General features: G+C 45.8%; 46 protein-coding genes and 2 pseudogenes. 25 read left to right on the top strand and 23 right to left on the bottom strand.

All coding sequences use genetic code 11. The features are described from left to right. Nucleotides 1–53 precede the first annotated feature (53 nt). From JGK20_RS09610 to JGK20_RS09565, 10 genes and pseudogenes are all read left to right on the top strand, one after another. Nucleotides 54–959: an Rpn family recombination-promoting nuclease/putative transposase gene (locus tag JGK20_RS09610; protein WP_293184962.1), complete on the top strand. Its 906-nt coding sequence runs from the start codon at nt 54–56 to the stop codon at nt 957–959. A gap of 48 nt (nt 960–1,007) precedes the next feature. Further along, nucleotides 1,008–3,230 (top strand): Gldg family protein, encoded by a 2,223-nt coding sequence (locus JGK20_RS09605; protein ID WP_293230207.1) that lies wholly within the window; start codon nt 1,008–1,010, stop codon nt 3,228–3,230. Nucleotides 3,231–3,638: 408 nt separating this feature from the next. After that, a complete protein-coding gene (locus tag JGK20_RS09600) occupies nt 3,639–4,322 on the top strand; it encodes a DUF4340 domain-containing protein (protein ID WP_293184959.1) in 684 nt (227 codons plus the stop codon). Between the two features lie 185 nt (nt 4,323–4,507). After that, the gene (locus JGK20_RS09595; protein WP_293184958.1) at nt 4,508–5,638 is read left to right on the top strand and encodes an ABC transporter ATP-binding protein; all 1,131 of its coding nucleotides are present in this window, start codon (nt 4,508–4,510) and stop codon (nt 5,636–5,638) included. Between the two features lie 119 nt (nt 5,639–5,757). Next, the gene (locus JGK20_RS09590; RefSeq protein WP_293184957.1) at nt 5,758–6,333 is read left to right on the top strand and encodes an IS607 family transposase; all 576 of its coding nucleotides are present in this window, start codon (nt 5,758–5,760) and stop codon (nt 6,331–6,333) included. Between the two features lie 10 nt (nt 6,334–6,343). Further along, a complete protein-coding gene (locus JGK20_RS09585) occupies nt 6,344–7,402 on the top strand; it encodes a transposase (RefSeq protein ID WP_293184956.1) in 1,059 nt (352 codons plus the stop codon). A gap of 134 nt (nt 7,403–7,536) precedes the next feature. Next, nucleotides 7,537–8,583: pseudogene (locus tag JGK20_RS09580) on the top strand (spermidine/putrescine ABC transporter substrate-binding protein); the annotation flags it as partial. A 94-nt stretch (nt 8,584–8,677) separates the two neighbouring features. Beyond that, on the top strand, nt 8,678–9,742 hold the full coding sequence (locus tag JGK20_RS09575; protein WP_293230204.1) for a spermidine/putrescine ABC transporter substrate-binding protein: 1,065 nt from the start codon (nt 8,678–8,680) through the stop codon (nt 9,740–9,742). A gap of 205 nt (nt 9,743–9,947) precedes the next feature. Continuing rightward, a complete protein-coding gene (locus JGK20_RS09570) occupies nt 9,948–10,859 on the top strand; it encodes an ABC transporter permease (protein WP_293184952.1) in 912 nt (303 codons plus the stop codon). A 212-nt stretch (nt 10,860–11,071) separates the two neighbouring features. Continuing rightward, nucleotides 11,072–11,917, top strand: a complete 846-nt coding sequence (locus JGK20_RS09565) for an ABC transporter permease (RefSeq protein ID WP_293184951.1) — start codon at nt 11,072–11,074, stop codon at nt 11,915–11,917. A 407-nt stretch (nt 11,918–12,324) separates the two neighbouring features. Here JGK20_RS09565 and JGK20_RS09560 read toward each other — a convergent pair whose 3' ends face one another. Together JGK20_RS09560 and JGK20_RS09555 are read right to left on the bottom strand one after the other, a co-directional pair. Further along, nucleotides 12,325–13,152, bottom strand: coding sequence for a fatty acid desaturase (locus tag JGK20_RS09560; RefSeq protein ID WP_293225768.1), 828 nt, complete (start codon nt 13,150–13,152; stop codon nt 12,325–12,327). A gap of 363 nt (nt 13,153–13,515) precedes the next feature. Beyond that, nucleotides 13,516–14,328 carry an acyl-CoA desaturase gene (locus JGK20_RS09555; RefSeq protein WP_293184949.1) on the bottom strand — a complete coding sequence of 271 codons (813 nt, stop codon included), beginning with the start codon at nt 14,326–14,328 and terminating at the stop codon, nt 13,516–13,518. 80 nt (nt 14,329–14,408) lie between these two features. Here JGK20_RS09555 and JGK20_RS09550 point away from each other — a divergent pair, with 80 nt between their 5' ends. Beyond that, nucleotides 14,409–15,641: a methionine gamma-lyase family protein gene (locus tag JGK20_RS09550; RefSeq protein WP_293230202.1), complete on the top strand. Its 1,233-nt coding sequence runs from the start codon at nt 14,409–14,411 to the stop codon at nt 15,639–15,641. Between the two features lie 134 nt (nt 15,642–15,775). Here JGK20_RS09550 and JGK20_RS09545 read toward each other — a convergent pair whose 3' ends face one another. The 5 genes from JGK20_RS09545 to JGK20_RS09525 form a co-directional block, all read right to left on the bottom strand. Continuing rightward, the gene (locus JGK20_RS09545) at nt 15,776–16,513 is read right to left on the bottom strand and encodes a DevA family ABC transporter ATP-binding protein (protein ID WP_293184946.1); all 738 of its coding nucleotides are present in this window, start codon (nt 16,511–16,513) and stop codon (nt 15,776–15,778) included. Nucleotides 16,514–16,691: 178 nt separating this feature from the next. Next, nucleotides 16,692–17,846 carry an ABC transporter permease DevC gene (gene devC / locus JGK20_RS09540; protein ID WP_293184944.1) on the bottom strand — a complete coding sequence of 385 codons (1,155 nt, stop codon included), beginning with the start codon at nt 17,844–17,846 and terminating at the stop codon, nt 16,692–16,694. A gap of 250 nt (nt 17,847–18,096) precedes the next feature. Next, nucleotides 18,097–18,735 (bottom strand): Vat family streptogramin A O-acetyltransferase, encoded by a 639-nt coding sequence (locus tag JGK20_RS09535; protein WP_293184942.1) that lies wholly within the window; start codon nt 18,733–18,735, stop codon nt 18,097–18,099. Nucleotides 18,736–18,749: 14 nt separating this feature from the next. Continuing rightward, the gene (locus JGK20_RS09530) at nt 18,750–20,252 is read right to left on the bottom strand and encodes an efflux RND transporter periplasmic adaptor subunit (RefSeq protein WP_293191728.1); all 1,503 of its coding nucleotides are present in this window, start codon (nt 20,250–20,252) and stop codon (nt 18,750–18,752) included. Between the two features lie 7 nt (nt 20,253–20,259). Then, nucleotides 20,260–20,844 carry a TetR/AcrR family transcriptional regulator gene (locus tag JGK20_RS09525; protein WP_293191726.1) on the bottom strand — a complete coding sequence of 195 codons (585 nt, stop codon included), beginning with the start codon at nt 20,842–20,844 and terminating at the stop codon, nt 20,260–20,262. 325 nt (nt 20,845–21,169) lie between these two features. Between JGK20_RS09525 and JGK20_RS09520 the strand changes: the two genes are divergently transcribed. The 4 genes from JGK20_RS09520 (at nt 21,170) to JGK20_RS09505 (ending at nt 22,885) form a co-directional block, all read left to right on the top strand. After that, entirely contained in the window at nt 21,170–21,631 is a 462-nt protein-coding gene (locus JGK20_RS09520; protein ID WP_293220262.1) for a GNAT family N-acetyltransferase, read from the top strand. Nucleotides 21,632–21,683: 52 nt separating this feature from the next. Then, nucleotides 21,684–22,055: a DUF2237 domain-containing protein gene (locus JGK20_RS09515; protein WP_293184938.1), complete on the top strand. Its 372-nt coding sequence runs from the start codon at nt 21,684–21,686 to the stop codon at nt 22,053–22,055. Between the two features lie 4 nt (nt 22,056–22,059). Further along, nucleotides 22,060–22,437 (top strand): GNAT family N-acetyltransferase, encoded by a 378-nt coding sequence (locus tag JGK20_RS09510; protein WP_293184936.1) that lies wholly within the window; start codon nt 22,060–22,062, stop codon nt 22,435–22,437. Nucleotides 22,438–22,549: 112 nt separating this feature from the next. Continuing rightward, nucleotides 22,550–22,885 carry a XisI protein gene (locus JGK20_RS09505; RefSeq protein ID WP_293184934.1) on the top strand — a complete coding sequence of 112 codons (336 nt, stop codon included), beginning with the start codon at nt 22,550–22,552 and terminating at the stop codon, nt 22,883–22,885. 161 nt (nt 22,886–23,046) lie between these two features. Here the strand turns inward: JGK20_RS09505 and JGK20_RS09500 are convergent, their stop codons facing one another. After that, complete coding sequence (locus JGK20_RS09500) at nt 23,047–24,249, bottom strand: Coenzyme F420 hydrogenase/dehydrogenase, beta subunit C-terminal domain (RefSeq protein WP_293198235.1); 1,203 nt, start codon at nt 24,247–24,249, stop codon at nt 23,047–23,049. A gap of 334 nt (nt 24,250–24,583) precedes the next feature. Here JGK20_RS09500 and JGK20_RS09495 point away from each other — a divergent pair, with 334 nt between their 5' ends. Then, complete coding sequence (locus JGK20_RS09495; RefSeq protein WP_293184932.1) at nt 24,584–25,129, top strand: hypothetical protein; 546 nt, start codon at nt 24,584–24,586, stop codon at nt 25,127–25,129. Between the two features lie 275 nt (nt 25,130–25,404). On the opposite strand, the gene JGK20_RS09490 is transcribed toward JGK20_RS09495, so the two are convergent. Then, entirely contained in the window at nt 25,405–26,877 is a 1,473-nt protein-coding gene (locus JGK20_RS09490; RefSeq protein WP_293184930.1) for a DEAD/DEAH box helicase, read from the bottom strand. 841 nt (nt 26,878–27,718) lie between these two features. Here JGK20_RS09490 and JGK20_RS09485 point away from each other — a divergent pair. Then, nucleotides 27,719–27,916: a hypothetical protein gene (locus JGK20_RS09485; protein ID WP_293184928.1), complete on the top strand. Its 198-nt coding sequence runs from the start codon at nt 27,719–27,721 to the stop codon at nt 27,914–27,916. Here JGK20_RS09485 and rimO read toward each other — a convergent pair. From rimO to psbZ, 14 genes are all read right to left on the bottom strand, one after another. Further along, a complete protein-coding gene (gene rimO, locus JGK20_RS09480) occupies nt 27,891–29,249 on the bottom strand; it encodes a 30S ribosomal protein S12 methylthiotransferase RimO (protein WP_293212289.1) in 1,359 nt (452 codons plus the stop codon). The two genes, JGK20_RS09485 and rimO, sit on opposite strands and share 26 nt — an antisense overlap. A gap of 182 nt (nt 29,250–29,431) precedes the next feature. Continuing rightward, a complete protein-coding gene (locus tag JGK20_RS09475; RefSeq protein ID WP_293184925.1) occupies nt 29,432–29,782 on the bottom strand; it encodes a type II toxin-antitoxin system PemK/MazF family toxin in 351 nt (116 codons plus the stop codon). Continuing rightward, nucleotides 29,779–30,024, bottom strand: coding sequence for a hypothetical protein (locus JGK20_RS09470; protein ID WP_293184923.1), 246 nt, complete (start codon nt 30,022–30,024; stop codon nt 29,779–29,781). The genes JGK20_RS09475 and JGK20_RS09470 overlap by 4 nt, the downstream gene beginning before the upstream one ends. A 35-nt stretch (nt 30,025–30,059) precedes the next feature. After that, nucleotides 30,060–31,115 (bottom strand): pentapeptide repeat-containing protein, encoded by a 1,056-nt coding sequence (locus JGK20_RS09465; RefSeq protein ID WP_293230199.1) that lies wholly within the window; start codon nt 31,113–31,115, stop codon nt 30,060–30,062. 12 nt (nt 31,116–31,127) lie between these two features. After that, nucleotides 31,128–31,559, bottom strand: coding sequence for a hypothetical protein (locus tag JGK20_RS09460; RefSeq protein ID WP_293184920.1), 432 nt, complete (start codon nt 31,557–31,559; stop codon nt 31,128–31,130). An 85-nt stretch (nt 31,560–31,644) separates the two neighbouring features. Beyond that, on the bottom strand, nt 31,645–32,268 hold the full coding sequence (locus tag JGK20_RS09455) for a Uma2 family endonuclease (RefSeq protein WP_293184919.1): 624 nt from the start codon (nt 32,266–32,268) through the stop codon (nt 31,645–31,647). A gap of 110 nt (nt 32,269–32,378) precedes the next feature. Next, nucleotides 32,379–33,014 carry a Uma2 family endonuclease gene (locus JGK20_RS09450; RefSeq protein WP_293230197.1) on the bottom strand — a complete coding sequence of 212 codons (636 nt, stop codon included), beginning with the start codon at nt 33,012–33,014 and terminating at the stop codon, nt 32,379–32,381. A gap of 241 nt (nt 33,015–33,255) precedes the next feature. After that, nucleotides 33,256–34,293 (bottom strand): ATP-grasp domain-containing protein, encoded by a 1,038-nt coding sequence (locus JGK20_RS09445; protein ID WP_293230194.1) that lies wholly within the window; start codon nt 34,291–34,293, stop codon nt 33,256–33,258. A 2-nt stretch (nt 34,294–34,295) separates the two neighbouring features. After that, entirely contained in the window at nt 34,296–35,690 is a 1,395-nt protein-coding gene (locus tag JGK20_RS09440) for an ATP-grasp domain-containing protein (protein ID WP_293230191.1), read from the bottom strand. Nucleotides 35,691–36,120: 430 nt separating this feature from the next. Further along, nucleotides 36,121–36,924, bottom strand: a complete 804-nt coding sequence (locus JGK20_RS09435; RefSeq protein WP_293230188.1) for a class I SAM-dependent methyltransferase — start codon at nt 36,922–36,924, stop codon at nt 36,121–36,123. Nucleotides 36,925–36,926: 2 nt separating this feature from the next. After that, complete coding sequence (locus tag JGK20_RS09430; RefSeq protein WP_293225763.1) at nt 36,927–38,165, bottom strand: sedoheptulose 7-phosphate cyclase; 1,239 nt, start codon at nt 38,163–38,165, stop codon at nt 36,927–36,929. Between the two features lie 486 nt (nt 38,166–38,651). Continuing rightward, complete coding sequence (locus JGK20_RS09425; RefSeq protein WP_293184977.1) at nt 38,652–39,200, bottom strand: Uma2 family endonuclease; 549 nt, start codon at nt 39,198–39,200, stop codon at nt 38,652–38,654. 125 nt (nt 39,201–39,325) lie between these two features. After that, a complete protein-coding gene (ribH, locus tag JGK20_RS09420; protein WP_293184911.1) occupies nt 39,326–39,874 on the bottom strand; it encodes a 6,7-dimethyl-8-ribityllumazine synthase in 549 nt (182 codons plus the stop codon). A gap of 228 nt (nt 39,875–40,102) precedes the next feature. Continuing rightward, the gene (gene psbZ, locus JGK20_RS09415; RefSeq protein WP_293184909.1) at nt 40,103–40,294 is read right to left on the bottom strand and encodes a photosystem II reaction center protein PsbZ; all 192 of its coding nucleotides are present in this window, start codon (nt 40,292–40,294) and stop codon (nt 40,103–40,105) included. A gap of 240 nt (nt 40,295–40,534) precedes the next feature. On the opposite strand from psbZ, the gene JGK20_RS09410 reads away from it, so the two are divergent. The 8 genes and pseudogenes from JGK20_RS09410 to JGK20_RS09375 all read left to right on the top strand — a co-directional run. After that, the gene (locus tag JGK20_RS09410) at nt 40,535–40,765 is read left to right on the top strand and encodes a hypothetical protein (RefSeq protein WP_293184908.1); all 231 of its coding nucleotides are present in this window, start codon (nt 40,535–40,537) and stop codon (nt 40,763–40,765) included. Between the two features lie 93 nt (nt 40,766–40,858). Then, nucleotides 40,859–43,666: pseudogene (locus tag JGK20_RS09405) on the top strand (CBS domain-containing protein). Between the two features lie 256 nt (nt 43,667–43,922). Then, on the top strand, nt 43,923–44,453 hold the full coding sequence (locus tag JGK20_RS09400) for a DUF2127 domain-containing protein (RefSeq protein ID WP_293184907.1): 531 nt from the start codon (nt 43,923–43,925) through the stop codon (nt 44,451–44,453). A gap of 1,037 nt (nt 44,454–45,490) precedes the next feature. Further along, entirely contained in the window at nt 45,491–47,062 is a 1,572-nt protein-coding gene (locus tag JGK20_RS09395; RefSeq protein ID WP_293184906.1) for a protein kinase, read from the top strand. Nucleotides 47,063–47,377: 315 nt separating this feature from the next. Further along, the gene (locus JGK20_RS09390) at nt 47,378–47,536 is read left to right on the top strand and encodes a hypothetical protein (protein ID WP_293184905.1); all 159 of its coding nucleotides are present in this window, start codon (nt 47,378–47,380) and stop codon (nt 47,534–47,536) included. A gap of 41 nt (nt 47,537–47,577) precedes the next feature. After that, nucleotides 47,578–47,919: a DUF6825 family protein gene (locus JGK20_RS09385; protein WP_293184904.1), complete on the top strand. Its 342-nt coding sequence runs from the start codon at nt 47,578–47,580 to the stop codon at nt 47,917–47,919. Between the two features lie 146 nt (nt 47,920–48,065). Further along, nucleotides 48,066–49,832 carry an AarF/ABC1/UbiB kinase family protein gene (locus JGK20_RS09380; RefSeq protein WP_293184903.1) on the top strand — a complete coding sequence of 589 codons (1,767 nt, stop codon included), beginning with the start codon at nt 48,066–48,068 and terminating at the stop codon, nt 49,830–49,832. 236 nt (nt 49,833–50,068) lie between these two features. Further along, the coding region (locus JGK20_RS09375) for a helix-turn-helix domain-containing protein (RefSeq protein ID WP_293187183.1) at nt 50,069–50,176 on the top strand (108 nt) is incomplete at its 3' end.

Below are 50,176 nucleotides of genomic sequence, written 5' to 3'. Positions count from 1 at the left end.
TCAACATTCGGTTATATTTTCAGGGTAAATGATTCTACCAAATAAATCAAACAATGAGATTTATCAATCCCAAAATCGACTTTGCGTTCAAAAAGATCTTCGGTTCCAGCGACAGCAAATACATCCTCATTAATTTTTTAAACGCCATCCTTTATGAAGCACAGCCTGTCATTAAAGACTTAGAAATAATCGACTCCCAACCGGGAAATAAAACTTTTGGAGTCCCAGACACACACCTAGATGTCAAAGCCACAATTAACGGTGGCAGAATCGCCCTGATTGAAATCCAACTGCTCAACGTGCCTTCCTTCGAGAAAAGAGTGTTGTACAATGCTGCCAAAGCCTACAGCGGGCAATTAACAGGAGAAGAACGCTATGAAAGACTAAAAACAGTAACTTCCTTGAAAATTGCCGACTTTGAAATGTTTGAAAATCAGCCTGAATTTATGACTAGGTTTGTTTTCAAAGAAAAAGAGCAAAAATTTGATTGTCCAGATACTGAAATAGAATTAGTATTTGTGGAGCTGCCAAAATTCAGTAAAGAATTAGCACAATTAGAAACAGGAGCCGACCAATGGATTTACTTTCTCCAAAATACCAGTATTCTGGAGACAGTCCCCGAAACACTGAGTGCTGTTCCCGAAATTCAGAAAGCTTTTAAAATTGCCAAGAAGGACAATTTTAGTCAAGAAGAATTAAAAGAGTTGCAGAACCAAGAACAGTGGATTCAAGACCAGCAGATTGCGATAGAAGTAGCAAGAGAACAACTGACAAAAACTGCTCAACTCTCATTAATATTGCGTCAACTTGTGCGACGCTTAGGCACAATCCAACCGGAACTAGAAAACTCTATCCGTCAATTAGGATTACAGGAATTAGAAGAATTAGGAGATGCCGTCCTGGATTTCAATAGTCTCTCAGATTTAACAGCCTGGTTGGAGCAGACTAATTCAATATAGAATAACATTCTTGAACCGGAATTTGCTCACACAAACAATATTTAGCTTATGAAAATTACCAAAACAAATTGGAAATACGTTTTTTGGCTGGGCCCTCTCCTCACCGCAGCGGGGGTAACAGCAGCACTTGTATCCGCAGCGTGGGAACCCCTGACAGTCGGTTTAGTTATTGCCGGAATAGTGACGATCGCACTTTGGCTGCTATCCTTGACTTACGAACAAGGCTTTTGGGGGCGACGTTCCACTCAAGCGAGTACCAACGCCCTGATTGCTACCCTCGCTGTCTTTGTGATTCTGGGAGTAATTAACTTCATAGCCTTTCGCTATCCCCTCCGCATCGACTTAACCGAAAGCCAACAATTTACCCTCGCCCCCCAGACTCAACAAATCCTGCGAAACCTGCAACAAACAGTCAAGGTTTGGGTATTTGACCCCATCCAAAATCCGCAAATTAAAGAATTGCTGCAAAGTTACAAACGCGAGGGAGGCGAAAAGTTTCAATACGAGTTTGTTGACCCCCAGGCCCAACCGGGAAAAATCCGGGAGTTTAGTATTACCAGCATCGGAGAAATTTACTTGCAATCCGGTGAAAAAAAACAAGTGCTGCAAAAAGGTGGTACTGCTTTTGGTAGTGACCCGAATCAAGGTCTTTCGGAGATAAAACTTACAAATGGCTTAGAAGAAATTCTCAGCACTCGTACTCCTACAGTTTACTTTTTGCAAGGCAAAGGAGCTCGCCCGCTGAAAGAAGGTCAAGGCGGAATTCAGCAAGCTGAAAAAGCTCTGAAAGATAAATACTATAACTCTCAAACGCTGAATTTGAGCGAACGCAAAGAAGTTCCAGAAGATGCAGATGCTTTAATTGTTCCTGGACAGGATAAACCTTTTTCGGATGTAGAAATTAAAGCACTAAAAGCTTATCTCGATCGCGGTGGCAGTTTATTCTTAATGGTAGACCCGGCAATTAATACGGGATTAGACAAATTTTTGCAAGAATGGGGTGTAAAACTAGACTCCCGTTTGGCCATCGATGCTTCGGGTAGTGGTCAAAGATTCGGCCTGGGCGCGACGGTTCCCACAGTCAGGCGTTACGGGGAACATCCGATTACTCAAAGTTTCGGTAGCGGTATTTCATTTTATCCGTTTGCACGCGCTTTGGAAACTTCGCCTGTAGTAGGGATAGAGGAAAAACCGCTGATTTGGACGAGTCAGGAAAGTTGGGCGGAAAGCGATTTGACGACTAAAAAATTGGAGTTCGATCCGAAGACCGATCGACAAGGCCCGTTATTATTAGGTGTGGCTTTGGTGCGATCGGGTTCTGAGAGCACTCCGTTAAACCCCTCAGCCTCACCAACACCAGTCACGCCTTCACCCCAACCATCGGCGACAACTTCGCCATCGGCGACAACTTCACCATCTCCTACAACTTCGCCATCGCCAACAACATCGCCATCGCCGAAAACATCGCCATCGCCGAAAACATCGCCATCTCCGACCACTTCCCCGACAACATCGCCTTCACCCCAAGCATCGCCGACAACTTCGCCGACAACTTCGCCATCTCCGACCACTTCCCCGACAACATCGCCTTCACCCCAAGCATCGCCGACAACTTCGCCGACAACTTCGTCATCACCCCAAGCATCGCCGACACCAACAACTTCACCATCGCCGAAAACTTCCCCATTACCAACAACTTCTCCATCACCAACAACTTCTCCATCTCCAACAACCTCGCCGACAGCTTCCCCAATCAGCTACTCGGTGATTGTCTCCCAGGAAGCTACCCCTCCAGCAGTACCGACAATTTCGCCAATACCGGCAGCATCTTCCACAGCATCGCCGGAGAGTTCCTCAACACCAACACCCACAACATCTCCCACAGCATCTCCTGAAAGTTCGCCCACGCCAACACCAACAACATCTTCCACACCAACACCAACAACATCTCCCACAGCATCTCCCAGTCCAAGCACAACTCCTTCTGTGCCTTCTACTCCTACAAAAACATCGCGCATGGTAGTAATTGGTACATCTCAATTTGTGACTAACGGTTGGTTTGACCAACAACTCAATAGCGACGTGTTTCTCAATTCAGTGAGTTGGTTGAGCAAACCAGACCAGCAAAGCTTTTCTATCAGCCCGAAAAAAGCTACCAACCGCCGCATTAACATGAATGATGTCCAAGTAGGATTGTTGGTTTTAGCTTGGCTGATTTGGCCTTTACTGGGACTGGGCGTTGGTGGCGCTATTTGGTGGAAAAGAAGATAATTATGAAGCAAGTTCGGCAACGAGCAATGTACGGGATTTAACGGATGTAACGGATTTATTTGCCTGTTTCTTGTTTTTCAACCCATTCCCAATTTCCAATTCCTAATCCCTAATTCCCGTAGGGTGCGTCAGGGGGGAATTATTAGTCTGAAATCAAAATATTTAACCCTGACGCACCCTACAATAACTACTTTGCTTCTTGCTTGTTTTTCCACCAATTGCTAATTCCCGTAGGTGCGTCAGAGGAAAAATTATTAGTCGGTGTCAAAATATTCAAGCCTGACGCACCCTACAATCTGATACTAATTCCCGTAGGTGCGTCAGAGGAAAAATTATTAGTCGGTGTCAAAATATTCAAGCCTGACGCACCCTACAATCTAATGACTAATGACTGCTGACTAATGACTAATGACTGCTGACCATGCCGAATTCCTCATTATTATGAAATTGCAGAAAAATACATTTATATTGATAGCTGTTGCGTTGACCATGGCGGGGTTGGTTTCTTTGTACGAGACGCAAGTGTCCCCAAAACAGGAGGCGGCTAAGGACGAAAAACATAAAATTTTTACTTTCAAGTCCGATCGCGTACAATTCTTTACAGTCAAAACTCCGGAAAAGATATTGACTTTTGAACGAGTTTATGCTCGTAAAGGAGGTAAGTCTAGCTGGGAAATGAAATTGCCGGTGCAAGCACACGCGAGTCAGGCATCGGTGGATTTTTTGCTAGATAGGCTGGGAACAGGAAAGAGCGATCGCACAATAGATATTACTGCCGCTCAACTGCCAGAATTCGGTCTCGACCAACCGCAAGCCACAGTCACAGTCAAGCTGGACAACCAGGAAACTCACCGCCTAGTTTTAGGCAAAACAGACTTTAGCGGCCGCTTCTTGTACGCCCAAGCCAACCCGGCGGAAGCCCCACCTCAAAATGGGGCAGAAACTTTGCCCGTGCTGCTAGTACCGTTTGACTTTAAAAATGCCGTCCAACGACCTTTGTCTGAATGGAAAAAAGCAGAAGCGCCCAAACCAGAGAAACCGCAAACACCCTCTCCCACGCCATCTCCCACGCCAAATCCTGAAAATCAATAGATGATCGGTGGATTGAATTTGGTGCGGGACACAGCAGATTTGGTCTTGCCCAGCAACACTCTGAGATAGAATCTAAAGAACAAATTCTAAAACCTCTCAATTCCAACATTCCTCGCCTAAAATACAGAAAAGTCTAAAGTTAAACTGTATTAAAATAGCGTGCATTACCCCAGGAACGGGCGAATATGTTTCAGACAGCACTCAACCAAGGTACGACAGCAAAGGATACAGCGCTTGACGTTGAACTCCGCAAGGTCTTTAAGGTATTTAATGGCGAAACCGCAGTCCGCGGAGTTGACCTCAGCATTCGTCAAGGAGAATTTTTTAGCATTCTCGGGCCCTCCGGCTGCGGTAAGACTACCACGCTGCGCTTAATCGCTGGGTTCGAGACTCCCTCGGCGGGCGAATTGATGATTCGCGGCCAGTCGATGACCAATACTCCAGCTTACCGCCGTCCGGTAAATACTGTGTTTCAAAGCTACGCCCTGTTCGGACACATGAATGTCTGGGACAATATCGCTTTTGGATTGCGGATTAAAAAGCTGGGGAAATCGGAAGTAGAAGAACGGGTACGGGAAGCTTTGCAATTGGTGAAAATGGAATCTTTCGCCAACAGGTTTCCGGGTCAAATGTCGGGCGGCCAGCAGCAGCGGGTGGCTTTGGCGAGAGCTCTGGTAAATCGACCGGCGGTTCTGCTGCTGGACGAACCGCTGGGAGCTCTGGATTTGAAGTTGCGGAAGCAGATGCAGTTGGAATTGTCGAATTTGCATCAAGAGTTGGGTTTGACTTTTGTGATGGTGACTCACGACCAAGAAGAGGCGATGAGTCTTTCTAACCGGATTGCGGTGATGCACGAGGGCAGGATTGAGCAAATTGGTTCGCCTGAAGAAATTTATGAGTGCCCGCAGACGGCTTTTGTGGCGGATTTTATTGGGGATACGAATTTGTTTTCTGGTACGGTGGAGGCGATCGACCGATCGACTATTACAGTTCGCACATCAGCCAATCTGAAAATAGTCGTTCAGCAGTCGGATATGTGGAATGGTGTCATCGGTGACTCTGTGGTGGTTAGCGTCCGGCCTGAAAAAGTATATTTGAATCTCTACCAGCCGGAATTGTCGGTTAACTGTTTTGAAGGGCGGCTCAAAAATATCATGTACATGGGCACTCACGTTCATTACGTGGTTGAATTGGCGTCGGGCGATAAAATTACGGTGCGCCAACCCAATACGGGCGGTTCTTTCCCAGACCCGCAGACGCCGATTTATGCTTACTGGGGAACTACTGATTGTCTCGCTTTGGGCGATCGATCCTAACGATGGAGAGGGGGAGAAAGGGAGAAAGGGAGAAAGGGAGAGGGGAGAGGGGTTGACGCACAGTATCAATTTTTCTAACAATCATTCACATACACTACTAGATGGGTGATATTTGGTGAATGGCATACATACCACTTAGAAAGGCTGTCGAATTTCTAGGTCTGCATCCAAACACGTTAAGGAAGTACGCAGATGAAGGGCAGATTAAATCAATCAAAAATGGAGCAGGGCAACGCCTTTACGACGTTGACTCATACCAAAAAGATGGAAGCATCTGCTCAATCATCTGCTACTGCCGAGTCAGTAGTACCAAACAAAAAGACGATCTTGCTAGACAAGTCGAATTCATGCGACAGCGATACCCCGACTCGGAAATCATCCAAGACATCGGCTCTGGACTCAATTTCAAAAGAAAAGGACTGCAAGCCTTACTGGTCAGATTTATGCGCCCAGATCAGCTCACGATTGTTGTTGCCTGTAGAGACAGATTGTGTAGATTCGGATTTGAACTATTCGAGTTCATGGCAAAACAAAACGGTGGAGAAATCGTGGTTCTCTCAAATCCTGTTCACGCGAGCGAATCCGAACTTACAGCCGATCTTCTTGCCATCCTTCACGTGTTTAGTTGCCGAATGCACGGTCTTAGAAGCTACAGCCAGAAAATCAAAGAAGATCCGACTATTCCTAAGCCCTGAACAAAAGGCAATGCTCAAACAATGGTTTGGAGTTAGTCGTTTTGTCTACAACGCAACTATCAAATACTTGCAGCAACCAGGCACTAAAGCCAATTGGATGTCAATTAAAACGGAAATACTCAATGGGCTGCCTGATTGGGCAAAACCTGTACCGTTTCAAATTAAATCTATTGCCATTAAAGATGCTTGTGGTGCCGTCAAAAAAGCCAAAGTAGATTTCAAGAAAACTGGCAAGATTTGTAGCTGCAAGTTTCGCAGTCGAAAAGATACAAAACAGTCTGTTTATATTCCGAAGTCTGCTATTGGGACGAAAGGAATTTATCCGACAAAATTGGGTCAGTCAAAGCTGAAAGAGGCATTACCCAAAGGCTTCAGTGATGGACGATTGACCCTTGCCTATGGCGAGTATTACATTGTTGTATCTGAAGAAGTGCAACCACGTCAGACCGATAACCAAGGTCGCGTGGTTGCCTTAGACCCCGGTGTTAGAACGTTCATGACTTTCTTTTCTGAGTCATCTTATGGATGGGTTGGGAATGATTCTAATCTTTTGATCCAAAAGTTGTGTTTCAGGTTAGACAAGTTGATCTCAAGGATGAGTAAAACGAATAGCCCGCAACGCAAAAGATTCAAGAAAGCAGCGGACAGATTAAAGTCTAAGATTCAACATCTTGTCAAAGAGTTGCATCACAAGACTGCTAAGTTTTTAGTTGATAATTTTGACGTGATATTAATTCCATCCTTTGAGTCGTCTCAGATGGTGAGCAAGTCACGTCGCAAGATTCGCTCTAAAACTGTTCGTCAAATGCTGACTCTGAGTCATTACCAGTTTAAAAAACATCTAGAGTGGAAAGCTTGGGAGCAAGGCAAAGTTGCTTTAACTTCTATCAACGAAGCTTACACTTCAAAGACTGTTTCATGGACTGGAGAAGTCAAAAAGATTGGTGGTAGCAGAATGATCAAAGATTCTGATGGAAATCAGATGAACCGAGATCTAAATGGTGCTCGTGGGATCTTCCTTCGGGCATTGGTTGATACGCCTTGGTTGAAAAGCTGTTTAGCGATTTAACTTATGTGTTTGTTAGTAAACGTTAGCAAAAAAGTATCGGAAGAATTCCCAATTACCAATTCCCAATTCCCAATTCCCAATTCCCAATCCTCAATTCCCCAATCTAAAATCTAAAATCTAAAATCTAAAATCAAACTGTCGGGTTAGCCCTTTCCAGTTGCGGCTGGCGGCTTGCAGACGTACAATCTGCCCCTCCCGTCAAAGGTGCTGCCGACCAACTTTTCATCTATACTTGGGCGGGCTATACCGATAAAGCTTTGCTCGATCGCTTTGCTGAAAAAACCGGCATTCGCGTAGTCGCCGACGTGTTAGACTCCACGGAAACAATGCTGGCGAGACTTAAAGTCGGTGTTCCCCAGGTCTACAGCATCATTTACCCGTCAGACTACATGGTGATGCAGATGAAAAAACTCGGGATGCTAACTCAATTAGACCGATCGATCGTTGGCGGACTAGATCGGCTCAAAAAGCGGTTCCAAAACCCCGTTTACGACCCCGGAAACCGCTACAGCGTGCCTTTTAGTTGGGGGACAACTGGATTGATTTACAACAGCGAACAGTTCAAAGAACCTCCCGAAGATTGGAGTTATTTGTGGAAACGCAAACAGGAATTGGCAAGGCGAATGACTCTGCTAAACGACGTTAGAGAAGTAATGGGCGCGACGCTGCGGATGCTGGGTTATTCTCTCAATTCTACAAGCCAACAACAAGTTAAAAAAGCCTATGAAAAATTAGAAGAACTCAAATCGGCGATCGCTTCTTTTACCACAGATGCTTGGCGATCGCAAATGCTGACAGGAGAGTTGAAAGTAGCAATGTGCTACTCTTCTGATGCCAATGAAGTAATTGCAAACAACCCTAAATTTCGGTATATTGTGCCGAAAAGCGGATCTGCCCTGTGGACTGACACCTTAGTAATTCCTAATGGAGCACCCAATCCAGACGCAGCTTACAAATGGATTAATTTCATACTGCAAGCTGATGTTGCGGCTTCCCTAGTCCAACGATTAGGTTTTGCAACTCCTTTAGAAGATGCTTTTTATTTGCTGACTCCAAAAGTTCGCAAAAACAAAATTCTTTTTCCTGCTGAGGCTACTTTAGAAAACTGCGAAGGCGTGGCACCCCTAGGAAAATTTGCAGATGTTTACGATCGTTACTGGACAAAACTAACCAGTATCTAATAGCATCAGTATTAATCTGCGTTTATCTGCGTTTGCTCGAACATCTAAAATCAGCTAATTCCTAAATCCCAAATCTAAAATCCCAATTAGAACTGTGCCTCCGACAAATCTACCAATCGGGTTAGCCCTTTCCAGTTGCGGCTGGCGGCTTGCAGACGTACAATCTGCCCCTCCCGTCAAAGGTGCTGCCGACCAACTTTTCATCTATACTTGGGCAGGCTATACCGATAAAGCTTTGCTCGATCGCTTTGCTGAAAAAACTGGCATTCGCGTAGTCGCCGACGTGTTTAGCTCTAACGAAGAGATGCTGGCGAGAGTTCAAGCAGGTGGCGGCCGCGCCTACAGCATCATTTACCCGTCTGACTACATGGTGGTTCAGATGACGGAACTGGGGCTGTTGAGCCAATTAGACCACTCGATTTTGGGCGGACTCGATCGCCTAAAAAAACAGTTCCAAAACCCTGTATACGACCCAGGAAACCGCTACAGCGTTCCTTTGAGCTGGGGAACCACAGGCTTGATTTACAACAGCGAACAACTCAAAGAAGCTCCTGAAGATTGGAGCTATTTGTGGGAACACAAAAAAGAGTTAGCAAGGCGAATGACGCTAGCGAGCGATGTTCGAGAAGTCATGGGCGCTGCGTTGCGAATGCTGGGCTATTCTCTGAATTCTACGAACCAAGATCAAGTTAAACAAGCTTACGCAAAGCTGGTGGAGCTCAAACCTGCGATCGCATCTTTTACGACAGACGCTTGGCGGCCGCAAATGCTGACAGGGGATTTGAAGCTAGCCATGTGCTATTCTTCTGATGCCAATGAAGTCATTTCAGATAACGACAAATTGAAGTATGTCGTACCAAAAAGTGGTTCTTCTTTGTGGACTGACACTTTAGTAATTCCCAAAGGTGCTCCCAATCCAGATGCAGCTTATAAGTGGATTAACTTTATGTTGCAAGCGGATGTCGCTGCTTCTTTAGTCGAACGGCTCAGTTTTTCAACTCCTTCGGAAGATGCTTTTAGTTTGCTGACGCCGGAAGTTCGCGAAAACGAGCTTCTTTTCCCTTCGGAAGCTGTTTTGAAAAATTGCGAAGGTGTGGCTCCAGTAGGGAAATTTATGGAAGTGTACGATCGCTATTGGACTAAATTAACCGCTGGTTAACCCTAACCTGTAGGAGCAAATTTGACCAACAATCTCTGACTCTCGCCCCCACAGTCGATCGCCCGCATCAATTTTTCCGACAATAAGTCGATCTGGTACATTTAGATTTACCGTTGGGTGGGGGCGGGTTTATACGAATTCGGGCTTTGAAATTAAAGATTTTGGTGAACCCGCCCCTACCGCTCAAAAATCCAAACTATTATTTATGGCTGTTTCTACCAAAGCTCCCCCTCCGATTCCTCCCACTGCTCCAGTCAAGCCTGAAAGCGTCCCCCCATGGTCAAAGTGGACAGGCCCGCTGGCATTGCTCGGCCCTTCTGGCTTGTTCCTGGTTTTATTATTAGTAATACCAACTCTGGTGATTTTTCAACTTAGCTTGGTGCCGAATATTAAGCCGGGAGATTTGGTAAATCCTTCGGGAATCGGCAACTACCTGCGGGTGTTTGAGCCGCTGAATTTGCAGGTGATGGGTCGATCGCTCTTTTTTGCCACCGGAACGACTATTCTGTGTTTACTGCTGGGATTTCCCGTCGCTTACTGGATCGCGCTCAATGTCTCGCCCAAGTGGCGGAATTTAACGTTATTGGGCTTTGTGTTGCCGCTGTGGACTTCTTCGCTGTTGCGATCGTATGCTTGGATTACAATTCTGCGTCCTACGGGCGTTCTCAACTCGCTCCTGGGACTTTTGGGCATCCCTCCTCTAGAATTGTTAAATCAAAGTTCCGCAGTTCTAATCGGCATGGCTTACAGCTATTTGCCCTATATCGTAACCATTCTCTACGCTTCCTTGGAAAAGCTCGATCGCAGATTGCTAGAAGCATCTCAGGATTTGGGCGCGAATCCACTAGAAACTTTCTGGAAAGTGACAGTACCCCAGACAATGCCGGGGATTGCAGCGGGTTCTTTGCTAGTATTTATTAGCTGTTTGGGCGATTTTGTCGATCCGGAGTTGCTTGGTGGAGCTTCGAGCATGACGGCAGCTCGTTTAATTTACAATCAGTTTTTGGGGGCGACTCAAAATTGGGGGCTAGGTTCGGCTCTGAGTATGGTATTAATTTTTGCAGTGAGTATCGGAATTGCTCTTTTACTCAAATATGGCGATCGTAATGCAGTTTAGTCAGTTGACAGTTGACAGTTGACAGTTGACAGTTGACAGTTGACAGTTGACAGTTGACAGTTGACAGCAGTCATTAGTTATTAGTCATTAATTAGTCGCTACAAATTCTCTTCAAATCGATGCCCTGTTTGGCCGATGCCCTGTTTGGCCGATGCCCGATGCCCAATTCCCCGATTACCAATTACCAATTACCAATTCCCGATTAACGAGATATGGAAAATACCGCCGACAATCCACAGGAGGAAATACAACCCGATATGTACTTAAAACCTAAATTTAAGATTTCTTGGCAGGCAATATTTACAGTTTTGATGTTTTTTTATATGTACCTGCCCATTTTGGTACTCACATTTTACAGCTTTAACAAATCCCGTTTTAGCGCCGGCTGGGAAGGATTTACTTTAGATTGGTACGTTAAATTATTTAGCGATACGCGGATTTTAATTGCCCTGAGAAACAGTTTAACAGTTGCTGTTTGTGCAGTTGCCATCTCCGCTGTACTCGGCACTTTAATGGCCGTTGGTTTAGCCCGCTACCGCTTTCCCGGCAAAAATTTATATCAGGGAGTTTCCTACTTGCCGATTATTATTCCAGATATTGCCAGCGCGGTTGCGACTCTGGTATTCTTAGCCGCACTCGCTATTCCTCTGAGTTTGTGGACAATTGTCGCTGCCCACGTTGTGTTTTGTCTGGCTTACATCGCTCTAGCTGTTTCTACTAGATTGGCAGATTTAAACCCTTATTTAGAAGAAGCTGCCTTGGATTTGGGTGCAACGCCTGTTGAGGCTTTTATTCAGGTTTTGCTACCTCAATTAATACCTGGAATTGTTTCTGGTTGTCTGCTATCTTTTGTGCTCAGCATGGACGATTTTTTGATTGCGAGTTTCACCGCCGGTAGCGGGACTACAACTCTACCGATGGAAATTTTTAGCCGGATTCGGACTGGTGTGAAGCCTGATATTAATGCTCTGAGCGTGCTGTTGATAGTCGGTTCGGGAGGATTGGCGTTTTTAGCGGAATATTTGCGCGGCAAGGGCGATCAAAAACAGGCTCATTAGTCAGTTGACAGTTGACAGTTGACAGTTGACAGTTGACAGTCGTAGTCGTAGGGTGTGTCGCCACAGAAAATTTCTAACTCAATATCGACAATCGAGCGAGCGACGCACCTTATAGCATTTACAAAATATTTGCGTTAATCCGCGTTAAGGATCGGTTTCCTTAGAAGTTTTCAAAGTGCACCACGCCGATTGACGATCGCAAGCAACGACGTTACTAAGGAATGAAAATTAAATAATTTACACATATTTGTGGGATGGGCGGGACGCCCATCCCACAAGAACAATAAAAATTGTAAGTTATTTAATTCTCATTCCTAAGGGGGGTGCTAACTAACCGTCAGGTGTTTAGCGTGGAAAATTCTTAATCTGCGTATAGTCAAATTCACACCTGACGCACCCTACAATAACTAACCTTCCGCTCGGGAAGGTGGTAATTTCACCTTACTAGCCAAACCTACTGCTTCCAAGGCTTGAATTGTCATCCAGGTGAAGTCAATTTCCCACCATTTCATACCGTGACGGGCAGAGTATTGATAAGCGTGGTGGTTGTTGTGCCAGCCTTCCCCGTAAGTCAAAACTGCAACCCACCAACAGTTAGTAGAACTATCTTCGGTTTCGTAAGTGCGGTAGCCAAATTTGTGAGTTGCACTGTTCACAAACCAAGTGCAGTGATATACCAAAACTAAGCGGGCAAAGATTACCCAAACTACAAATGACCAGCCTGCTACGAAGTAAAGCAACACGCCAAAGACGATTTGCATCGGGAGAAAGTAGTTTTGCAAAAATCGGTAAAATGGATCGCTGGCAATGTCTTTTGTACAGCGGGGAATTTCAGCGTGAGCCGGGCCTTTATATAGCATCCAGCCGAGGTGACTCCACCAAAAACCCTTTTGGGCATTGTGAGGGTCGATCGCATTTTGGTCAGAGTGGGTGTGGTGCAAACGGTGCAGCCCAACCCAATCAATTATTCCTCCTTGACAGGCCAGGGATCCGCAAAATGCTAGAAAGTATTCTACGAATTTTGGTGCCTGAAAACTGCGGTGGGTGAGCATACGATGCCATCCGAGAGTTATTCCCAAACCGCCGGTGATCCAGTGCATGAATACTGTTAAACCAACTGCTGTCCAGTTGAAGTTACTGGGTAGCAGTGCGAACAAAGCGCCGATATGCAGTCCTGCTAAACTAATAACGTGCTTCCAATTGTATTGGAGTTTTTCTTGCGTTGCTATTGTCATTCTTTTTTTGATTAGTGATGAGATGCTGACCGGGATTCACGCATAATAGTTTGGATTGAGCAGTAAACTTTTTTGGTGCACACTTGCCCAAACGAATCAAAAATGAATGAATTATAGATTTAGGATGAAACTTGAAAAATTTACGGTTTAATTTTGAAAATAAAACTTTTGGCTGCCAAACAAAAATTTTTCTTCCCAAATCTATTATAACTGATTATGGTTTTGGTTGGGTCGATCGCACAAGATGATTCAATCTCAGTTCAACCCAACCTTTAGCGATCGCAAAAACAGGATTAGGCATTGGTCACGAGCCATTAGTCCAGAACTGATGACCGACAACCAATGACTAAATTGCCGATCGCCCTATTTTTCTGCTAACTTCACTTTGGTAGCTAAACCCAGCGATTCCAGCAGTTGAATTGTCATCCAAGTGATGTCGATTTCCCACCATTGGAGACCGTGACGAGCAGAGTATTGGAAGGCGTGGTGGTTGTTGTGCCAACCTTCGCCGTAGGTGAGGACAGCAACCCACCAGCAGTTAGTAGAGCCATCGCCCGACTCATAGGTGCGGTAGCCGAATTTGTGGGTAGCGCTGTTAACCAGCCAAGTGCAGTGGAACACCACCACAATCCGCATAAACACTCCCCAAACCACGAAAGACCAGCCACCTAATAAATAAAGCAACACACCGAAGACAACTTGGATGGGGATAAAATATGCTTGGAGAAACTTGTATACTGGGTCGTCGCCAATGTCTTTTGTAAAGCGGGGGATTTGAACTCTCATCGGCAAATCTGAGATCATCCAACCCATGTGGCTCCACCAGAAGCCTTGATTAGAATCGTGGGGATCTTCTTCCGTGTCGGAATGGATGTGGTGTAACCGGTGCATTCCTACCCAGTCGATCGGGCCGCCTTCACAGGACAGAGTACCGCAAATAACTAGAAAATACTCTAGCCATTTCGGTGTTTGAAAACTACGGTGGGTAACGAGGCGGTGAAATCCGAGAGTAATTCCTAAACCACCTGTTACCCAGTGCAGGAATACTGCTAGGCCGACAGCAGACCAGCTAAAATTACCCGGCAGCAAAGCAAATAGAGCGCCGGTGTGCAGAAAGGCCATAAAGCCTACAACAGGCCAATCAGGAGAAGTTTTTTTGGAAGTTGCAATCGTCATGAAGATATTATGTTTACAAACTAGGGGCCGCATTTACGCGATAATCAGCAGCGCGCACGCAAATGGTGAGCGAGGTATAGATGAATAGCGTTTCACGGCTACAGGAAGCAGAACAGGCACTCTTTCAGATTTTTTCTGGTATTGACGCGACAGTCAAGCAAAATCTTCAACGAGTCTTAAAAGCTTTTCGCAGCCACCGGGTTGGAGTCCACCATTTTGCAGGTGTTACGGGTTACGGCCACGATGATTTAGGGCGGGAGACTTTGGACGGGGTGTTTGCCGAAGTGGTAGGGGCCGAGGCGGCAGCGGTGCGGGTACAGTTTGTTTCGGGTACTCACGCGATCGCCTGTGCTCTGTTTGGCATCCTACGTCCTGGTGACGAAATGTTGGCAGTTGCTGGTTCTCCCTACGATACTTTAGAAGAAGTGATCGGCTTGCGGGGGCAAGGTCAAGGTTCACTTATTGAGTTCGGCATTAGCTACCGTGAGTTGCCTCTAACTCGCGAAGGAACTGTGGATTGGCGGGCACTGAGCTCTGCTATTTCAACAAAAACTCGCCTGGTTTTGATCCAGCGCTCTTGCGGTTATTCTTGGCGATCGAGTCTGTCTATTTCTGAGATTAAAAAAATCGTCGATCTAGTCAAACATCAGAATCGTAACACAATTTGCTTTGTTGATAATTGTTACGGCGAGTTTGTTGATGATTGCGAACCTACTGCTGTGGGTGCAGATCTGATGGCGGGTTCTTTAATCAAAAATCCGGGGGGTACGATCGTCCCTGCGGGCGGTTACGTGGCCGGGAGGGCCGATCTGGTGGAGGCGGCAACTTGTCGCTTGACAGCGCCGGGAATCGGCAGCAGCGGGGGCGCGACTTTTGATTTGAACCGCTTGCTGTTTCAGGGTTTGTTCCTGGCCCCGGGGTTTGTGGGCGAGGCGATGAAGGGTAATCATTTGACGGCTTATGTTTTTTATAAGTTGGGTTATCGGGTGAATCCGATTCCTTTGGCGAGGCGCAGGGATGTGATTCAGGCGATCGAATTCGGTTCTGCTGATAAGTTAATTGCTTTCTGTCGGGCGGTGCAGCAAAATTCCCCAGTCGGTTCGTATTTAGACCCGGTACCGGGGCCGATGCCGGGGTACGAAAGTCAGTTGGTGATGGCTGGTGGTACTTTTATTGATGGCAGCACCTCGGAGTTTTCAGCAGACGGGCCTCTGCGAGAACCCTATGTGGCTTTTTGTCAAGGGGGTACTCATTGGACTCATGTGTCGATCGCGCTTGAAGATGCGATCGAGGCCGTGGGCCCGGCCAAGTAGCGAATATCTTACAAAAATAATTAGGACGGGCAAGATGCCCATCCCACAATAAAAGAAAATATTGTGGGATGGGCATCTTGCCCGTCCCAAAATTTGATAAAAAGAACTTTTGTAAGAGATTTGTTGACATCTGATTAAGGTCGATCGGCTAAATTTGTGACTAAACGTCCGTCTTCCATGTAGATAATGCGATCGGCAATATCGAGAATCCGATTGTCGTGCGTCACTAGCAAAATCGTGCAGCCTTGTTCCTTTGCAAGTGTCTGCATGATCTCCACCACATCTCGCCCGGATTGTTTGTCCAAAGCCGCCGTAGGTTCATCAGCTAAGACTATTTTAGGCCGACTGACTAACGCCCGGGCGATCGCCACCCTTTGTTTTTGTCCTCCCGACAGATTTTCTGGGTAATAATTAGCCCGTTCTCCCAAACCAACAGCTTCCAACATGGATATTGACAAAGCATCCATATTCTGATTTAGCATTTCCTTATGTAATTCCAAAGACATCCGCACATTTTGCTTAGCCGTCAAAAACGTCATCAAGTTATGCGCTTGAAAAATATAACCAATTTGCTTTCTCAACTTAGTTAACTGATTCTTACTAGCGCCGCGTATTTCTTCCCCCAGAATATTGAGACTCCCTTCTTGAGCCGAACGCAGGCCGCCTAACATCGTCAGTAAAGTTGTTTTACCCGAACCAGAAGGCCCCGTCATAATTACGATTTCCCCAGAGTTGATATCGAGATTAATATCAAATAAAGCTTGTTTTTTCAGGGAACCTTTACCGAAGTAATGGTTGAGGTTTTTGACTGATATTACAGCTTGATTTGTTATGGTTTCGTCGAAGTTGGCGGGAGAGTTTAGGGTTTGCATGGTGATTTTTTGTGTTTTTTCTATAAGTCACGGGCGAGACGCCCGTGCCACAATTAATGGAGGTATTTTGTTTGGTTCTAAGCTGGTACACATTTAATTTTGGCAATCCTGTTTCTTCCATCTCTTGTGGGGTGGGCTTCTAGCCCGCCCAAAAATTAAATTAAAATGCCACAACAGCTTAGAAAATATCTGCCGGATCTGCCGATCGCAATTTCCGCAAAGCCAGCGCCCCAGAACCAGTACACATCACAATCGTCAAACCCAACACAGTAGTCGCTCGATTTGTTGTCATTGCAATTGGCAGCAATGTAGCAGACTGCGCTAGGGAATACAGTCCGTTAGCCAAAACAATTCCCGGCATAAAACCCAAAATAGCTAATAACAAAGCTTCCTGAACTAAAACTCCGACTAAATAGCGATCGCTATATCCCATAGCTTTTAAAGTCGCGTACTCAGCCAAGTGATCGGAAACATCTGAATACAAAATTTGGTAAACAATAATCAAACCAACAATGAATCCGATAATCGTACCAAATCCAAAAATAAAACCAATCGGAGTAGCATTTCCCCAATAAGCCTTTTCAATTTCCGCAAATTCTGCTAAAGTCAGAACTTTCACATCATCCGGCAAAATAGCTTTCAACATTGATTGAACTTTGAGGATGTCAGCCCCCGGTTGCAACTGAATTAAACCCACATCAATTTCATCTGGTTTGCGTTCTGGAAATAAATTCATGAAAGTAGAATCGCTAGCAATGACATTGCCATCAGCCACGAAAGAAGTACCGAGAGTAAATACTCCTCCTACTTGAATATTTCGTTTGTTAAGTTCAGTTTCGAGGGTAGATTGTGTATTAAAAATATTGGCAATTTCCCCATACTCAGGTCTAGAAGCTTGGTCAAATAACACATTATTGAACTTTTGAAGTTGAGCCAAATTCTGATTGACATCTGGCAAAATAAATGTTGTGTTGCCAGGATCTATGCCAAAAATTAAAATTCCTCGCGTAGTGCGGTTTGTGGGATTTCGCCACTGTCCCATCCCAATATATAAAGAAGTGACAGACTTGACTCCCGCGACTCCTTGTGCTTGATAAAGTCGCTCTCTTTTGAACTGTTTTACCGCAGCAAAAGTTTCAAATTGAGGATTGATTAACACTAAATCTGTCTGTAAACTTTCGTGCGGCTTAACAGCAGAATCGAAGAGTGCATCTTGAAAGCCGAGTTGCACAAAAATCAGAATATCTGCAAAGGCAATTCCGGCGATAGCAACAGCGAGGCGGGTTTTTTCTCTGGTTACTTGCAACCAAGCAAGGGGTGTTTTGCGAAACATAATATTTGGGGAATTGGGAATTGGGAATTGGGAATTGGGAATTGGGAATTGGGATAATCCGGTGGGCAGAAACCGGGTTTTTTACGAAGATATTGCATCGTAGCCTTTAATTTCGGTAAAAACCCGGTTTCTTTGTCGGCGAGTGCGGTAATTGGGCTCATCCGGTGGGCAGAAACCGGGTTTTTTGCGAAGATATTGCATCGCAGCCTTTAATATCGGTAAAAAATCCGGTTTCTTTGTCGGCGATTGCCTAAGTCTGATCGGCATTACTCAGCGCTTGAATATCGGATTGCATAATTAAGTTAATATGGCGCGAAATCTTGTCAACTTCCCAATCCCACCAGCGCATTTGTAATAATTGCGCCACCTCAGCATCGCTGAAACGCTGCTTAATTAAACCAGCGGGATTTCCGCCGACAACGGTGTAAGCGGGAACATCTTTTACTACAACAGATTTAGCAGCAATAATTGCACCGTCGCCGATTTTAACTCCCGGCATAATCACCGATTCGTAACCTATCCAAACATCATTACCAATAATTGTATCGCCTTTAGTTGGTAGTTCGATTAATAGATTCATCGCTGTTTCCCAGCCGTTCCCAAAGACTGGAAATGGATAGGTAGAAATGCCATCGAGTTTGTGATTTGCACCGTTCATGATGAATTTGACGTTGGTGGCGATCGCACAAAATTTACCAATAATTAATTTATCACTCCCGTAATTGTAAAGTACGTTTCTATCGAAATTTTCCGGGTCGATCGGATCGTCGTAGTAAGAGTAATCGCCGACAATAATATTGGGCGATTTAATAAAGTTTTTGATAAAGCAAACCCGGCGCTGGTCTACCATCGGATACGGTCGGTTTGGATCTGGCCCCAATTCTCCCATGTTTCTCAATCTCCCTAATTTTGAATTGCTACTTGTACCTGCAAATTTGTCAATCCCGCAACTTTTTTGCTAGCTTCAGGATTCAGGTGAATTTTCACCTCCACAACTCGGCTGTCCAAGTTTTCTCCTGGCTGGTTGCTAAACACGTTTTGCTTGCTGACTTTTAAGCCGATTTCTTTAACAGTTCCCGGCAATTCTCCTGAAAATGCTTGGCTGGTAACACCTGCTTTTTGCCCAACCTTGATTTTGCTGATGTCGGTTTGGTAAACTTCGGCAACGACTACCATTTGCTGAGTTTCTCCTACGTCTGCAATGCCGTCATCACTAATTTTTTCCCCGGCGCGGGTGTGAATCTTGAGGATTTTTCCGGCGTTGGGAGTGCGGATGTAAGCTTGATTTAATTCGGTTTCGGCGCGCTTGACTTGGGCGATGGCGCTGTTGATTTCGGTTTGGGCTGCTTGGATATCTACCGGGCGCACTTCGCCTATTTTGTCGAGAGTTGCTTGGGCTTCTTTTAGTTCTTCGCTGCCACTATTTTTGATGCGCTTAAGTGTTGCTTCTGCTTCTGCTAACTGCTGGATTGCTGTACTGTTAATTCTGGCAAGATTTGCTTCTGCTTCGTTGAGTTGCTGGATTCCTGTACTGTTAATTCGGGTGAGATTTGCTTCGCCTTCTTTAAGCTGCTGCTTGGCCGTACTGTTGATGCGGCTGAGATTTGCTTCGGCTTCTTTAAGTTCCTGGCGACTTGTTTCTAATGACAGTCGTTTGCTGTCCATGACGGAGTTAGAAATTGCGCCTTCGGTAACAAGTTCTTTGTGCCGCAGGTATTCGGTTTGGGCATTATTTGACTCGGCTTTTAATTTGTTAATTGCTGCTGTTTGTGCTGTTTTTTCTCCTTGCCATTGTGCAGTTATGCGACTAATTGTGGCTGTTTGTACTTTTCTTTCTCCTTGCCATTGTGCGGTTATTCTGCTGATGGTTGCTTGCTGTGCGGTTTTTTCTCCTTTCCATTGCGCTTGAATGCGATCGACTGTTGCTTGTTGTGCCGCCTGGTTTCCTTGCAATTGGGCTTCTAGCTTGCCAATTGTCGCAGATTGTGCTGCAAGTTCTCCCGACTTTGCCCCGGCTTTTACCTTTGCTAAACTGGCTTCAGCAACTTTGACTTTTTCTTTGGCTTCGTCTAAAGCAGATTTTAGCCGATCGCCCGCATCCAAAATTGCGATCGACTGCCCTGCTTTCACGCGATCGCCCTCTTTGACTAAAAGCTTCGCCACGCGATCGCCATCCAACGCCTGCGACACCCCCAAGCGAATCACTTCCCCCAGCGGTTCCAGTCTTCCCAAAGCCGTGATTTTCCTGGGCGGCGGTGTTTCTACGGGTAAAGGTTCAGCATTTTTAGCTAAAGATCCAAACTGAGAAATACCGTAAAAAGTTGTACCGATGCTAATAGCAGCGCCAGCAACTACCAATCCCATTACCAATGGATTTTTAGGCTTGATGAAAAATTGAAAATTCATATTCCTCCTAAATGTGCGATTGTTTTTTTTCTAAATAAGCGAGTAATATATTTTTTAATACATTCGCTTGTTCTGTAAAAGATATCCTTTCGCCTTGATAAAATCTTCTTGCCACCAAACCGTCAATATAACAAATGACAAATTTAGCGAGCGCTGGATCGGAGATACCCAGGTAGCAAATGAGTGCCTCTTCATAACGCTTTCCTGCTAGCTGGAGTGCTTGATTGCTATCAATCTCTTTGCGAGTTTTTTGGTGGCAAAACTCGAAGGTAATTAACAGATTCTTCAGCATATAATCTTCAATTCCGCTGAGATAATTCATCAGTTGTTCAACTTTTTCTCCGAGAGTTGGTGGATTTCCTAACTCAGCCAGTGCTTCTTCTTTTGTATCTTCATAGCTCAAATATACAATTAACTGCTCGAACAAACTTTCTTTACTCGGGAAATAGTGGTAAAGGGTTCCTGTAGAAACTCCAATTCCTGAGGCAATTTCTCGCATTGTGACGGAGGAATAGCCTTTTTCGGCAAAAAGCTCAAAACTTTTGTTCAGTAATTCTTTGCGGTACAATTCGCGGTCAACTATTTTTGGCATGGATCGATCTTCAGATTTTTGATTCTAGATCCTAGGTTATCGGAGATTTAAGGGCGATCGACCAAATATTCCTATATCGAACATCCGATATAGTATAAACGAATACACAAAAAGCTTTTGACGGCTGATATTGGAAAATATAAGTATATCGAACAGTTGTTATAATTAATGTTGCACAGACTACCAGAGCTTGTCAAGGGGTGCAGTAAAATTATCTTTGGAGTCAATTTGTCGCGGCGATTTGAGCCAGAAATCCAAAACACCCCGCCATCAATCTCCACATAAAAGCCCCGAATCGATCGTGGGAATCTGCACCTTAAATCTCATGAAAGTACGAACCTACGAAATCGGCGACACTGAAAAAATTGTCAAACTGTTCTATGACACAGTGCACGAAGTAAATATCCGCGATTACACAACAGCCCAAGTAGATGCTTGGGCGCCAGCAGATACCGACATTCAAAAGTGGATGCAAAGTTTAAGCAGTAAATTTACCTTCGTAGCAGAAGAGGGCGATACAATCGCAGGTTTTGGAGAATTAGAAATCAACGGCCATATCGATCGCTTTTACTGTCACAAAAACTTTCAAAGACAAGGAGTTGGGACGCTAATTTTAACACAAATCGAGTTAAAAGCCAAAGAGTTAGGACTTAGAAAGTTATTTACCGAAGCCAGCATTACAGCTAGACCTTTTTTTGAAACCCACGGATTTATGACGATCAAAAAGCAAGAAGTAGAACGGAGAGGACAAAAATTCATCAACTTTGCAATGGAAAAAGATATATAAAAAACCACCTTTTGTGTAAAATTAGATCGCAGAGTTGTGTGGAGGAGTTGCGATGGTTACGGAAGCGACAAATGTGCTGGGAACAAAATTAGAAACTTGCTGCACATCGCCCATGACAGGCTATTATCGGGACGGAAAATGCAATACGGGTGGCGGAGATTTAGGGGCTCACACCGTTTGTGCAAAAGTGACAGAAGAGTTTTTGAAGTACACCAAAAGAATGGGAAACGATTTGAGTACCCCGGTTCCCGATTTTAAATTTCCGGGATTGAAGCCAGGGGATTGTTGGTGTTTGTGTGCTTCGCGCTGGAAGGAAGCAATGGATGCTGGATGTGCGCCACTTGTGGTTTTGTCGGCGACTCATGTCTTAACTTTGGAATACGTTTCTTTGAACGAGTTGAAGGAACACGCTGCTGATTTGTAGGAATGTGCTAGCCGATTACTTCGCCACTAACAACGATGGCGATCGCTTCTGGATTACCGATGACGACGGCGGGCCCGTGGGTGTCGCCTACTGCGAGCTCGAACCAATGACCGATCGCACGTGGAACTTGCAATTAATCGCCATCTTACCCGATCGCCAGGGACAAGGACGCGGTGCGACATTGCTGCGCTACATGGAACAAACCTTGATGGCGCGGAGCGGGCGCGTGTTGCTGGTGGAAACGTCGGGACTCCCGGAGTTCGATCGCGTGCGATCGTTCTACCGCAAGTGCGGTTACGACGAAGAAGCGCGGATTCGCGACTTCTACAAAGCAGGCCATGACAAGATAGTTTACTGCAAGGAGCTGACGGCTCAGGCGTAGACTCGTAGGGTGCGTCAGTAGGATTATTTGTTGAATCATCCAGCAGCTTCTAGCTGACGCACCCTACAAGTTTACATATCTATTTAAAATCAACTCAGGAGGCAATAGTCAAATGGATCGACTAGAGCATTACCGTCAGTGCATTCAAAAGCTGCTAATTGAAGACAGCAAGATAGCACCAATTAACGGAGAAATTGAAGTAGAAACAATTTTTGACAAAGAAAAAGATCGCTATCTTGTCATCGATTTAGGATGGGACACACACCGCCGCGTGTATAACTGTGTGTTTCATTTGGATATTAAAAATGGCAAAATCTGGATTCAGCGAAATCAAACAGACAGGCAGATTGCTGACGAATTGGTAGAAATGGGAATACCCAAAGAGGATATTGTGCTAGGACTTCAGCCAACTTACGCGCGCGAATATACAGGCTTTGGAGTTGCATAATTTCAATCGCCCAAGGAGTAGTGCGCGTCAGTTAGCTACCACAAAAAAACTGGTTTGTAGTGAGGACTTTAGTCCGCATCCATCCGAGGACTAAAGTCCTCACTACAAACATTTTTTATTAATAGTAATTAACAGGGCATAATATCATGCACCCTACCAGCTTAAACCTCTGGCAACTTATACTGCCCGACAATCCGCTTAGCATATTCCGGCACGTGAGCCTCCAATTTTTCGGGATAATTCCGCTTCACATACAGATAATTGCGAGTGAAATGAGAATCAATTGAAAACCGAGCATATTCCAAACCCTTCGGCCCAATTCTCTCAATAAACACTCCCATCAACTTCGCCGCCCACATCGGCAAAGTCACACCTTTCTCGTAAGCTGGAATACTTTGTTGAACAGCCTCTTTTCTGTTTCCCTGAGACATCACCGGCTGAGTGTTTAGCTGATCCATTACCAAGTCTAACATTTCTTGTCCGGTATCATTTCGTACCACAATCCACTGCCAGCCAAAAGGTGCGCCCATGTAGCCCACCACTAAATCTGCTAAGGAATTAACGTAATCAAAACAGCTCAAACAAGAAGGAGCAAACACATCTTTCAATTCTTTTGTATTCAATCCGAAAAATGGCACTTTTTCCGTAGAACCATCTTCGTGTTTGAAGTGAACGTTAAAGTCTTGCATAAACTCGTAAGATACCACCGTTTCAGGAGAACGGCTAGTCGTGTCTAGGAATTTCTGTAAGCCCGCGCGGCTAACATTATCTACACAGGGAGTTCCGAGAACGTAGAGCTTTTCTAAACCGAGTTGTTTCTCGACTGTACGCAATGCTTGAATTTGACAGCCGACGCCAATTACTAACAGCCGTTTCATCCCCGACTTCTCGATTTGTTCCAACACTGAAAGGTTGGGAGATAGAGTTGGCTTGTTGACTTTTGCAGCGAGAATTTCTTCGCGATTTCTCGCAATTATAGGCATCGGTTGAAAGCGGTCTTCTTTGGTATTTTGAACGCAGACAACACCTTCAACAATGCCTTTTTCCAGCATTTCGATCGCAATTGAGCTGACAATTCCCGTCCACTGAGCGCCTTCTATTGGTTCTTTTTTCTTAGCCGCCATCATATTTTGACTGACGCCGAAGTACCAATCGTCGGGATTGTCGAGATTGCGCGATCGCCCGTGAATCTCCTCTTCCAGTTCTGCGATATGCTGAGTTAAGAAAGCGCAAGCTTCCTTGACATAATGGATATAATATGTATCGCACAAACCGCACTCGCTGCAAAGTTCTTTAGCGGGGCGGCGGCTGCCCGGTTTCAGGGCTTTAGATTTCTGGTGTTTAGTGGAATCTATGGCGGTCATCTAAATTGCAAATTTTATGGAGAAAGGGCTTTTGTTAGGATATCACACCCATTCCGGTGATGAAGTATTCGCGCTAATTAAACGTAAAATGGTGTTGGTATTCATAAACCCCGAATAAAGACGAGCACGGGGGTACGCCCCCTACTAAAACCGGATTTCTCTATGTTATATTTTTGGGGATGAATATCCTTACTCCTTTAGTCCTCGCAGGCGGACTTTGGCTGTTTAGGAGCGAATTGTATTCGCCCGCAATCATTAGTATTTATCCGGATATAACAGGGTATTGCAGGAATAAACTGCAAAATAAAGGTATAAAAAAATGGTAAGATTGTTTGTGACAACAGCCGTTGCTGGCATCATGCTCAATATCGCAATTTCGAGCTTCGGATTTGCTGCTTTAATTCGCCCTGTTGTGGGTATGAATCAAACTGTTGTGGCTCTAGAAAGTATGTTGAACGCCACACAAAAGCCGGCGGCGATCGACTATTCGCGCTTGGGGATTGGCCCAGTTCGTTTGGGGATGTCTGTAGAAGAGGCTAAACGCAAGTTGGGCAAACCGCAGCGGGATGAAACTAAACCGGGTAGCAAGGCTATGGGTGGCAAGATTCGCACGCTAACCTACTCGAAATTGACGGTAGCAGCCTGGAATGGCAAAGTTTATTTAATTTCTACTACGAATCCCAAGTACGTAACAACGAGTAGTATTAAGGTAGGAGATAAAAGTCAAAAAGTCCTTAAAACTTACGGTTACAGCTCGCAATCCGTGCAGGGTGGAGTGAGTCGGTTGACTTACAGCAACGACCAAAAGGCTTCTAATTTGGTTTTGGAACTGAAGGGCGATCGCGTGCAAAAGATTATTGTCGGCACGCAGCTCAACTAAAATACTACACAACCTTCCAAAAATCCCCCTGTAGAGGTTTGTAGTGAGGACTTCAGTCCTTGTTACTTCAGAGGATTTTTAGGTTTGCTGAAAACAAGTATTGAGCATCACGTGCAGTCAAGGTACGTAGTTGCGCTTCAGCGCTCTTTATATCTATGAAAGAGCGCTGAAGCGCAACTACGTACCTATAGATTAATTCCACACATAAAAAAATAAGGTGCGAATTTCGCACCCTACCAGTTAGAAAATAAGGCGCGCAGCGCGCACCCTACTAATTAGCTGTTCTGGGGAACGGGAGCAGGAACGCTCGAACCGACTGAATTAGTCGGCGCGCCAGTCTTAGCCCGCTTCTTGATCAAAATTGGCTTGACGCTGTTTTCTCCACCAATAGGGGGATCTTCTTGTTGAGCGTAATCCGCGCCCATCCAAGCCGGACGGCTTTGATCGAAGGCCATTTGCAAAGCTGCTGCGGCGATCGCATGGGAGTCGTATTCCTCGGACAACTGAGACACCAGAGGCAAGAAAGATGCCATTCGTTCGCCAGCCAAAGCTTCGCGAACTTTACCCTGCATCTTTTCCAACTGACGAGCTTCAATTTGTGCCCGTGTCGGAATGTTTCGTACAGTCAAGCTCGATCGCACGTGGCGTTCAATCAAGCGCAATTTGCGGCGATCCACTGGTTGAATCAGCGTGATCGCAGTTCCTTCGCGGCCGGCCCGGCCCGTGCGTCCGATCCGGTGAACGTAGCTTTCTACGCTATCGGGCAAATCGTAGTTAATAACGTGAGTCAAGTGATCCACATCCAAACCCCGCGCAGCAATATCAGTCGCCACTACCCAGCGGACTTGACATTGGCGGAACCGATGCAGCAAACGTTCCCGCTGTGCCTGATTCAAATTACCGTGATATTCGTCAACGCTGTGGCCTGCTGCTTGCAGTTGGCTAGTAAGTTCCGCCGCCGACTGCCGAGTCCGCACAAAAATCAGCGCCGATTCCGGGTCTTCCATTTCTAGGATTGGCTGCAAAGCTCTTGCCTTAGACCAGCCGCGGGGAACCATATACACGCCTTGGCTGATGCGTTTCGGCGTTGCTTTTGGTTGTTCTACTGTGACGTTGACTGGGTTCCGCAAATGCCGCGCTACCAATTTCCGAATAGAAGCTTCCATCGTCGCCGAGAAAAATGCCGTTTGACGGTCTTTTGGTGCAGCATCCAAGATTCTTTCCACATCTTGGATAAAGCCCATGCTCAGCATTTCGTCAGCTTCATCCAAAACCAGCCACTGTACCTTGTCGAGTTTCAGGCTGCCGCGGCTGAGCATATCCAATATGCGTCCGGGTGTACCGACAACAATGTGAACGCCGCGCTTCAAACGCTGCATTTGGCGATCGATCGATTGACCGCCGTACACGGTCAGAACTTGCAGAGAGCGACCGACTTTTACCGGGCCGTCGCTGCTGATACCGCTCAAATCGCGGATGGCTTCAGTTACCTGCATGGCCAATTCGCGAGTCGGTGTGAGCACCAATGCTTGCACCGCAGTTAGATCTAAATCAATCCGCTCCAAGATGGGCAACGAGAATGCTGCCGTTTTGCCCGTTCCAGTTTGAGCTTGACCCACAACGTCGCGGCCTGCTAGCAGGTGCGGAATTGCTTGTACTTGGATGGGAGTAGGTTCTGTAAAGCCGAGTGTTTCCAGATGGAGAACGAGTTCTTCGGAAAGACCCAAACCTTCAAACAATAAATTCATTAATTCTCCTAATAACGAGTCTTAGCCTTCTAAGTTGCCCAACTCGGATGCGGATTTCTGCTCTAGGGCAGGAACTCATTGTGAGTTCTGTATGGTGCTGCGCCTGCGCGCACCTTTTCAAATAGCAATCGAGTATAGGGCAGCTCCGTCGATGGTGACTAATTTACCGATTCGACAGCCGTCTTTGATTTTCTGACATCACCGATACCAACCGCCAGCGGTGGGGTTATCGGCTTCCAACATTCTTTAAACAGTACATTGGACTTCCTTTGAGGTACTTGCAAGCTTTCTCTCTAGGGCATTTTATAGTGAGGATGATGACCAGCCCCACTTTACTACATATATAGTAGTTACAGTTTTGTTGGTTCAGGCGCTATCCCGCAATCCGTCGCCTGCGGGATTCAACAGGGTATGTAGCGACCGTCAGTCGATTTTAGATTTTAGATTTTAGATTTTAGATTTACTCCACAGATGAATCTGGCAGCTTGAACTAGCGTCTAAAATTTTAATCTCTCTACTCCTGGCGTCGGCGGCTTCTATCCGTTTTTGGACTACCGTTACCGCCTATCCATCTCAACACTCTTTCGGGATACCGTTGTGGTGTAGGGCGGACGGCGAAGCAATCTCAAATTCTCCCCGCTGGTTTCTGACTTTATATTAGCATAACTCTTTACATTCAGAAACAAAACAGTGAACTACCCGACGCTGACCTGCGGTAGAGCACGGGCTTCCCAATTCATTGGCAACAGCCGCCAGAACTCCGTAATTCTATTGGTCTTACATTGCCTCGCCCGGGCAGGAGTCCTTCCAAGACCCATACTTTTTCTGGCAACACGTACCTATGAGCTTGGTTTTCGCTTACGGCATTGGTGGTCAAGATGTACCAATTTTATCAGAAGAATTGCTCGTTTCCTCATCCACCCCGTCGCTGTTCCACAGCACGGCTTGGAATTCGACTCGCGGGAGTGGAATCGTCAACTCACTGGCACTCATCCCGACGCGAGGCTACGCTCCTAGCGGGGGGCTGATACTGCTTTAGCTAACGAGACAGTTCGAGCGATTTCTACTTGACCATGAAGGTCGTAGAAATCTGCGTCTGTAATTTTCACAGGTACGATCGATCCCAGCCGTGCTTCTCCTGTCACATAGACGAGTCCGTCTACTTCTGGGGAGAACCGGGCGGATCTACCAATCAACTCACCTGTCTCTGGTTGTTCTTGTTCTATCAGGACATCAACTACCTGACCGACAGATTCTTGATTCTTTTTTAATGATATAGGTTGTTGTGCCGCCATAACTGCATTTCGCCAAATTTCCATTTTTTCTGCTGGGAGTTGATTTGGCAAGCTGTAGGCTGGGGTGCCTTCTTCGGCGGAAAATGTGAATACTCCGACGTGATCGAATTCGTGGCGCTTGACAAATTCTAGCAAGTGTGCTGCGTGTTCGTCTGTTTCGCCAGGGAAGCCGACTATAAAAGTTGTCCGCATCACGGCACCAGGAATTGATGCTTTCAGGCGATCGACTATAGCATCATTAATCCCAGCTTGAAAAGGCCGATTCATCGCGCGCAGAACTTCGGGATGGGAATGTTGCAGCGGTAAATCTAAGTATGGCAAAACGTTGTGAGTTTCGCGGATGGCTTCGACAACTTGGGGAGTCAAACCTGTAGGATAGGCGTAGTGCATCCGAATCCAAGGTACATCTACTTCGCCCAAAGCGCGGAGTAATTCGGCTAGTTTGGGTTCGCCATAAATATCTTTGCCGTAGTTGGTGGTAATTTGAGAAATTAGGATAATTTCCTTTACCCCTTCGGAGGCTAATTGCTTAGCTTCAGCGACAATAGATTCTATGGTGCGCGATCGTTGATTTCCGCGCAAGTGCGGGATAATGCAAAAAGCGCAACGGTAGTCACAGCCTTCGGCTATTCGCAGATAAGCGACACCTTCCGATGTTGTGCGATAGCGAGGAGTAGTTTCGTCAGCGATGTAAGTAGGTTCACTAGAGACGAGGGAAACTCGATCGCCCTTTTCGACCCTTTGCATCACATCGACTATTTTATGATAATCACCAGTGCCGACAATTGCGACGGCTTCGGGCAATTCATCCAGCAATTGCTGCTGAAAATGCTGTGCCATGCAGCCAGTGATGACTACTTTTTTATTAGCTTCGGCTAATTCTACCAGGGTGCGGACTGATTCTTCTCGCGCAGCTTGGATAAAACTGCAAGTATTGACGACGACGTAATCCGCTAATTCTTCATTAGAATCGACTTCATAGCCTGCTTGAGCCAGCAAGCCAATCATGTGTTCGGTATCAATGCGATTTTTTTCGCAGCCGAGGTGGGTAAATGCGATCGTTGGCTTCGTTGCCATGCAGTAATATTTGCTGTTGCGCTATTTTCAAGAACGTTTTATGGTATCACACAATTTCTAAAATTGCAAGGTTGCGTGAATTTGAACCGGGAATTCAGCATCAAAACCAAATAAACCGGATTTTTGGGAGTTTCTGCGCTGGAAATCTATCACAGTACAGAATTATTTTATATGATGATTCTCTATAAATTTAAAAGAATACGCAGTCTTTCCTCTACCATCATTAATGTTGTTGGAGAAACTGCGCCCCACAGTTCAAAAAGTCTTTCTATACTAATTGAGCGTACATCTTCACATTTGATGAAACTTCGCTGTCTAAGTCCTCCTTCTGGAGGGTTAACTTCAACGTGCCAGGGGATTCCCTTATCCTTAGATGTAACTGGCAGCACAACGACTAATGCCGAAGCACCCTGATTGAATGAATCTACAGATACTATCAGACAGGGACGCTTGCCAGACTGCTCGCGTCCTCGTATTGGATTCAAGTCAATCAGCCATATATCACCGCGTGATGGTTTTGCTGCTGAGGTCATTCTAAACCATCCTCTAAAGTAATATCCCAGACCGATCGTTCTTCAAGTTCTTCTTGCCAAGCTTCGGAGTTATTGCGTAGAGCAATATAAGCTTGGTTTGCTGCTTCTAAAAACTGTTGTCTTCGGTATTGTTCGATCGCTTGTTCGAGAACTGCTTGGATTGATTTTCCAGAGTTTGCAGAGAGTTCTGCGAGGATTTTATAAGATGTATTGGCGATCGTAACTGTAGAAGTTTGATTCATGTTAGTTTTTTACTTACCCCAAAGTTACCCAACTATTATAGCTCGTATTCAAGTATCCGTTCGTCTTGCGGGAAATCTTGCGGGAAGATTGCACCTCGGTTTTGTAGTTCATACTTTGCATCTTCAGATAGTCCGGCATTGTTACCAAATCGAGAACTTTCTACTTTGGCAGTGCTCAGATTGGCATTGCTCAAGTCGGCATTGCTCAAATCGGCATCACTCAAGTTGGCACTGCTCAAGTTAGCATCGCTCAAATTGGCGGTACTCAGGTTGGTCGCTGTCAAATTAGCATTGTGCAAATTGGCATTGCTTAAATTGGCATTGCTTAAGTCAGCATTAATCAAATCGGCACCGCTCAAGTCCGCATCGCTTAAGTCGGCAAAACTCAAGTCGGCATCCATTAGCAAAGCATTTCTCAAGTCAGCACCACTTAAGTCAGCGCGACAAAGTTTTACGTTTGTTAGTTTAGCATTGCTTAAGTTCGCAAAACTCAGATCGGTACGACTCAAATCGGTATTATCTAAGTCAGCGCCACTGAGATTGAATCGGCTCAATTTGCAGCCAACTGCTTTAACACTACTTAAATCAGCTCCTGCTAAATCTTTATCTGGATTTAGACCAGCCTGTTTCATCAATTCCGATAAATTATCTGTATCTGCTTCAAGGATTTGTTTGATGTCATTTGCAAGCAATTCAGACTCACTAGAGTTAGGAAGTTGCGATTGTCGTCCCTCAAATTTAGTCGGCTCAGACTCACTGGTATTAGGAATTTGCGATTGCTTTGTTCCACTCGCAATGACAGGATGATGTTTGAGTTGCGATTGCTTCGTTTCACTCGCAATGACAGAATTCTGTATTAGCTGAGTCTGCCTCGCATAAAATTTAGTCAGTCGCTTCTCTTCGCTCCAAGCAACAAACGCAATTCCCCCAACTACACTTAACCCTACTGTCAAAGCTGGCGGACTTCCTCCTGTCAGCAACAGTATCCCCAACAAACCAACACCAACTTGAGCCGTTTGCTTGACTAAAGAATTTAATCCAGCTTCAGCTTCTTCATAAAGACTAATTTGTTTGCGGTTGACTAAAGTCATATCAAATATCTCCTAGGGATTATTTTTCAAATCTTTTAAATCTGCCCAAAATCTACCAATAATTCGACCTGCGAGAACTATCCACAACAAAAAATCAGAAGCTACAATAATGAAACAAGCATAACGAGATACACCCCAAGGGCTTTCTTTTAGACAAATATCGAAACCTGAAAAATCTTTACCGATAATAATTTCACCGATTAAACCGGGAAGTTTTAAAAGAATACCGATCGCGATCGCATCCTGAATTGACCCAAAAACTGTTCTCCCAAGTTGACCCATTAACCCATATAACACCTGATCGACAACCTCTAAAACATTCATCACTAACTTTTGCGTGAATGTACCCAATTTCGTACTTACTGGAGGAGATGGCACTACAGGAGTTGGACTCGATTGGGATGGTGTCGGAGTCGGAGTCAGCGGATTCGGCGGCGTAGTCATTACGGCACGGTATAAATTTTTATAAATATCGATCGCACTTTTTCAGATTATATCACACCAGAAAGTCTAGGAATAACAGCTTTGGTTAGTTCGGCAAACCAGCAAGAAAAATCTTCTCTGCCGTTAATTTCAACTCTGGGAATGCCAGCGATTCAACTATGTCATTTCCCCGAAATTGGCTGATTTGATATTCCCCGTCAACCAACTGATAAACCGAGATAGTAGGTTGTTTCGGATTACCAATAAAGCGTCTGCCGCCCAAAGCAGCATAATCCACAACCCAATATTCCGGGATACCCAATCTTTCATAATCAGCTACTTTAACCAGGTAATCATCTTGCCAGTTCGTACTGACAACCTCTACAGCCAATCGCACCGAAGATCCCATCGTGATGACGGATTCTTTTTTCCAGCGTGGTTCGTTTGCAAGTGCGGTTCTGTCTAGGACTATTACGTCTGGTTGATAACCTGCTTCGTCACGGACGGGTTTAATTAGGCAATCACCAGGGATAAAGTAAGGCAATTGCAGCCGTCTGATTTCAAAATTGATTTCACTGGAAAGAAAACCCGTAACTTCCGAATGGTCGCCGGTTCCTAAAGGCATTTCAACAATTACTCCGTTGTGTAGTTCGTACTTATGGACAGAGTTCTCTGGATACCAGGCAACGAACTCATCAAACGTGATTGTTTTGGATATGGTTTGGATCATGTTGCGGTTTCCTCTGTCTGGTGATTAGTATGCGGAAAGCTAGAAGATTACACAATGTACAAAGTACAATTTTTGATATTCTTTTAATATCCGATCGCCCCCCAGTCGTTCTAGCTCGGCTCGGTTGGAGGCAGACCGGCTCGAAAAATCACCTCGGTAGTCAACCTCAACTCTGGGAAAGCCAGCGATTCAACTATGTCATCGCCCTTAAACTGTTTTACCTGATACTCGCCGTCAACCAACTGGCAAACCGATAGTGTGGGTTGTTTGGGAGTACCGATGAACTTGCGGCCGCCCAAACCGAGGTAGTCCACAATCCAGTATTCGGGGATGCCCATTTCTTCGTAGTCGGCGAATTTGAGATGGTAATCGTCCCGCCAGTTGGTACTGACGACCTCTACAGCCAGTCGCACCGAAGACCCCATCGTGATGATGGATTCCCTATCCCAGCGCGGTTCTTTTGTGAGAGCTGCTTCGTCTAGGACAACTGCGTCTGGCAGGTAGCCCGCCTCGTTGCGGACGGGTTTGAGCAGGTAGTGGGCGGGGATAAAGCAAGGCAATTTCAGTCGCCTGATTTCTGCGATGATTTCGTCCCTGGTTAAAGCTATAACGCGGCAATGGCGGCCAGTTCCTAAAGGCATTTCAACAATTACTCCATTATGTAGTTCGTACTTATGGACAGAGTTCTCTGGATACCAAGCAACGAACTCATCAAACGTGATTGTTTTCGATATGGTTTGGATCATGTTGTGGTTTCCTCTGTCTGGTGATTAGTATGCGGAAAGCTCAAATATTACACAAGGATTTACGACAACGTTGTTCGTAATCCTTGACATAGGAAGTGAAGTTTGGTATAGTCTCGCGTCCATAATATCAAAATACTGATCGCGTCGATCGACCTCAAGAAATTAGGAGACGGCAGTGCCGTGTCCCTACCCACAATAATACTGTAGGGACACGGCATTGCCGTCTCCTCTATATCATTCCTTAGTTATTTGGGATTTTACATAAAGCATTTTGCAACATACTTTCAAAAAAAGTATCCAGAGAAGTTCCCGATGCTTTCGTCATCGCAGAAAGTACACTTTTCTGAGCAAAAGAACAGTAAAGCCCCGCTTCCAAGAACCAAGGTTTTCCCTGCGGATCTATCCGAAAATCAAATAGACTATAATCGCGACAACCCAAAGCTATATGAGATTTTCTGGCCATATCCCAAACTCTCTCAGTTGCCGAATCGCTGATGTCAACTATCCACGATTTGGTACTATCTTTAGCGGCATAACCCAAGCTGCCATCGTCATTTTGTTTCAGCTTATCGGCATAACTCCGAATCGGCATTGTATCGGCATCTAGAGCATATTCTTCTAGTGGCAAACAGACTAACTCGCCTGCTTTGACGATGATTCCACAGCGAACTTCTCTACCCAATTCAATGAATTTTTCTACTAGCACTTCATCTGAATGAGTCAATGCTTTCTGCAAAGCTGCATCATAGTCAGCAGCATTTTTCACGAAAGCCACTCCAATGGAATTATCACTATTCACTGGCTTAAGTACGATCGGGAAATCAATCAAAGTTCGATCGCCCGCACGGACAACTTCTCCCAACGGTACACTTACCCCAGCGGCTGCTACTACTGCCTTAGTCTTCGCTTTATCAGCCACCAGCGCCATCAACTCTGCGGGATTACCTACATAAGGAATACTCAGCAGATCGAAGAAGCTGCGGTATTGAGTCATGCCTGGGATGCAAAACATCTGGGGGATCATTACGTCAATCTTTAGGTCGGTCAGCACCTGCACAGCGCCCGCTAAAGACATGGGATGAGCGGCCTCGATCGCACTTTTATCGAGAGATGTCGGAAAACGCCAGGTGCGATCGGGAGAAACATAGGCAATATGAAATTCATACAGTGCTGAATTAGCCGTATTCTCCAAACAATCTTGGGCGTAAAGGCGTGACAAGTCACAGTAAAAATCACTGACTGCCGATCCAACTAAATGCAAAACCCGTAATACTGACATACTCAATCTCCTCCTATTTCCACAAGTTTGCCAATATTAAAATCAATCCGAATCCACTCTTTCGGCTTCTGCAAATTTCCCCATAACAATAATGGGATTTGCCAATGATGCACCATCAAAAATGGTAATGGATCGTTCCAATCGAAGATGGCATCTTTACCTTGAACAATAATTTGTAACCGCTCAGAAACTAGCTTTGGCGACGACAAATTAGTCACCAATCGCCAAATTTCGTGGTAAATCCAGTAAGTCGGGCGGCTAGATGCCAAGGGCTGCACAGTTTGTGGTAAAGAGTCGCGATCTAAATAAGCCTTGGCGACATCGGGATGGTTGTAAAACATCGTGATAGCTGAATGGGTGCGGGGATTACATTCGATCGCATAAATCTGTCCATCATCCGCCGCCTGAATGAAATCAAAGGAAACTTGTCCAGTCAAATTGAGGCTTTTGGCAAACTGACGAATCCAATTTTCGATGTCTGGGCGATCGACATTTTCATAGTTTACCTGAAATGCTGATGATTCACAGCAACAGTGCAACTGAATATGACCATCACGGATTGTACTGTGAGTGCAGAACTCTTGTCCCGGAATATACTCTTGCATAATCCAAGGTTTACTCTCGGAAATTGGTAAAGAGTTGACAAAAGTGGCAGTTTCGGCTGGGGTTTCGCAGGGTAATTTAGTGAGATCTAATCTGCGAATAGAATCGTAGGGAATACTTTTGATAATGTATTTGCGCTGTGCACCAGTGAAGTCAAAATCAATTACTTGCTGGGGATTTGTAATTAGGTAAGACTTCGGAACTCGCAGCCCCAAGGCTTCCGCAGCGGCGGCAAATGTATATTTATCATCCAATCTTTGCAGCATTTCGACATCTACGTGCATTACCGTACAGTGGGGAGAAAGTACGCTTTGGACTTCGGCATCGTAGTAACTGGCGACTGGACTACAAACGGGCACGTAAACATTAACTCCCTCTTGTTGGACGATTTTTAGGAGTGCTTGCGGGTATTCCTCTGTCTGGGGATTTGGTACTGTATAAAAGCGATCGACTGCCCAAGAGTAACGATGACCTGTCAGCCAGTATTTCTCAGTTTCAACCAAAATTACCCGATGACCGGCCTTGTGGAACGATCGCGCTAGCTGTAATGCCTTAGTCATCTTACCGCCACTGATCAAAATCGTTTGCGGAGTGGCTGTAGGCGATCGCGACTGGAACGGTTTAGTAAGTATGGCTCTGAGTAAGGCTATTATCGTCAAAGTTAGATTTAGGGGCATTACTAATAGCAACAAAGTCAGAGTTGCTATTGTTTTAAGTGCTGTTTGGAAGCGCCGATTCCCCGCATTTATTTTCTGTTCAGATGGCATCGCTGCAACTGAAATTGTTTCGAGCATAATTTTATAGTAAGTAGGCACTCTAATTAAACGTAATATCAAATCCGCCCTTCATCGGAATTATTCATATCCCTCTTCTCTTCATCGGCGTAAATCCGCGTGAATCCATTGTCATCTGCGGTTGCAAAATTATCTTTTTTTTGACCGCAGATACGGGTAGATAAACGCAGATAAACGCAGATGAGTGATATCGATTTTGGTGACAGACTCTGCACTCGCGATCGGAATTATTCATATCCCTCTTCTCTTCATCGGCGTGAATCCGCGTGAATCCATTGTCATCTGCGGTTGCAAAATTATCTTTTTTTTGACCGCAGATACAGGTAAATAAACGCAGATAAACGCAGATGAATTATATCAAATCCCTAAATCCCCCACCCTGCCCTGATTAAGGGAGGCTAGGGGGAGATCCGGGACAAGAAAACACGCTCTAAACGCGCCGAATCAAGGTAATCCCATCTCTCAATGGCACTAACACCTGCTCTACGCGCGGATCGTCAACCAGAGCCTGGTTGAATTTAGCGATCGCAATTCCGTTAGCAGTAGCAGTATCCGACAAATAGGGCTGTCCCTGCATCAGAGTATTATCGGCACAAATCAAGCCATTGGGCGCCAACAAACCAGTCGTCAGAAGTAAGTCGAGATAATCTGTGTATCCACCTTTATCAGCATCGATAAACACTAAATCGAACACTTCTCCAGCAGCAGCCAATTGTTTCATGGTTTCTAAAGCCGGTGCCACCTTCACTGATATTTTGTGGCCAGCAGTCGATTCGTCGAAACACTTCTGGGCAAATTCAGCGACGTAAGCATCGACTTCGCAGGCTACCACTTCTCCATCAACCGGCAGGGCTTCAGCCATCGCTAGTGCTGAGTAGCCAGTAAACATCCCGATTTCCAGCACGCGCTGTGCCTTCGTCAGATGGACGAGAAATTTGAGCATTTGCCCTTCCACATGGCCGGAGAGCATCTCTTGTTCCAAGTGGCGCACTGTCTCGCCGTCGGAGAATCGCTTACTCCAATCTTCTGATTGGGTGCGCTTGACTAAGGTGGCTAAGGCGGGAGATTCTGCTGTGGTACAAAGGTTCAGGTAGGGATCGAGACCGTTTGCCAATTCGTAGGCTTGTTGTAATTCTGCCTTGAAAGCTCGATCGATCGCATCAATTGACTCTACCTGCTGCACAAGACTTTCCAGTTTCGCAGCCAAAATCCCGACTGGGGTAACAGGTCTCATCCTTATACCCCTGCGGTGGAAGGAGTTCCAACTTTGTTCAGTACCACATACATATTCTCGCCATCGCCATTGCGTGGGTAGCCATGACAGATTTTTTGATGCACCGCTAGGGCTTCATCTAACTCAGTCCGAGTCAAATCATTCATGAAAAAGCAGTCACCAATGGGGCATGGAGCGGCCGCACGTTGGAGACCGTCACGGGTACGGGCGATGGATGTTGTTGCTTTCCAGAGCAATTCTGATGTAAGATGAGGGCTATCAATTGCTAGTCCGAGGCGACTCATTAATCCTAGGATGCGATCGCGCGAGGCGATCGAAATGTAGCCCCGTTGTTGAGCAATAGTCGCCGAAAAAGCCATATCGATGGCGACACTATGGCCGTGGAACATCGGAATTTCCGGTGTTAGTTCCAGCGTCGGACTCCAAGTGTGACCATAGGCAATCACTCGATCCAAATCTAGCTCGTGCAGGTTTGGTACTTCTAAGGCTAGCATTGATTGAATCGCATTGTAGGTTAAGCGATGCGCCACTTCTCGCAGTTCTGATGTGCCATCTAGATACCCAAAGTGGCTGTGCAGCAATGCTTCGCCGTAGTTTTCCAACAATTCAAAGATTTCTTTGTTGCCAACAACCGCGATCTTAATTAACTCTGCCATGCCGTTGCGTATTTGGTCGATCGGCAGAGTTTTCAGGAAGGAGAAATCTAAAATTACTTTCTGCGAAGCATGGTAAGCACCGAGGCGGTTTTTTAGTTTACCGTGATTCACAGCTACCTTGATCGCCACACTCGCATCAATCAGCCCAATTAGGGTTGTTGGTACGCGAATGTAGTTAGTCCGACGACGATAGGAGGAGCAGGCAAAACCTGTTACGTCAGTAGTCAATCCACCACCAACCACCAATACAGGTTCTTTCCGCACCAGTCCGAAATCAACAAAGGCATCTATGATGCTTTCAAAGGTGGTTAAGGTTTTATCTGGTTCCTTGATACTCACTGGAAAGACGGTTAAATCTATCTCGTGATACTGGAAGTAAGCGTGCATCTGCTTGCCGTACAAACCATACACTGTCTGGTCTACAACCATTAGACAGCGACCAAATTGCCGATAGCTATCCGCAATTTCTGGATTTTCGAGTTTGAAAGCGCCATCTACATAGAGTAGACTGAAATCAATTTTTTCGTACCCTTCAATGTGAAAAGCGCGATCGGTAGCTGTAAACGTAGCTTGAATGTCACCCATAAATTTTTTTCACTTTCATGTTGGTAAGTAACTGTAAGTATCCGGGCGAACCTCAAAATTATCAATCCCTTTGTTGGTAAGCTTCCTAGGTATTAACTGGACAAATTAATTATTTAATATTACGTTAACAATTGACCTGAAAGTTCACTTTCAAACCTGTTTGTTAAGAATACGTTAAATACTGTTTGTACAGCATTTGTACTGAAAGCCATCCTAGGATCGAGTTGAGACGGCCTCAATGCTTACACAAAACTTAACATAACGAATTTCTCATATTTGTGCAACCAAATTTAGATAAATCTCATAAAACTGTTGAGGAATATTAGATAATGGGCGATTTTTAGTTAAAAAATTTACAGATAAATCAGTATTTGAGGAAGTTTATGTATCCTAGGATACTCAGTAAGCCAAAAGGGCGATCGCGATTGACAATAAATGTATAAAATTATACTGAAAATTCAGGGAGTGTTTTAAAGTCAATTCAGCTTAGGCTGGAAACACCAAAGACAAATCCAGAGACAAATCGGGAAACCCCGGAATTACGACAGCCTCATTTTGCAGAACGACTTTTTGCGATCGATAATTGAAATCACCTTGTCTTTTTTGATAAGGTTCGCTGTGCATTTCGAGTTGACGATCGACTAAATTAAATATCCAATAATTAGCAATTCCAGATTCGGCATAGAGAGATAGCTTTGTTTCGCGATCGTACTTTAAAGTAGAATCAGAAACCTCAATTACTAACAAGATATCCGCAGGCTCCGGGTGAGAAGCTAAATAACGATCGGAACGATTGCGGGCGATAACCACATCAGGTTCTGGTTCGCTATCTGTAGTAGATAAAATTATCGGCTCTTGACCGCGCACGATCGCCTTTTTTATCGCCAGCGTGCACAACTCTCCTAATAGTAGCGAATTACAAACAGAATGAAACGTAGTTTTAGCAGCTTTGATGATAATTTCTCCGCGAATCAATTCTACTTGCTCATCGGGAGCGAAAAATCCCAGTTTTCCCAAACGGTGATATTCTGCGATCGAGAATCTTTTCGCGGTGACACTATTCGTAGCTTTCCTTACCTACTTTATTTCTTAGTCTCGCGTTGCGCGGACTTTGTTTTTGTAGACGCGATTTCAATCGCCGAGTTATCTGAGAAGATATATTAAGCCCGATCGCCCGGGAGCACTTGAACAGCAGCAGCCTCCGGTAATCGATCGTAAGAACTTCCACCCAAACTATTAACTTGACGCATCAAAGTGCCCATTTCCAGAGCACTCATCCCATAATTCCAGCCCAAATTGCTCTTAATTCCCGCCCTTTCCAAAGCTTGCTGCATCGTGTCAGTCGTCACCACGCCAAAAATCACCGGGACACCACTTTGAAAAGCAGCAGCAGCAATTCCTTTAGAAACCTCACCAGCTACAAAATCGAAATGCGGAGTTTGACCGCGAATTACCGCACCCAGACAGATTACCGCATCGTAGCGGCCAGAAAGAGCAGCTTTGCGGGCCACCAAAGGAATTTCAAAACATCCGGGAACCCAATAAAAATCAACTTGATTTCCATGAGGATTGATATCAACGCCGTGGCGTTTCAAACAATCTTGACATCCTTCCAAAAGTTTGTTGACAATCAAATCGTTAAAACGACCGATGACAATCGCAAATCGCAAAGATTCTGTTTGAGTAAAATTTCCCTCGAAAACTGCCATAGTGCTCTAATTTTAGATTTTAGGTTTTAGATTTTAGATTTTTGTTTGCCAGAAGGTAAAGTTTAGAAAGCAGAAACATCTGATTTTAATCTCAAGTGCACAAACATACAGGATCGCGCGGATTGGAAATTTTTTAGTGGGTACCGAATACCGAATACCTTCAAAATTCTGGTTAATGCCTTCAGCCTTCTATCTTTTACCTTCTTTATTCGAGAGCGATGGGCGAGCTTAAACTACCAAAAAGTTCAATACAGCCACTGCAATAACCAGCAAGAACCACAGACCTGAACCTACAAAAATCAAGGATTTAGACTGATTCCAGTTTTGGGGAGAGGCATAAGCAACAGGCACGCCAACTACCATCACAAAAGACAGCAGTACGAGAGCCAGTAAAACCAATTGAAACAGAATTGATAACATTTTTTCTCCTTTCGATATAGCCGTGCGTTGACGAGAAATAGTTTGTAATAATCTGGATAAAAATTCCAGATTATAGTTTTTGACCCATTTAAAAACGGGTTCACTTCCCCGACTTACGTCGTGGAGATTTCAAAATCTTAGACCAAAGTTGCATCTCCCAGATCGATCTGTGGAGTAAATCTAAAATCTACAATCTACAATCGACTGACTGTATCCCGATAGTAATCCAGAAATTGTCGGTTGATTGATACGAAAGAGACTTTGCAAATTCGGGCGTTGCGCGAACAGGCGCCAGCGGCTCTTGAGATTTACATCAATTTTATCATTGTTCGCTACTTGACAGAACACTGGGTTCAAGACAGGCTGAAGGCTGAGTTAAGCAGTCGAGGTCGCATTAAACCTCGGAAACCGGGTTTATTAGGTGATTTCTGGTTCCTCGTCGCAATTTTTTTACCTAAACCCGGTTTCTAGCCCCATGCGTAAGTTTTGCTATAGTGCGATCGCCCGGTATCAAAGCCCCAGAAATTGCTAGTGTGGGAGTGAGAGATACGAGATTTTCCGGCTATGGACTTAGTTTTGTGCCACACAACAGCAGATTTTGACAGCTTGGGAGCAGCGGTGGGACTTTGCGTGCTGCGCCCCGGTAGCAGAATTGTGCTGACTGGGGGTTGTCACCCGACAGTGCGGGATTTTTTGGCGCTGCACCGCGACGAGTACCCGCTGATCGAACGTCGATCGGTCAATCCGCAACAAATTCGATCGATTACTATAGTAGATGCCTCGGGGCGCGATCGTTTAGGAAAAGCCGCCGAATGGCTAGATTTGCCACACCTCAACGAAATAGCGGTTTTTGACCACCATCTCCAAGCCGATTTGGACATCCCCGCGACTGTTACCCAAATCGAAGCTGTCGGCGCAACCACCACATTAATTGTCGAAAAACTCCGCGAAAAACTCAAAAATTCAGCAGAAAACGGCGATACAGTATCCCGGCTTTTACCTTCAGAAGCCACAGTCATGGCCCTCGGTATCCACGTCGATACCGGTTCCCTCACCTTCGACGGCGCAACCGCGCGAGATGCAATGGCTTTGGCGTGGTTGATGGAACAAGGAGCAAGTTTGCGGGTAATCTCTGAATATGTAGAACCCGGTTTGTCTCCGCAATTGCAGGATTTGCTCAGAGAAGCATTGGAGAATTTGCGATCGCAAACCTTGCACGGTTATACAGTAGCTTGGGTATTACTTTCTACTGAAGCCTACGTGCCCGGACTTTCGGCGCTAGCTTCTCGCTTGTTGGATTTAACTGAAACCGATGCTCTACTTTTAGGCAATGTTTATAAATTTAGCGAAAACGACAACCGCAACATCGCCCAATCGCCAGTTTCCAACCGCTTAGCTATTATCGGTCGATCGCGTATCGAAGGCACAAACCTCAGCGAATTGTTCAAACCTTTCGGCGGCGGAGGCCACGCCCGCGCCGCATCCCTCGCCACCCGAGATGTTGACGCCCTGCTGACTTTAAATCAATTAGCCGACGAACTCAAAGCTCAAATCCCGCACCCTCCCACCGCCCGCGAATTAATGTCATCCCCAGTGAGGAGCATTCGCCCGGAAATCTCCGTGGGAGAGGCTCACCGTATCCTCCTACGTTACGGACATTCTGGACTTTCAGTGGTCGATACGGGCGATCTACTGGCAGGCATTATCTCGCGCCGCGACATTGATATCGCCCTCCACCACGGTTTCAGTCACGCTCCGGTTAAGGGTTACATGACTCCGCAGCTAAAAACGATCGCCCCGGATACCTTGCTGCCAGAAATTGAAGCTTTAATGGTGACATACGATATCGGGCGTTTGCCAGTGTTGGAAAACGGCCAACTCGTGGGAATTGTGACTCGCACTGACGTGTTGCGGGAATTGCACCAGCAAAAAGCGCGCGATAGTGGAAGTAATTCTCAATTGTCTAATTATCCTGTATCTGAGTCGGTTGAGCAGTTGTTGCGATCGGGCATTAGTAGCGAATTATGGCAATTATTGTCGATCGCTGCCAACATTGCACGAGAGCGCGGCTGGCAACTTTATATTGTCGGTGGAGCAGTCCGCGATTTATTATTAGCTTTGAATGACACCAAGGGCGGGCAAGATGCCCACAACAGGCATCTTGCCTGTTACCCTAACTGATATTGATTTGGTAGTCGATGGAAACTGCGGTACCGACGATTCCGGTGCCGGTGTCGAATTAGCCTCAGCCCTGCAAAAGCTTTACCCCAACTCGCGTTTGGACGTTCACGGTCAATTTCAAACCGCCGCCCTATTGTGGCACAAAGACTCTGCTTTCGGCTCGCTGTGGCTGGATATCGCTACGGCTCGTACTGAATTTTATCCCTATCCGGCTGCAAATCCCGAAGTTGAAGCGAGTTCGATCCGCCAAGATTTGTACCGCAGGGATTTTACAATTAATGCGCTGGCTGTGCGGTTGGGTATTCCCCGCAGCAAATTCGAGTTTTGCACGCTAACAGTTTTATCGAAGATCCGACGCGGATTTATCGGGCGGTGCGGTTTGCGGTACGGCTGGGATTTTCCATTGAATCGCAGACTGAAGGATACATCCGCCACGCTTTGGAAAGCGGAATTTATTACCGAATTCAGGGGGAAAACGGCAGAGCTCCGGCTTTGGAAACTCGCCTCAAAAGTGAGTTGAAATACATTTTGCAAGCTCCTTATTGGCAGGTTGCTTTGCAGATGTTGGGAGATTTGCAAGCTTTGCGCTGTATTCATCCTACTTTAGATTTGGATCGTCCGTTGTGGCGGCGACTGCGTTTGCTCGATCGATGTTTGAATGGAAGGAAGAAATCCGAGGGAAGTCGGAAGCCCAATTCCCAATTCCCAATGCCCAATTCCCAATTCCCAATTATCAATATTCCAGATTGGCTGATGCGGCTGGAAGTTTTGATCGCTTATTTAGCACCGGAATATCGGGTTAAAGTGGCTACAAATCTTCAGTTACCTGCTGACAGTATTAAGCGGCTGGAAGTTTTGGAAGCTGGAAATCAGGAATTAGCAAAGGGTTTACTGAAGTGTAATTTACCCAGTCAATTAGTGTTTCTGTTGAGGAATTATGAGTTGCCGCTGTTAATTGCGATCGCCCTGCAAAGCCCCCGCAGCGCCCGCCGCCAGATTTGGCAATATATCACCCGGTTGGCGAATGTTGAGCCACCTTTAAACGGCAATGACTTGAAGGCATTGGGTTACAAGCCTGGGCCTGGGTTTAAGGTAATGTTGGATGATTTGTTGGCGGCTGCGTTGGATGGCGATTTGGGCGATCGGGCTAGCGCGATCTCTTTCTTAGCACAACGTTACCCTCAATCTTAGTCTGCTATAGCGGCTCTAGCTCTCATATGAGGTACGTTGTTGGGCTTCAGCCCTCTTTGTCTGGGAGGTTATATAAGCTGTCAGTCATACCTCATCTTTGTGAGAAAGGCTATATGTCAGCAGCACGTTATTTTTTGTAAATATATCGGCTAATAATTGCTGAATTTTACCGTCATCTTGTATCCGTTAATCGGGTACACTGACTCGTTGCCGCACAGCCATCTTATATCCGTTAAATCTCGCGCCAGCGAATTCGTTGCCGAACTTTTTTCTTCCTTATTCACAAGCCGATCGTCGCACATTATTAGATTTTTTGAGAATTTACGTGAAAAAACAGCGTCCTCCTGGTTTAATCGCAATTGTCGTTTACAAAACTTTTGTAGCAGCCCTCTTGACAGTAACTTCCGTCGCTTTACTTTTAGCGCTGAAGAATCATCAAGCCTTGGAAGATTTTTCGGAATCGTACTTCTTGGAAAGTAAATTAAAAATAATTGAGCTTCTACTAGATAAAGTTCTAAGTGTAAAGCCTAAAACATTACTATTTAGCGGACTTGCAGCAGGACTTTATGCCGCTTTAACTGCTCTTGAAGCAGTTGGTTTGTGGTACGAAAAAGGGTGGGCGACTATTTTGGTTTTAGCGCTGGTAGGTATCAGTATCCCGCCCGAAATATATGAGTTATTTCATGGTTTTACCGTACTTAAGCTGGTGGTTTTTATCGCAAATATAGCGGTGTTTTGGTATTTGCTGCACCATTTGCCGAAGCACGGTAATTCAGTTGACAGTTGACAGTTGACAATTGACAGCAACTTCTACCTGGAAGCCCGAGGATTGGGGTAATGAATCGTCTGATTTTAATTTATACGCCAAACCCATAGGCTTTAAACAAATTTTTTATTGTAAGGAAGATTAAAGTTCAATACGCTGGAGTCCTAATACCATTTTTTTAAATTTACAAAAAGGTGAGGTATGACTGACAGGTTATATAACCACTGAAACCAAGAGGGCTCTCTTCCCAACAACGTCCGCGAATATGAGAGCTAGATCCGCTATAGATCTCTATCGGATATTTAGAAAAATAGTATAAGGTACACTGCTATTAAAAATTAGTCAAAAAAATAGACTTTTCTATTTTCAAGTAGCGACGCACCTGTGCCATTGCGCTTTCACCAAACAACCATGTTTGTAATATGAATTTTCAAAACTCTGGCAACATTATTCGTAAGGTGCGGATACATCAACAATCCCTAAAATTAATTCACTTTTCGAGCGGCAACGAATCTTACCTACAGAGTCGATCGAACAAACCGAACACTTGTTTTGTAGCACTACTTTTGATAAATGGTATAAGTAGGACTCCCTTCTATAGACTTTCTCAGCTTTCTGGAGGTACAAGTTGAGATTTTCCATTTTTCGATTTGAGATTGGGGATTGAGGGATTGATTGGTCAATACTTCATCTTTTTGAAAAGATATATCATAACAGTGACCACAAGTCAAATAAAAACCTAAATCTTTACATAAGCCTGCGATTGGTAAAGATTTGATAAAGGCAAGAGGGGTTATACCCCCCATGGGCTATAGTCATAGTCATATAGATGCACCCTGATGGCTTTCCCGTTCCACAAGAGCGGGATTTTTATTGGCAAAAAATTGTGTTAAGTTTTGAGACGACGGCTACAGATAAAATAACCGCCAGAGGCAAAGATGACCTGGCAGAGCAAAACCGACGCCCTAGGGCGCCGATCGTCGATCGAACCTCACCCCTAACTCTGCTTTCATAACCCAAAGGCGGTAGCATAGTTTGGGAACCGGCATCAACTAAAGATGAACTTAGCGCCAGCAACAGTCCTGCAAAAGGGCAAATACACAATTAACGCGACTTTAGGCAGAGGAGGGTTCGGCATCACTTACCGAGCTACCCACACCCAATTAAACCAAACCGTCGTACTCAAAACCCTCAACGAAAGTCTGCGCCAACACCCAGCCTCTGCCCAGTTTCAGCAGCAGTTTATTGCCGAAGCCCAGCGCCTGTCTCGATGCCAGCATTCAAACATCGTCAGGGTAATTGACTTTTTTGAAGAAGCCGGACAGTCTTTTATCGCGATGGACTACATTCCGGGCCAAACTCTCGCCCAAATAGTCGAAACCAGTCAGCCGCTACCAGAAGCCCAGGCCCTGCACTACATTCGGCAAATAGCCTCAGCGGTAAGTACAGTTCACCACAGCGGATTGCTACACGGAGACATCAATCCAGAAAATATGATCCGGCGAGCCGATTCTCATCTAGTAATGTTGATAGACTTCGGTGTTGCTCGCGACTTTATCGCCGACACGAAACAAACTCACACTAACTTGCTTTCCCCAGGATACGCGCCGCTCGAACAATACCTCTATGACGGTAAATGTACGCCGGCCACAGATGTTTACGCGATCGCAGCCACCCTTTACTACTTGCTCTCCGGCGTACCACCCGTAGCAGCACCCCTGCGCGATCGCATTCCCCTGGCTTCTTTGCGGCAATTTCAGCCCAACCTCAGCCCCGGCATTGAGCGAGCAATCCTTCAGGGACTCGAAACCGACCCCCAGAAACGCCCCCAGACAGTGGAAAATTGGCTTACTATGCTGCAAGAAACAGAGCGATTACCCGCACAGAGAACAGACAAGCAAAGTTTGCGATTGCCAGCACCTCCCCCCCTGCCGTTGACCTTGCTGGCGTTTGTCGTCACGGCTGCAATTGCTGGCTGGATGGGTTTTGACTTGGCCTGGCGCTACCACAGCATCAGTGCCAGCAACAACAGATCCACAACTCAATCCTTCCCATCTTTGGAAGATTTGCTCAAATCCCGTGATTTGTCAGGGCCGATGTTCGGGCAGCCGTCTGTCGAAAGCAGCCCTCTGGTTCCACTCCAACTCAACAAGCGCCCCAAACCCACGTCAGACAGCAGCATACCAGAACCGATCGACAACTCAACAGCTAGCGCCCAACCTTCTGCCTCCCCAAGCCCGGAGACTCCCGCCCCAGATCCTGAACCTTCAGCATCCCCAACTCCCGATCCCGAAGCGCAGATCTCTGAGTACCCCATTCCAGAACCTAAAACTGAAACCCAGCCAGCACCCGAAGCAGCATCCGCACCTGTACCAGAAGTTCCGCCCCTGCCACCCGAATCCCGCAGATCCTCCCCTCCCGTACCCGCACCCGCCCCGTCTGCTGCCAATAGTTCTGAAACATTCCCACAGCAAGAATCCGCACCGACAGTACCGTCACCGGCCCTAGGATCGATCGAACCGCCAATACCAAGCCAAAACGGCAGCAATTCCGGTACTTCGATCGCACCTTACTCGCCGCCCCCCGTGCCAGAACCGACAGTGCCTTATCCTGAACCTGCGACAAATTAGTATTCTTTTTTTTGCTTAAAAGGGCGAACTAATCCTTGGTTTGAGGATTGACTAAATATCCATCGATTGTGGAGCGAATAACGCCATTCCAAACCACAGACAATTTCGCACAACCTGCGATAGACTCAGAAAATATCAATAGCCATTGCCGGAAATTATCGAATATTTTCTATCACCTAACTAATCAGAATGGAAACCCCAAAATTTATAAATATTTGATATTTTGTGGTAAATTATGTTAATATTGAGACCGGACGGCTAGGTTGTTCGAGGTCGCCCATTAGTTCTGCCAAACCTACTAAGCTTGAGAAAGGTTTGAGTAAAACTAGAGCCGAGAATGCCGTGAGTTACCGTGGTGGCGCCCTATATGCGATCGCGATCGGTGCAAACAGTTGTTTTTTTCGGTGCAAGCCAGGGTGGTCGATCGATTCGGGCAAAGTTCCTTTCTTTGGGAACAAGCGCCATCGAGGATAAGCAAGTTATAATTTGTTGCGGAAGCGTACAGAGATTTCTATATGAGTAAACCCCCAGTTCATGCCTTTTTTGTAGGAAGAGCAGTTGCCGAAGCACTGTACGAGCAATTAGAAAGCGCAGCAACCAACGCTTTCTCCGAACTCGGCAAATTTGACGCCGAACAAAGAGAACGCCTGCGCCAGTTCACAGATAAAGTTGTAGAACGGGCCAATCGCGCTGCCGATGAGGCGATGCAGACCAGAACTGGTACTGGAACCACCAGCACTACTACTGACATTCAAGACATCCATCCCGCAGACTTGCAAGTAACGATCGACGAGCTGCGCGCCGAAGTCGCTCTCGTGCGATCGGAATTGCAGCGCTACCGCAGCAGTTTGCCTTAACAAAGGACGATTCCAGCGGACGATAGCTCCGAAGTGACGATCGCAACAACTACTGATTGCTACACGAGCGCAAAGCAATGCGCTCCTGCGCTCCTTCTTACCTGCAATCAAAGCAACAACATAAAATAAGCAATTTGGGAACCCAAGTGTCTGCTCTCCTTGATGACTCTGTTAATCGCCAGCGCTCCCCCAAGCGTACTAGCGACGCCGATGAGCCAAAAACTGCTGGTAAATCCTACAAAAGTAAAGCTTATCGCTGGAATCGCGAAAAATATTCCCGGCAGCGACGATTCTTCGACATTTGGGCCTTTGTCCTGCTCTGGCTGGCTTCACTGTGGTTCGACAGCAAAAACTGGAGCTACTGGGGAGGTGTAACTGAAGAAAAGAAAGTTGCCAGACGCCGCTTTCAAGCTATCTGGGTTCGAGAAACACTCTTGGATTTAGGCCCGACTTTCATTAAAGTTGGACAATTATTTTCCACCCGCGCCGACTTGTTCCCGGCAGAGTTTGTCGAGGAACTTTCTAAGCTGCAAGATAAAGTGCCTGCTTTCAGCTACGAACAGTTAGAGGTAATTGTCGAGCAAGATTTGGGCAAGACTGTTGAGGAACTCTACCGCAGCTTCGATCCTGTGCCCCTGGCCGCTGCCAGTTTGGGTCAGGTACACAAAGCTCAACTGCACTCGGGCCCGGAAGTTGTAGTAAAAGTGCAACGCCCTGGACTGCGAAAGCTGTTTGAAATAGATTTGCAAATTCTCAAGGGGATTGCTCGCTATTTTCAAAACCATCCTAAGTGGGGCCGCGGCCGAGATTGGATGGGGATTTATGAGGAATGTTGTCGCATTCTGTGGCTGGAAATAGACTATCTCCATGAAGGCCGCAATGCTGATACTTTTCGCCGCAATTTTAGCAACTGCGACTGGGTGCAGGTGCCACGAGTTTATTGGCGCTACGCGGCTCCGCGAGTGCTGACTTTGGAATACCTACCAGGGATTAAAATCAGCCACTACGAAGCTCTCGAAGCAGCCGGGATCGATCGCAAATTAATTGCTCAGTTAGGCGCTAAAGCTTATTTGCGGCAGTTGCTCAACGATGGCTTTTTCCACGCAGATCCCCACCCCGGCAATATCGCTGTGAGTGCTGACGGATCTCTGATTTTCTACGATTTCGGCATGATGGGTCAAATCCAGTCCAACGTCCGCGAAGGACTGATGGAGACTCTCTACGGCATTGCTTCCAAGGATGGACAGCGGATTATGGATTCTCTGATCAACTTGGGCGCTTTGGTTCCCACAGGCGATATGAGTCCCGTGCGCCGCAGCATCCAGTATATGCTCGATAACTTCATGGATAAGCCTTTTGAAGAGCAGTCCGTGAGTGCGATTACCGATGACCTTTACGATATTGCCTACGACCAACCTTTTCGCTTCCCAGCTACCTTTACTTTTGTAATGCGAGCTTTTTCGACGATTGAAGGCGTGGGCCGGGGTTTAGATCCCGAGTTTAACTTTATGGAGGTGGCACAACCTTTTGCCATGCAGCTTATGACTAATGGAAATGGGCCGGATGCAACGAGCAGCATTTTTAACGAACTAGGCCGTCAGGCGGCTCAGGTGAGTTCGACTGCTTTGGGTTTGCCCCGCCGGATTGAGGAGACTATTGATAAACTCGAACAGGGAGATTTACGGATTCGAGTCCGTTCTTCCGAAGCTGAGCGATTGATGCGCCGCATGAGCAACGTTCAAATGGGCACTAATTATACTTTGATGATGAGTGCTTTTACTTTGTCGGCGACAATTTTGTTTGTCAGCAATCAAGTATGGCCCGCTGTCGCTGTGGCTTTGCTGGCTGCGGGTGCTGGGTTTGCTCTGTTGCGTTTGTTCAAACGGATCGATCGATTAGATAGAATGTCATAATGCGGCCAATTGACGATCGAAAATTTCTGGCTTGAGATTTGTCGCCTGCAAAAACTTAACATTTAACGAGTTCGCCGGGAATTCCCCATCCTCTCGTAGTGTAGGAACAGCGTAGCGTCTTCCGCAACGAAGAAGGTTGGGGATGAAAGGCAGGTGGATGTAGCGCAGCGGAGCAAGACTTAAGTGGCAAATAGTCTGCTAAACTTATCTACAGTTGATTGCTGAGAGTCAGTTCCATGTTTGCCGTCAAGCGAGCGCTCAAATTAAATAATACTGAAGCAACCTTGATGGCAAAACACGCAGGCTTTCGGCGCGTCGTATTTAACATGGGTTTGAGCCTGAGA

The sequence above is a fragment of the Microcoleus sp. PH2017_05_CCC_O_A genome, assembly GCF_020738785.1.
In the GTDB taxonomy this organism is placed as follows: Bacteria; Cyanobacteriota; Cyanobacteriia; order Cyanobacteriales; family Microcoleaceae; genus Microcoleus.
The sequence above is the reverse complement of the archived record's forward strand: the minus strand, read 5'-3'. Positions and strand labels throughout refer to the sequence as shown.

Bases quoted from the DNA above. Each gene is read 5' to 3' on its own strand.
- JGK20_RS09465 (WP_293230199.1), bottom strand. From the start codon at position 31,115: ATGACTTTAGTCAACCGCAAACAAATTAGTCTTTATGAAGAAGCTGAA.
- JGK20_RS09545 (WP_293184946.1), bottom strand. From the start codon at position 16,513: ATGCAAACCCTAAACTCTCCCGCCAACTTCGACGAAACCATAACAAAT.
- JGK20_RS09505 (WP_293184934.1), top strand. From the start codon at position 22,550: ATGGATCGACTAGAGCATTACCGTCAGTGCATTCAAAAGCTGCTAATT.
- JGK20_RS09450 (WP_293230197.1), bottom strand. From the start codon at position 33,014: ATGATCCAAACCATATCGAAAACAATCACGTTTGATGAGTTCGTTGCT.
- JGK20_RS09530 (WP_293191728.1), bottom strand. From the start codon at position 20,252: ATGAATTTTCAATTTTTCATCAAGCCTAAAAATCCATTGGTAATGGGA.
- JGK20_RS09585 (WP_293184956.1), top strand. From the start codon at position 6,344: ATGCTCAAACAATGGTTTGGAGTTAGTCGTTTTGTCTACAACGCAACT.
- JGK20_RS09515 (WP_293184938.1), top strand. From the start codon at position 21,684: ATGGTTACGGAAGCGACAAATGTGCTGGGAACAAAATTAGAAACTTGC.
- JGK20_RS09445 (WP_293230194.1), bottom strand. From the start codon at position 34,293: ATGTCAGTATTACGGGTTTTGCATTTAGTTGGATCGGCAGTCAGTGAT.
- JGK20_RS09430 (WP_293225763.1), bottom strand. From the start codon at position 38,165: ATGGGTGACATTCAAGCTACGTTTACAGCTACCGATCGCGCTTTTCAC.
- JGK20_RS09590 (WP_293184957.1), top strand. From the start codon at position 5,758: ATGGCATACATACCACTTAGAAAGGCTGTCGAATTTCTAGGTCTGCAT.
- JGK20_RS09520 (WP_293220262.1), top strand. From the start codon at position 21,170: ATGAAAGTACGAACCTACGAAATCGGCGACACTGAAAAAATTGTCAAA.
- JGK20_RS09570 (WP_293184952.1), top strand. From the start codon at position 9,948: ATGGCTGTTTCTACCAAAGCTCCCCCTCCGATTCCTCCCACTGCTCCA.
- JGK20_RS09550 (WP_293230202.1), top strand. From the start codon at position 14,409: ATGAATAGCGTTTCACGGCTACAGGAAGCAGAACAGGCACTCTTTCAG.
- JGK20_RS09560 (WP_293225768.1), bottom strand. From the start codon at position 13,152: ATGACAATAGCAACGCAAGAAAAACTCCAATACAATTGGAAGCACGTT.
- JGK20_RS09470 (WP_293184923.1), bottom strand. From the start codon at position 30,024: ATGAATCAAACTTCTACAGTTACGATCGCCAATACATCTTATAAAATC.
- ribH (WP_293184911.1), bottom strand. From the start codon at position 39,874: ATGGCAGTTTTCGAGGGAAATTTTACTCAAACAGAATCTTTGCGATTT.
- JGK20_RS09435 (WP_293230188.1), bottom strand. From the start codon at position 36,924: ATGAGACCTGTTACCCCAGTCGGGATTTTGGCTGCGAAACTGGAAAGT.
- JGK20_RS09385 (WP_293184904.1), top strand. From the start codon at position 47,578: ATGAGTAAACCCCCAGTTCATGCCTTTTTTGTAGGAAGAGCAGTTGCC.
- JGK20_RS09460 (WP_293184920.1), bottom strand. From the start codon at position 31,559: ATGACTACGCCGCCGAATCCGCTGACTCCGACTCCGACACCATCCCAA.
- JGK20_RS09395 (WP_293184906.1), top strand. From the start codon at position 45,491: ATGAACTTAGCGCCAGCAACAGTCCTGCAAAAGGGCAAATACACAATT.
- JGK20_RS09595 (WP_293184958.1), top strand. From the start codon at position 4,508: ATGTTTCAGACAGCACTCAACCAAGGTACGACAGCAAAGGATACAGCG.
- rimO (WP_293212289.1), bottom strand. From the start codon at position 29,249: ATGGCAACGAAGCCAACGATCGCATTTACCCACCTCGGCTGCGAAAAA.
- JGK20_RS09455 (WP_293184919.1), bottom strand. From the start codon at position 32,268: ATGATCCAAACCATATCCAAAACAATCACGTTTGATGAGTTCGTTGCC.
- JGK20_RS09485 (WP_293184928.1), top strand. From the start codon at position 27,719: ATGAGCTTGGTTTTCGCTTACGGCATTGGTGGTCAAGATGTACCAATT.
- JGK20_RS09490 (WP_293184930.1), bottom strand. From the start codon at position 26,877: ATGAATTTATTGTTTGAAGGTTTGGGTCTTTCCGAAGAACTCGTTCTC.
- JGK20_RS09555 (WP_293184949.1), bottom strand. From the start codon at position 14,328: ATGACGATTGCAACTTCCAAAAAAACTTCTCCTGATTGGCCTGTTGTA.
- JGK20_RS09600 (WP_293184959.1), top strand. From the start codon at position 3,639: ATGACTGCTGACCATGCCGAATTCCTCATTATTATGAAATTGCAGAAA.
- JGK20_RS09610 (WP_293184962.1), top strand. From the start codon at position 54: ATGAGATTTATCAATCCCAAAATCGACTTTGCGTTCAAAAAGATCTTC.
- JGK20_RS09525 (WP_293191726.1), bottom strand. From the start codon at position 20,844: ATGCCAAAAATAGTTGACCGCGAATTGTACCGCAAAGAATTACTGAAC.
- JGK20_RS09535 (WP_293184942.1), bottom strand. From the start codon at position 18,735: ATGGGAGAATTGGGGCCAGATCCAAACCGACCGTATCCGATGGTAGAC.
- JGK20_RS09605 (WP_293230207.1), top strand. From the start codon at position 1,008: ATGAAAATTACCAAAACAAATTGGAAATACGTTTTTTGGCTGGGCCCT.
- JGK20_RS09440 (WP_293230191.1), bottom strand. From the start codon at position 35,690: ATGCTCGAAACAATTTCAGTTGCAGCGATGCCATCTGAACAGAAAATA.
- JGK20_RS09475 (WP_293184925.1), bottom strand. From the start codon at position 29,782: ATGACCTCAGCAGCAAAACCATCACGCGGTGATATATGGCTGATTGAC.
- psbZ (WP_293184909.1), bottom strand. From the start codon at position 40,294: ATGTTATCAATTCTGTTTCAATTGGTTTTACTGGCTCTCGTACTGCTG.
- devC (WP_293184944.1), bottom strand. From the start codon at position 17,846: ATGTTTCGCAAAACACCCCTTGCTTGGTTGCAAGTAACCAGAGAAAAA.
- JGK20_RS09565 (WP_293184951.1), top strand. From the start codon at position 11,072: ATGGAAAATACCGCCGACAATCCACAGGAGGAAATACAACCCGATATG.
- JGK20_RS09500 (WP_293198235.1), bottom strand. From the start codon at position 24,249: ATGACCGCCATAGATTCCACTAAACACCAGAAATCTAAAGCCCTGAAA.